The sequence below is a fragment of the Parabacteroides sp. AF19-14 genome (genome assembly GCF_003635485.1).
In the GTDB taxonomy this organism is placed as follows: domain Bacteria; phylum Bacteroidota; class Bacteroidia; order Bacteroidales; family Tannerellaceae; genus Parabacteroides; species Parabacteroides distasonis.
This window is the reverse complement of sequence record NZ_QTMJ01000031.1, coordinates 753-44,060: the sequence shown is the minus strand read 5'-3', so window position 1 is coordinate 44,060 and position 43,308 is coordinate 753. Positions and strand designations below refer to the sequence as shown.

The window sequence follows — 43,308 nt, the reverse complement described above, 5'->3', positions numbered from 1 at the left end:
AGCTGTATGCTTAATCCCCCAGGTTTATCGGGTGAGCCCATATTGGATTTGATGCCATTGCTGACATACAACAAACCATTCTTTCTTGTGATATAAATATTGTTTTCTCTAGCCAACCAGCCAATAGCCAAGGCTAGGTCCTCAATACTTAAAGACAATTTACGGCTTAACTCTTGCGTAGATATTTCATTTACCTCGTTTAGCGCATGCCACACTTTTCCTGCGTTTAGTCCAATTCTTCCTTTTTCCATAATCAAAATACTTTTCTAGTAAACGAACTATATTCTTTTTGTTTCCTCTTTCCTACGATTAGTAGTCATTTGTAAAGTTCGCCCTTAAATTTTAGGGAATCAATATCCATTCTTTCGTTTCTATGTTCTATTTTTATTATCTTGAATAATAAGTATTTATTAATTCCTATATTTGAGACGAATTACCGATTAGATATGGAAAAGGAAATGCTCACATTCGATATCACGAACGATTTTATCGTCGGAGATCGTATCACAAAAGAGACGCTAAACAAATACAGCAAGCTGCCTCATAAGATAAAGGCAGGTTTGTTTCTCCTTTGTGTAGAAGGTTCCGTGCAGGCTTCTATCAATCTAGCGAAGTATACGATTAACAAATATGATTTCGTGACCTTAGTGCCCAGCAATTTTATCCAGTTTCATGAAATATCGGACGACGCACGTTTCTATTTCGCCGGATTCTCTTCGGAGTTTATGACAAACATCAATTTTATTAAATCAACCATGAGCTTTCTTCCCGTTATCACGGAACATCCGATCATGCCGCTGGAAGAATCTGTAGCTCAATTATATATTGACGGATACCGTTTATTGATACGTGCGCAATCCTTATCCCCGTCTTATTCTATGGTAAATAAAAACCTAGTCATCGCTTATCTCACGATATTCATGCAAGGAACGGCTGAGTTATATAAAAATCATAGCCATTGGACAAATGGAATCCGTACGCGCACCAATGAGATTTACCGTAAGTTTATCCAACTTGTCGTAGAGCATTATACCACCGAGCACAGCGTTTCTTTTTACGCCGCTCAATTAAATTTGTCGTTACCTCATTTCTGCACGACTATTAAGAAAGCGATCGGACTTACTCCTTTGGAAATCATCTCCTCCATTATCACGATGGATGCCAAGGCACAATTAAGATCAACAGACTTAACCGTAAAAGAGATCGCTTTCTCTTTAGGCTTTAACAACCTGTCTTTTTTCAACAAATATTTCAGGCAGCATACGGGAATGACACCTCAAGAATATAGAAGAATGAAAATTCCCTCAAGCACGTAGCCAGCAATCACTTCTTTAGTAAAACCATACCATCGATATCGGGCATCCATGAGTTTCCATTCGATAAGCGTATGCGATTCATACCGGGTTTCAGACGGATCTCTATTTGCTCGCTAGCGACCTCATGCGCAGGATGAGCCTCTACATTTTTTACGACAACTCCATTAACTTGACAAATTAATTCTCGATTCTCCGCACACTGATAATCCACGGACATCAAGTATAAACCTCCCTCACGACTGTATACATTATGCCATTCCAGATAATTGCTATCACGATTACCTAATCCCGTAACCTTCGCACCTCCAGAGCAATTCCCGTCATCCTCATAAATCGCCGTTCCAAACGCTTTGTGATTTTTTATTTCTTGATAGTCTTGCAACCAAGCACATTCCGCCTCATAAACCGTCCGTTCTCCCCTTTCCGGTCCATCCAGACGGAAAATACGTGTCCCATGCGCAGGTATGGTTACGGAAAAATCCCGATCCTTGTACTTTCCAAGATCTCTCCTTTCAAATAAGTCCCGTACACTCACGTCGCCCCGCAAATAGAAATCGGCAAAATCCAGATGAATAGTCCGTTCCTCATCCGTAGAATTATAGACGGCAACAGCGCATGTATTCCCATTCACTTCTTCCAGATCCTTTGTCAAGATATACACTCCATCCATTTGCTTAACGACATAAGCTTGCAAGCCTAGTACGTCTTGATTTAACGCTATCAGTTCCTCGTTTTTTAGTAGCCGCAAAGCTTTCTCAGAGATGGTAGTCAGATCACAGCCGATCAATAAAGGGGAGCTCATGATACACCACATTCCAAAATGAGTTTTATCTTCTTCCTCACTCATTCCACGGCCGATCTCAAGCATATCCATATCATTATATTTTCCTTCGCTCGCATAAGCGGACAAATATAGATTCTGCCGGATAATATTCTTCACGGACTCCCAGCTCGGATTTATATCTTGCGAGATACGCCATGAGAAGGCAACGTCATGCACCCACGTACCGGGAAAATCCCAACGACATACATTCATACGCACATCTTTACGGCCGGTAGCTAGTATCGCATTATGGATCGCCGTGTATCGCTCTTGCTCATCCAGACCTAATTGATCGAAATTCTGTTTGGCATCGCCGCCACAAAAGTCGATCTTAATAAAATCGAATCCTATTTCCTTAAAGAAGTAGTCCGCGTCCTGACGATCGTGCCCATAAAAGCCGACATTGATCCCTAAAGAATCCTTATCCCAAAAGGAGCCGCAAGTATTCCGGCCCGCATCGGAATAAATACCCGCCTTAAACCCTAACGCATGGATATGATCTACCGTCTGCTTCAAGCCATTCGGAAAACGGACCGGATGAGTGATTAACTCCCCGTTCGCATCCCGTCCCCCAAAATACCCGTCATCAATATTGATATATTTATATCCAACCTCTTTCAAGCCATTCCGCGACATCGCATCAGCTTGTTTCATTATCAGTTTGTCGCTGATATTCACTCGATAGGTATTCCATGAGCTCCATCCCATCGTGGGAGGATCATACGCAAAAACAGAAGATGCCAAGAGAAGTAAGGCGATTGATATATAGTTTCGCATGGTATAAAATTTTCATGTATAACGTTCTTAATCAAACAAAAATAAGAAAAGTGCATCAGACCGCCAAATCGGGATAAACGAAAAAAGGGAAGTATGCCTTTTTGACGTGACATACTTCCCTCATTTATATAAACTCTGTATTTGGGTTACCAGATAACTACCCGATCAGCCGGAGCCATAAACATCGGATCACCCTCTTTAATGTCAAAAGCGGCATAGAACGGGGCAATATTACGCAAGGCGGCGTTCACACGCCATTTTCCCAATGAATGCGGGTCGATCTTGGTACGACGACGGATCTCCTCGGGACGGATATTTTGTCCCCACAACGTCGCATATCCCAAGAAGAAACGTTGTTCATTCGTGAAGCCATCGATCGGGGCCGGAGTCTCTTTGCCCTTCAAGCTATTCAAATAAGCTTGGTGAGCGACCAACAAACCTCCGTGGTCGGCGATATTCTCACCCAACGTAAAACGTCCGTTGGCATGAAGCGTATCTATTACGATAATCTGGTCATATTGATCAACCAATTTATCAGCACGCTCCTTGAAACGAACAGCATCCTCGGCAGTCCACCAATCGATCAAATTACCATCCTTATCGTAGTTACGTCCCTGATCATCGAATCCATGCGTCATCTCATGGCCGATTACCACGCCAATAGCGCCATAGTTCACCGCATCATCGGCATCCGGATTAAAGAATGGAGGCTGAAGGATCGCAGCCGGGAAACAGATCTCATTCGTAGTCGGATTGTAATAAGCGTTCACGGTCTGCGGATTCATATGCCAACGAGACTTATCGACCGGCTTATCCACGTCCGCCAATTGATAGGCCATATCGAAGATGTTAGAACGGCGGACATTCGCCCAATAAGAATCGTCCTTGATCTCCAAGCCACTATAATCACGCCATTTGTCCGGATAACCTATTTTCACCGTAAAAGCGGCCAATTTCTCTTGCGCTTTCGCCTTAGTCGTATCGCTCATCCATTCCAAGCCATTGATCCGCTCGCTCAAAGCAGTCTGCAAATTCCCCACTAGCGTCAACATCTTTTCCTTAGAAGAAGCCGGGAAGTATTTCTCTACATACATCTCGCCGACAGCCTCGCCCAACGCACCGTTTACCGTATTCAACGAACGCTTCCAACGAGGTTGTTGTTCCTGCTTTCCGGACATTACCTTTCCATAGAACTCAAAATCAGCGTCTACAAAATCATCACTTAGGTACGGAGCCGCCGCGCTCAATAAATTAAACGCCAAATAATATTTTTGCTCATCGACCGTCGTATTCTGCAAAGCCTTATTCATATCCTTATAGAAGTTGATTTGCTTCGCGTCCAACTCTTTCAGCCCAGCTAATCCCATGGATTCAAAATATACATCCCAATCCAACGGGGATTCTATTTGCTTGAAATCCTCGTAAGCCAATTTATTATAGTTTTTCTGGGAGTCACGCAAATCCTCACGGCCATAAGAGATCTCGGCGATAGCCTTCTCTATTTTCATCACGGCATCCACCGCCGCATCCGCCTGTTCCGGGCTTGAGCCGGCCAATGTAAATAATTTATTTATATAAGCCCTGTAAGCATCACGCATCTTGGCGGAGCCTTCATCTTCCAACAAATAATAATCCCGATCGCCCATTCCGATACCAGCCTGATACAGCTGGACGATATTCATGGCACTATTCTTCTCGTCAGCGTCCACAAACAAAGCGAAGAACGGAGCCATGCCTTCCTTATGAAGCGTAGCCACCATCTTAGAGACATCCGATTTCGTCGCCAGCGCATTGATAGCGGCCAGTTCCTCTTTGATAGGAGCCACTCCATCGGCATTCAACTTCGTGCTATCCAATCCCATCGCATACAAAGCGCCGATCTTCCCGGCGACACTGCCCGCCTCATGGGGCGTAGCGCTAAGTTCCTCGATCAATACCCGGAGCTGTTCTTGGTTATTCTCTAGTAATTGGTCGAAAGTTCCGAAACGAGCGTATTCCGGTTTCAATGGATTATTCTTTATCCATCCACCACAAGCGTATTCATAAAAATCCGTGCCTGCGGCAACCGTAGTATCCATATTCGCAGGATTAATAGCAGCGATCTTCACTACCTCTTTCTGAGGAGTGTTACAACTCGCTAAAGCGACTATCCCAGCCGCTAAAAACGGAAACATTTTTCTCTTTCTCATTTTGTTTAGTCTTTTGCCTTAAAACCTTACAAAGATACGATAAATACACAAAAGAAAAACATGTACGTGTTTCTTTTAAAACATGTACGACTTTTTCCGAAAACACGCACGTGTTTTTCGAACGATAAAAGGATTCATGTATTCAAGAATAAGTGTATCTTTGCCAACAAATCATTTATATCATGAAGAAACTAATAATCAGCGTTTGGGCATTTATCGCCCTTCCCTTATTCGCTCAGCGAGACGCGAATATCCGTATTTATCCGGAGCAAGGTAACCAACAGATCAGTAAACATATTTACGGGCAATTCGCCGAACATCTAGGGAGTTGTATCTACGGTGGCTTATGGGTGGGGCCGGAGTCCGACATCCCTAATACCCAAGGATACCGTACGGATGTCTTGAACGCGTTGAAGAAACTACAGATCCCGAACTTACGTTGGCCGGGCGGTTGCTTCGCCGACGAATATCATTGGATGGATGGAATCGGCCCCAAGGAGAATCGCCCGAAAATGGTGAATAATAACTGGGGAGGGACGATTGAGGATAATAGTTTCGGAACCCATGAGTTCTTGAATCTATGTGAGTTATTAGGTTGTGAGCCTTACATCAGCGGAAACGTGGGAAGCGGTACGGTTGAGGAAATGGCTAAATGGGTGGAATACATGACCTCGGAAGGAGACAGCCCTATGGCCAACCTACGCCGGAAAAATGGCCGGGATAAGGCATGGAAAGTCAAGTTTTTCGGCGTTGGGAACGAGAGTTGGGGATGCGGGGGCAGTATGCGACCGGAATATTATTCCGACCTTTACCGTCGTTACTCTACGTATTGCCGTAACTATGATAGCAATGTCTTGTTCAAGATCGCCAGCGGTGCCAGCGATTATGATTACAACTGGACCGAGACGCTGATGAAACAAATCGGCGGACGCATGGATGGTATCTCTTTACATTATTATACAGTAGGAGATTGGAACAATAAAGGCTCCGCTACCGATTTCAACACGGAGGATTATTACTGGACCTTAGGAAAATGCCTTGAGATAGAGGATGTCGTTAAAAAGCATATCGCTATCATGGATAAATACGACCCGAAGAAAAATATAGCCCTCATGGTAGACGAATGGGGCACTTGGTGGGATGTGGAACCCGGTACGATCCCCGGCCATCTGTTCCAGCAAAACACGATGCGCGACGCTTTCGTGGCCGCTCTTACCCTACATGTCTTCCACAAATATACGGACCGAGTGAAAATGACCAACATCGCACAGATTGTCAATGTATTGCAGTCCATGATCCTCACGAAAGGCAAGGACATGGTGCTTACGCCTACTTACCATGTGTTCGAGATGTACAAGGTTCATCAAGACGCTACCTTTTTGCCGATGGATCTAATCTGCGACAAGGAGAAAGTAAGAGACAACCGGGAAGTGCCGGTCGTAAGCGCCTCCGCATCCCGGGACTCGCAGGGTAAAATCCATATCTCGTTGGCGAACGTAGATCCCCGGCAAAGCGAGAACATCCATATCGACCTGCAAAACGTAACGATAAAGAGCGTGAACGGGCGTATCCTGACAGCGTCCTCCATAAACGACTATAACACATTCGATTCGCCGGAGAAGGTCAAGCCGGAAGTTTTCAAGGGAGCCAAGGTGGAAAAGGGAAAGTTAAGCGTCAGCCTTCCTCCCATGTCGATCGTCGTATTAGAAGTTTTATAAAAAGACGGACAATAACATGGCAATGTTTCTATAATTATTAACTTTGCCCGAAGAATTAAAAAACACATTAAAGAAACGCATTATGAAACCTACATTATTTGTATTGGCAGCCGGAATGGGTAGTCGTTATGGAGGATTAAAACAATTGGACGGCCTAGGTCCCAATGGCGAGACCATCATGGACTATTCTATTTTCGATGCTATTCGTGGCGGGTTCGGTAAACTTGTATTCGTTATCCGCAAATCTTTCGAGAAAGACTTCCGTGAGAAAATCATCTCCAAATATGAGAACCATATCCCGGTTGAAGTCGTATTCCAAGATTTGAACGATCTTCCGGAGGGCTTCACTTGCCCGGAGGGACGTGAGAAACCGTGGGGAACCAACCATGCCGTATTGATGGGCAAGAAGGTTATCAATGAGCCTTTCGCCGTAATCAACGCCGATGATTTCTACGGACGTGACAGCTTCGCCGTATTAGGCAAGCAATTGTCTGAGATGAATGGCAAGAAGAATGATTATTGCATGGTAGGCTACCGTGTAGGTAATACGTTGAGCGAGAGCGGTTCCGTGGCACGTGGTGTTTGCGCCACGAACGAGGAAGGTTATCTGACAGGCGTCGTGGAGCGTACCGCTATCGAACGTATCGACGGAGAAATCCAGTTTGTAGACGAGAACGGAAAGAAGGTCGTATTGGAAGAAAACACGCCGGTCTCCATGAATATGTGGGGCTTCACTCCCGATTATTTCGAGTATTCCGAGGAATTCTTCAAAGAGTTCTTGAAAGCGATGGGTAATTTAAAGAGTGAATATTTCATCCCGTTGATGGTAAATAAATTGATCACGGAAGGAACAGCCCGTGTGAAAGTATTGGATACAACCTCCAAATGGTTCGGCGTAACTTACGCGGCGGATCGTCAAGGCGTTGTGGATAAGATCCAAGCCTTGGTAGACGCAGGCGAGTATCCAAGCAAATTATTCTGATTATAAGGTTCTTATGGCTGATTCCTCAGCAGGAAGTAACAGCCGTGGCCTAAGACTTTTATCGTATCACCCTTGTGAAGCGATCTTTTCACCTCTGTGAAACGATCTTTTCACGGGGGTGATACGATCTTTTCACTCCTGTGAAAAGATCAATACCTCCTAATGAAAACGATACTATATATATTTCCATTACCCAAAAGACCTAGTCCAAAGCTTTTGTATGTAACCATTCAGAAAGCAAATCCGCGACCTCTATATTATTTAAATCCGACATAGGGAAATGGGTATTGCCATGTAATCCTACCTCCGGTAAATGAATAACGGTGACATCCCCACCCAGATCATTCAGCATTTTTGCCCATATCTTCATCAAGTACAAACGGCGTGTCCATTCATATAACTCCGGACGCTCATCAGTCTCGGGTAAATTATCTCCATAATAAATGACGATAGGGACCTTGGTATATTCCATGAATACGGACATAGGTACTTCAATGCCTTCCATTTTCTTGGAAAGCGTAATAAACTTAGCCTCCTCCGGCAATTGCCCTTCCGGAAAAGGAACCGCTCCACCCGGTTCGTATGACGCGATAGCCTTAATGTTTCTCGTCTTAAGCAATGTATTCCATCCAACGGGCCCGCCTTGCGAATGGGTAATAAATACGCCCGGGCCTATCTTGTCGAACAAAGCGGCGTAGGCATCCGAATAGACCTCAAAATCCGTCGTGCCAATAGTCGGCGTCATTTGACGAAAATATTGGTCCAAGGTTTCCTTATCCCGCTTAAACTGTACTCCTTCAAAATAATCCGGCCAGATACCTACACGAAAACGGTTAAACCAAACCTCCTCGTCAAACGCCGGGGAAATTGTCACGCTCTCCGTACCTCTACCGGCGTTCCCTCTACGAGGCTGATCGACAAGATAGACACTAAACCCGCAACGTAAGAAAATATTCTGGAAGCCCTCACGCCCGTCGGGTGTGGTTTCCCATGTCTTAGAAAACTGCCCTACACCATGGGCGAATACCAATGGGTATTTCCTCGCTCCGACCGGCTTTTGATAAAATACGTACGCATGGTCGCCATGATAAGTATGCCCTAATGAGTCAACCAAGACCGTACCTCCAATAGCGAAGCTGCCTTGCTCATCCACCATCAGGACACGCTCATCTCGCTGTTTACATCCAACAAGCAAAAGAATGATACTAAGTATAAAAACAGGTCTCATATTTCCGATAGCTAAATCTATTTCTGTACTTTTGATTCTTGTAACGCGTTATAACGGCTTCCCACTACAGGGATAGCGGAAACCGCATCCTCCAATTCCCTCATCTCACCGGCGGTGAAAATGATATCCGCAGCACGTAAATTCTCCTCCAGATGAGACAGCTTCGTAGTTCCCGGTATAGCTACGATCCAAGGTTTCTTATTCATTAACCATGCCAAGGCAACTTGCGCGGGCGTGATCCCCCGTGTCCTCCCAAAAGCATTCAGCACTTCCACGATCCGCATATTGGCACGGATAGCTTCCGGTTGGAAACGAGGTAAATCTTGACGATTGTCGTTTTCCGGATCAAACCGAGTATACTCGTTAATCAAGCCTCCCAAAAAGCCTCGATTTATCGGACTATAAGGAACAAAGCCAATACCCAGTTCCTCACACAACGGCAATATGCTATCCTCCACGGCACGATGCATCAAATGGTATTCACTCTGTATAGCCGTAACAGGGCAGATCCTATGGGCACGGCGGATGGTATCGGCATTCACCTCACAAAGCCCAAAATGTAATACCTTGCCTTCTCTGATCAATTCGTTCACAGTCTCAGCGACGACCTCAATCGGAGTGTTCGGGTCCGCACGATGCTGGTAAAACATACCGAGAGTTTCTACTCCAAGGTTGCGAAGCGAATTCTCACATACCTTACGTATATTGTTGGGAGAACTATCTTCCTCTGTCTTGATTTGTACGCCATCCACAAACTTATGCCCAAATTTAGTAGTTACAAATACCCGGTCCGAATAACCTTTCAACGCTTCGCCAACTAATCGTTCATTCGTTTGATAACCATAGCTCTCTGCCGTGTCGAACAAAGTAACGCCACGATCGATGGCCTCATGTACCAAAGCGATTACTTGCTTCTTGCCGGGATGCTGGCTGCGATGATAATTCAATCCCATACAACCGAAGCCAATAGCCGATACGACCATGGAAGCCGTACCGCTTCCCAAGGTTCGTTTTGCGCTAATTCCAGCCGCGACCTTACTACCTAAAGCCAAGGGCTCTTGCTTATCCCGGCTCTCATTAGCTACCATTTCATTGGATATAGAAGAAACACACATCGCGGCTCCCGACAGCATCGCCGACCTTAAAAATCCCCGACGATTTATTCCATTGTACTTTCTCATAACTTATGATCTTTTAATAAATAATCTATTTGTCGCAAAAATACCATGTTCCGACATCCGGACATGTACCAAAAATACGGATAGATATACCAATTTCATCGCTCGGAAGACAAAAACATAGGAAAAGAAGTACATTTGCGAAAACTAAAGAGATTAAGCCATGAATGAGATAATGAATATCAACACAGTACAACAATACAACGATTATTTCGGCATAGAAACCAGACATCCATTAGTCAGCGTTATCGACGGACGTGAAGCAAAACCCCTGCGCTTTTGCAGAAAGCTATATAACCTTTATGCTATATTGCTGAAAGACACGGACTGCGGGCAACTGAAATATGGACGAAGTATATACGACTATCAAAAGGGAGCGATGCTCTTTCTTGCCCCGGGCCAAGTATTGGGTTCGGAAGACGATGGATTATTACACCAACCGGAAGGATGGGTATTGGTATTCCACCCCGAGCTTTTACGAGGAACGCCATTGGCCCATATCATGAGGGACTACTCCTACTTCTCTTACTATGCGAATGAGGCCCTTCACCTTTCGGGACAAGAGCGCAAAACGGTGATCGAATGCATGGAAAGGATAAAGGAAGAACTGCAATACCCTATTGATAAGCACAGCAAATCATTGATAACTGATAATATAAAGCTATTCTTGAATTATTGCACACGTTTCTATGACCGCCAGTTCATCACACGTGAGAATACGAACCAAGACACATTTGCCCGATTCGAGGCATTATTAAACGAATACTTCAATTCAGGAAAACCAGCCCTATATGGGATACCGTCCGTACCCTATTGCGCGGAGAAACTCTGTTTGTCCCCTAACTATTTGAGCGATTTGCTGAAAAAGGAAACTGGCTTATCGGCATTGAAACACATCCAGCAAAAAACACTGGAGATTGCCAAGGAACGAGTGTACAATACTAAAAAGACAATCAGCGAGATCTCCTGCGAGTTAGGATTTCCTTATCCGCAGCACTTCAGTCGATGGTTTAAAAAAATGGCAGGCTGTACGCCTAATGAATATAGAGCGGCCAATTAATAGGTTTCCACCAGCCTGTCATCCGAACCTGTCAATTATACTCCTTATCCGTCACAGCCCGAAGTTGTACGGCATGATTCTCGATCGCATGTTCCGTAACGGTCATACATACGATAGAGCTACCCGGTGTCGCCCCATTCCAATGGCGTACATTAGGAGGTGTCACGATCACATCACCCTTCCGGATCACACGTTTCTCTCCTCCTTCCTCTTGATAATATCCTTCTCCATCAAGTACTAACAAGGTTTGCTCGGCATCCGGATGGTAATGCCAGAAATTACGGCTGTTAGGTTTGAATATAAAATGCGCGATCATCGTATTACCAGACTCCTTCAACAAGGAGACATAGACATCCCCCGTATTATACTCCGACGAAGCCTTCGCATCGGCAGGGAAAATCAAGGTTTCGGCACATTGTTCACCCTCGCTAGAGCTGAGAGCTACAAGGTCAAAAGCTTCTCCCGGGGCTAAGACATGAACACGTTCCGGATTACGGATACGCCCTTCTAGCATTTTAGGGTCAGCATTAAATGGTTTCATATTGGGAGCATCCACCGTTCCCCAATGAGACAGGAGAAGCTGCGCTTTAGGATAAGCATTTGCGATCTTTATGGCTCCCTCCAATCCTATATGCCATGAATCATCCGAGAAATCAAAGAAAATCACGTCCGGGGCAGGTAATTCCAAGAACTCAGGAAGAAAGCGGGAATCTCCCGGTGCCCAAATTAAGCCATCCGGTGTTTTCATGAGGAAACCACAATAATCTTCAACCTTAAATTCATGCGTATATCCCGGATACTCATTTTGCCACGTATGGTAAGCCGGGGTTAACTTGATAGAAATCGGACCGACATTAAAAGTCTCCCCGATACGATGTCCGAAAGAGTTCAAACCCTGTGTTTCCATCAAAGAATCCACGTAGAATGTAGAATGATATTCCCGGCATACAGAAGACATTTCCGTACAAGTAGGAACACTGTAATGATCATTGTCGCAATGAGTAATCAATACCGCATCCAAATGGGGAACATCTTTAGGGGCGATCGGCATATTTATTAACAAAGGCATATCAAATCCCCTCAACATAGGATCGACCATCAAACACGTACCACGGCTATTAATCAGAAAGCCAGCGTTCCCCAACCAGCGTATAACCGTATGCCCGGTTGGCTCAAAAGCCTCTTTGCCGAAAGGTTGTGATGCAGGAGGGATGGCTTGACCCTTTTCATTATAAGAAAACTGAGCCTTTATGTTTAAGACAATCCCCCCTAAAATTAAAATAGCTAAGATACTTGCTCTCATAGTATATTGAATTTAGAGTTTTATTTCTATGACAAAATTACCTAGATTCAACATAAAACGATGTGCATATATTACAGATGTTTGTAACGCTATTACGGTTTCCTACCAAAGAAATCATGTTTAGACCTATTCCTTTGATCATAGATATCGATATTTATTCTTATTTTTGTCCATCTAAAACTAATAGAAATAAATATGAGACGGATTCTTACGATGTTGTTTGTTTCGGTATTTATGCTTTCGCTATGCCCGCTGCATGCGCAAGAGACTGAGACATTGGTGCTGATTGATACGGATATGGGTAAGATCAAGGTGAAACTGTTCAACGACACGCCGTTGCACAGGGATAATTTTATCAAGAACGTAAAAGAACACCGTTACGATGGATTATTGTTCCACCGGGTTATCAAGCAATTCATGATACAAGGAGGCGATATCAACTCGAAAGACGCTCCCTTGGACGTACATCTGGGCGACGGAGATTTAGATTACACCATCCCCGCCGAGTTCGTGTATCCGAAATATTTTCATAAGCGGGGAATGCTCTGTGCCGCACGTACCCCGGATGAGGAAAATCCAGAGAAGGCCTCATCTGCGACTCAATTCTATATCGTGACCGGAAAGTTCTTTACGGAGATGGAGCTAGATAAGATGACCAAGGAGAAAGGCATCAAGTTTACTCCGGAGCAAAAAGAAGCCTATATGCTGGAAGGCGGAACGCCTCATCTGGACGGCAACTATACGGTATTCGGAGAGGTTATACAGGGTATGAAAGTCGTGGATAAGATACAGTTCGTCGAGACGAACGCCGATGACAGACCCACGAAGAACATAAAGATCAAGTCAATGAAACTCATAGAAAAATAAGTATAAAATGGAAAATCAAGCAACTGAGACAAGGGTGCTTATGCACACCAACAAAGGAGATATAAAGCTGAAATTATATAACGACACGCCATTACATCGTGATAACTTTATCAAGTTGGTACAAGAAGGGCAATATAACGGCTTGCTGTTCCACCGTGTGATCAAGGATTTCATGATACAAGGAGGTGACATAACCTCCAAGGATGCCCCGATGAACAAGCAACTGGGAGCGGGCGATCTGGGCTATACCGTTCCCGCCGAATTCCGTTACCCGAAATATTTCCACAAGAAAGGAGCCCTTTGCGCCGCACGTACCGGAGACGAGGTGAACCCGGAAAAGGCCTCTTCCGCCTCCCAATTCTATATCGTAACGGGGAAAAAGTATTCGGAACAAGAGTTGAACCAGATGGAAAAGCAATTGGAAGGCCGTCTGAAACAAGAGATATTCGCCCGCCTGCAAAACGAGAACAAGCCTAAGATCATGGAATTCTATCGCAGTGGTAACAAGGAAGAACTGGCGATCCTTCGTGATACCTTGATTGGCAAGACCGAGCTGGAGGCCGAGAAGCGGAAAGACGAGGTAAAGTTAAACCCGGAACTCCGTGAGGCTTACAAGAACGAAGGTGGCGTACCGTTCCTCGACAATCAATACACGGTTTACGGCGAAGTGGTAGAAGGCATGGATGTCGTAGACGCCATACAGTCCTCCAAGACCAACAAGCAAGATCGTCCGACCGAGAATATCGTCATTAACTCCGTAGAGATCTTATAATGCGATTATCGGCTTCATAAACAGACGAAGGGTTATCGTAAATACCAGTAATAAAAGAGCTATCTTGAGAAAGATCATACATATCGATATGGATGCCTTTTATGCCTCGGTGGAACAACGAGACAATCCGGAGTTGCGAGGAAAACCCCTAGCGGTCGGGCATGCGGAGCAGCGAGGCGTAGTAGCTGCCGCTAGCTACGAAGCCCGGAAATATGGGGTACGTTCCGCCATGGCGTCTCAAAAAGCCAAACGTTTATGCCCGGACCTGATATTCGTACATGGAAGGATGGACGTATATAAATCCGTCTCACGCCAGATCCACGAGATCTTCCATGATTATACGGATATCATAGAACCGCTTTCCTTGGATGAAGCCTTTTTGGATGTCACTGATAATAAACGAGGCATCTCTCTCGCTGTAGATATCGCCAAGGAGATCAAGAAACGGATCTGGGATAATTTGAACCTGATAGCGTCAGCGGGAGTCTCCTACAACAAATTTCTAGCGAAAATAGCCTCGGATTATCGGAAGCCCAATGGATTATGCACCATCCATCCAAGCCAAGCCCTCGATTTTATAGCACGTCTTCCCATTGAGTCCTTTTGGGGAGTAGGCCCCGTAACAGCCCGAAAAATGCATACACTCGGTATCCACAACGGGCTGCAATTACGGGAATGTTCGGGGGAGATGCTTACCCGCCAGTTCGGAAAGGCGGGAATGCTTTATTATGAGTTTGCCAGAGGTATAGACAACCGTCCCGTAGAAGCGGTACGAATCCGGAAGTCGGTAGGTTGCGAGCATACGCTAGAAAAAGATATCTCCCGCAAATCCTCTGTTATCATCGAGCTTTATCACGTAGCGACCGAACTTATCGGCAGGCTGGAACGTTCCGGATTCAAGGGAAACACACTGACCTTAAAGGTCAAGTTCCATGATTTCAACCAAATCACGAGAAGCCTCAGCCGTCCGGAAGAGTTAACAACCTTAGATAAGATCCTTCCCTTGGCCAAGGAATTGCTGAAAGAAGTGGAATATACCGAGCATCCCATCCGACTGATCGGTCTATCCGTATCCAATCCCGTAAAAGAGGAGGCTCATACGAAAGACCGTTGGGAACAATTAAGTTTTGAGTTCAGCGACTGGAAATAACACTTGCCCTAGAAGGATAGCTTCATCATAAAACGTATACCCTTTGTCTGGATGCCCGGATGATCCTTATAGGTCAGACGCCATACATAATCCAAACGCAAGAACTTAAAGATATTCTCGATACCGACACCCGCCTCCATATAAGGAGTAGACGGGTCCATCAGGTAAGAGCCCTGCGGGAATAAGAACAAGCCCTCATTCTGCTCACCGATATACGGATTATTCTTATCCGTCAAGTGGCCGAACATACCCCGGAAGGAAAAGACCTCCCTCCATTTTAACTTCTTGATAAGCGGAATACGGTTCAATAAGGCTCCGTTCATAAAATAAGTAATATCCCACGAAGCGTACTCATCGTTGATGAACTCCATCGCATTCATATTCGTATAAGATTCCGGTTGCACCAAATACGACAAGTTTGCGTTTGGCAAGATCAACAAAGGATAAGGGGCCTTTGTCCAAACTTTACCTGCTTTAGCGAGAATATCCACATAACCGAAAGCAGAGAACCAGAAACGTTTCTGAATACCGAGCTCCGTCTTCTGATAATCATACGAACTACCTAATACATCTTGGAAAGCCATCGTATGGTTCAAGGTGAATACCGGTGCGTCAAGCGTAATCGGATAACGGTAATTACGAGTCTGGTAGAATTTCTCATTCGGGGCGAAACGGAACTTAAACTCCACTTCCGACATCCGGTAGGAATCGGTAGCCGTGATCTGGCCATCCGGACCGATACGGTCGAACGCAGCGTAACCGGTTGAGTATTCCTTAAAATTCCGAAGTACCGCCCCATAAGCCCAGCCGTTATAATGCTCACGGTAATACGTCAGTTCCATATTCCTTAAATAGGTGGCACGCGTATCTTTCTGCCGCTTCAAGGCCAAGAACATATTATCCTTGTTGGTATACATATACTGCTGACCTAACTGGTTGATATCATATAGGTACTCGAAGCGAATAGAATGCACGGGAAATTCTTTCCGATAATCCTTCTTATCGATAAAAGAATATTCTACGATACCATCATATTTCAACTTGCGGTCTTTCGATCCATAAGCCAAATAACCATCCAAGAAAAGACGTTTACTGAACGCCGTTGTCGTGGTTCCACCGACACGGAAGCGGGCCCCCTCAATCGCGTTACCACTGATATAGGTGTTCATCGGACCAAACTCGAACTTGCTCTTCTCCGGAATCTTATTCGTCGCGATATAACCGGAGGTAAGGATCGAAACAACCTTCTCCGTCACATAGAAAATAGGAACGGAACGAAGTTTCGCCATTAGCAACTCCACGTTATTCTGCTTGCGAGTTCCCGCCTCAGTAGGACGATTCTCCTCCCAGAAATCCGCCGAACGGCGATAAGCTTCCATCGGTATAATAATAGGTGCGCTCTCCTCGAATACTTTAGGATCATCGGGTCCCTCAAACGCTTGATTCGAATAGATATTCAAACGGCGGGCATACATTCCTTTCGATTTCTCCGTCAATTTGAAGTCCACGTTGATATCATCTTTCGTAATGATACGAGTCCCATCCGGGGCACGGTCGAAAGTCTGCTCGATCGTCATTCCACCGACAAAATTCAAGTTGATCTTCTTCGGGACATTCAACTTAACCTTCTGCACGAAATAAGTAGAATCCAACGTGATAAAAAGATGTCCCGTAAAACCGAACGTCTCCGGAGTAAACGGAGCGAAACCCAAATCCACGCACTTCTGTCCGGCGACCTCCACCGTGTCTAGCAAATAATATTTATAGAAGTTAGGCCCCATCGTAGACATAGGACTAACGAAACGGTTCAAGAACAAAGGAATATCATTCTGGAAGATATTCACTTCCCGGAATACCTCATTCAAGAACTGTTGCATACCGTCTCGTGAGAAGACCTCATCCACACCAGCCGCTTTCGTAGCCAGAACGACCCTCTTTTCCGTCTTCGGGTCTTTACGGTAATAAACGGTCTGGATTTTCTCACGTTCGGATACCGGCAAGATCGTCTTTCCCACCTCCAACGTATCGATAAACTCAGTCAAGAAGTCAAACTTTCCCGCCTTTCCATCCTTTTTCGGTTTCGGTTGGTAATCGTTCATAGCGAAGACCATCTTCTCGTATTGATCATACCGAAAATAATCATGATTACGAGGATCGTTGCTCTCCCGACGTGCGATAGCGTTTTTGATAAAGGTAACCGCAGGATTATCCTTCTTCCGATATCTTTCCTTTCCCGGCTTGATAATCACCTCCGACAAATTAATACTTGTCGGAGCTAACTGAATCTTCAAATGTTCCGCTTTACCCGGAACGAATTTCAATTCTTTCTCCGTATAACCCAGATAAGAGACCTGTAAAGTACGTACCTTAGATGAAGAGGAGAGCGTAAAAGCCCCATCCAGATCTGTCGTAGCACCTATCGTAGTTCCCTTCAAAATCACAGCCACATAAGGCAAAGGTTCTCCCGTAATGGAATCAGTCACGATTCCTTTTATCATGTAGTTCTGGCTCTTCGCTACCCAAGCGAACGCCAATAAAAGCCATATAAAAACAATTCTCTTCCCCATCAGATCTGACACCTCATTAAACTCCGCAAAAGTACAACAGGATCATTTATATAAATGTTCCAAAACACATGCAATATATTCCAATTAGCAACAAAACAGGCAAAAATACACACGTATATACGCAACGCCCCTCAGCAGTATAGGCATAGGCCTGTATCTATACCAGCGTAAGCCAACACCTATACTGGCGTGTGCCCTCGCCTATACCGGCGTGGCACGAACCTACGAACGACTAATCTGAAGCCCCTTATTCGACAAGCTCATCTCCACGAACCGGGCGTTCGAATTGGGTGGAGAAAGAGTCAATATCTTTCGGATTTGCAGGGCCGCACCCGGGTCTTTCGCTACGATATATAAGTAACCACCACCGCCTGCTCCCGGAAGTTTATATCCCAAGGCATAAGCCTGTATCTTGGAGATAATAGCTTCCACCGCCGCCGGATTCGTTCCGGAATCGAGTGCCTTATTTTGCTCCCAAGTCTTTCCGACCAATTTACCATAAGTCACGAAGTCTCCGCATTGGATCGCCTCGTACATATCAAGCGCATGAGCTTTCATCTCGGACAAAAGACCTAAATGCGCCTCGCTATTCAAGAACATACCTCGTACGATTTCCGATAAAATATCTTTCGCCGTACGAGTAATTCCCGTATAATAAAGAAGATGACAAGGCCGGTATTCCGGATCAGTAAACAAGTATTCCGGCAGCCAACGTACCAAAGGATTCTGATTAAAACCCTCGTTCGTTTGCAAGAGTTTCAAACCGTGCAATACGCCACCGTATTGATCTTGCCATCCCCCGCCGGTAGTCAGTAATTGTTCTAAAATCAAAGTGCGGTTTCCGATCTCATTCTTATCCCAAGCCAAGCCACAAAAATCAGAGATAGCGCCCAACACAGTAGTTGCGAGGATCGAGCTAGTGCCTAAACCGGAACCCGCCGGTATCGCCGCCAACAAGGTAATCTCCAGCCCGCTACCAAAAGCTTCCAACTGGACATCCAAAGAAGCATAAGCCTCCGCCGAGAATTCCGGGATAAATCCCGCCAAGGCCAAAGCCGCTTTCGGGATGGAAAACGGCGATCCTACCTTATTATAATCACGAAGCTCGTCCCATGAGGAGATAACCTCCATCGCTCCCAGATCGATCGAGCGAAGGATAATCTTATGGGTATCGGAAGGCTTGATATAGACTTGTAGCGGTGGTTGCCCGTTTAACTCGATCGCCACGTTCACCACGTTTCCACCCGCATATAAGCAATAGGGCGGCGTATCTGTCCACCCACCTGCCAAATCGATACGTACCGGACTACGTCCCCATACGATCTGGTCCCGATAGACATTCAAACACGGCTGCTGCTTACTTCCGAGGACGGAACCGACCAGCCCCTCCCGCAACAAAGCGAAAGCCTTTTGCTCCTCCTCCTTATACGTTTCCCCCAAGATCTTCATCACCTGAGAGCGGAACATATGATTATGTATCCTTTTCATCAACGGATTATCCTCGGGAAGGGCTTTCGGTAAGACAATCTTGTCTTTGGCGAAGCTTTCCGCCGCATCCGAAAGATCCAATTGATAGAATACACTTTTCTCATGATTAGCGGCCAATAATGACCAGTCTTTTTTACGGAAAACTTCTCGCTGAGCTACCAAACGGCGTAAATTCGCCTGATCGGACAAATCATTCGCCGATAATTTTCGGGCGGAAAGCCAAATAAACTTTCCCTCTTCCCTATCCGGCTCCGTAATCATCCAGCGCAGCACTTTTCCCAGCTCATCCACGGTTTGGCAAACAGGAAACAAAGGTGCGTTTTGTATATCCTCATTCCCTCTCAAGGTGATCCCTCGCTCCATCGCCCAAGTCAAGATAGGTTTCCCCATAAACAAGGTAGACACATCAGACAAGGCCCCTTTAAACAAGTCATTAAAACCATAGGGCCTTGCCGCCCAATTAGCTTCCCCTACCGGGACAACATCTACACAGACACCTTCCGGAAGAGATAAGTTCCAATTATTCTCCGGAACACCCGTTATAATTTGCTGGCCACGTAACGTCCAATTCTCACCGATATAACTATTCTCTATCCATAATTCCGAATTCTCAGCGGTCAATTTCTGGTGTAACACCGCATTCTGCACAAACATGGCGGGATGTGGTTTCACCTTACGCTGCATGATCGCACGTTGATCCCTAACTAAGTTCTGTACCGCCAATGTAGAGGAAATCAACTCACGGCTAGTTCCATAATGATAGAACTCTCCACCCGGAAGCGGCAGAATCGCTACTGAAAGCTGATTCAACTCCGAGTCCGTGATACGTGGATTCTTCCCCAAGGCCAACCCGAACTCAGCATATAAATCATACGCCTTCATCGCCTTGCCATCCTCGGTATAGGAATGTTTCATTAATAACCGCACCGCCTTGTCGCTTAGCAGCCAGATACCGATATCCATCAAGAATAAATGACTACCCGCCAATTCCCCCAAAGTTTCCAACGAAGGCTTCTGTAGCATGAAGTCCAGAGTGTCCGGAGACTTACGGCTCGATACAAAAACCCCGTGATTCTTGGCCAACGAAGGCTCGACCCATAAACCGTAACAAACCACATCTACCTCAGGAATCTCCTGCAAAGGCTGGTTAGCACGGATATATACGTCACCGCTAGCGATCAAGGTATGAAGCGATTCCGGCGCCTTTTTCATGATCCGTTCATAAAGAGGTAATTGCAAGGACAATAAGTTCTGGGATAACCTCTGCCCTCTTGCCCAGCGAAACACAGGGATCGGAGTCAATATTTTCCCGGATGGCGCATATCCGGGCAAACGGCGGCTTTGCCCTCCGGCATGCAACAAGATACGCTTCTCCTGTCCCAACCACTCTTCCGTCGATACATCCGGAGCCTCTTTTCGCCGGGAGGCCTCCAACAACCAAGTCGTTCCTCCCCCGGACCCTAAGCGGGCACCTACCGGATCCGAGGTGCAAAACCATTCCTCTGTACTTACATGCTCTACCGCATGGAAACAATCTACCAAATTTGGAGGTAAAGACAATAACTTTTTCATACCCATGATCATTCTAAGACTCCATCTTATTTTTCGAAAGCAAAAGTAACTTAAATTTTCTATACGGATATCCATTAACCCTTTTTATTACAATTTGTATGGAGTTCAAGCCCACTCAACTTCTTTAACACACCCATAAAAAAGTTTGTTTTTACTAAAACGTACTATCAATCAATCCGTTTCCAGTATCTTGGTTGTTGTTTAATTAAATATAGGACATATGGTATACGGTTATGTAAGAGTCAGTACAGACAAACAAACTACTGAAAACCAGCGATTCGAGATTGAGAAATTCACAAAATCGAGGAACATGAGAATCGACAGGTGGGTAGATGAGACGATCAGCGGGACAAAAGTAATCGCCGATCGCCAACTTGGTAAATTATTAAAGCAAATACGTAAAGGCGACATCCTGATCACGACGGAACTGTCACGTCTCGGACGTAATCTTATGCAAGTTATGAGCTTCCTTCATCAATGTATGGAAAGAGACATCATTGTATTTACGGTAAAGGAAGGTTACGAACTCGGAAATAACATTAACAGTAAAATCTTGGCATTCGCATTTAGCCTAAGCGCCGAAATTGAACGCAACCTGATTTCGCAACGAACGAAAGAAGCGTTGGCTCGGAAAAAAGTGCAAGGTGCCAAACTGGGCCGTCCGAAAGGAGAGCGACCGGAAACCTGTAAGCTAAAAGGTAAGGAAGAGATGATCTTGCAGTATATTAAAGAACATAAGACTAAAGTATATATCAGCAAGAAACTGGGAGTAAACCGGCAAACCTTGAGGGAATTTCTCAAGACTCATCCGGAAATTCCACGGAAATGGAAAAGAATACAGAAGGATTAACAACTCGAGCAACAATTAACGTATGTTAAATTAGTTTAGTTTAGCAGACTTATCGCTCGTTTATTTGTTTATTCCCATTAACTTGCGGAGGAATAAGATAGAAATATACTTGAAATATCCTAAAAAACATTTCATCCTTTATTCCTCTATCATTCATAAAACGCCGCAAGGTTAACATGTATTCAAGACATCAAACATTTGTTTAATCTTTTAATATAAATCTTATGGAAAAAACATTGGTTATTTTAAAGCCTTGTACCGTTCAGCGAGGGCTGATCGGTGAAATCGTAACCCGTTTCGAAAAGAAGGGACTCCGTCTGGCCGGCATGAAGATGGTTTGGCTGACTGACGAGATCTTGAGTGAGCACTACGCCCACCTAAAAGAAAAGCCTTTCTTCCAACGGATCAAGGACGCGATGAGTGTATGCCCGGTAATTGTATGTTGCTGGGAAGGGGTAGATGCCATACATGTAGTAAGAACCTTGGCCGGCGCTACCAATGGTAGAAACGCCGCTCCCGGTACGATACGGGGAGATTATAGTATGAGCGTACAAGAGAATATCGTACACGCATCAGACTCACCGGAGACAGCCGAGATCGAATTGAAACGCTTCTTCAAGGATGACGAGATATTCGATTATGAGCTGAAAAACCTATTGAGTCTTTACGCCAATGACGAGTTTTAAATAAAAAAGAATAGCCGGAAACGAGAGAAATCATTCTCACCTTTCCGGCTCTCATATTTAGAAACCAACATCCTATTCTCCCGAACTGAATGAACAACCTAATTACTAATCTAAAAATCTAATACCATGAAAAACACACTACTATATCTATAACAGGGCATCCCCGCAAAATGTTTAAGGGATTTCATCCTGAAATTAGAAAGCCGATAAAAAACGTTTGTACGCCTCCAGTTGCCTTTCAAAACAGAAAGTCGTCTGGGATAATCTTAAGCAGTTCGCTTTTAGCTGTCGATACTCCTCATCCGGCAAGTGGCTCATGGCCCGTATATTTTTAGAAAGTCGCTCATAATCTCCGGGGGCCGAGACAAGGCCCAACTGATTCTCCTTTACAATCTCCTCACCCTCGCCGCCTCCGCAAAACAAGATAGGAACGCCTAACGGTAGCAAATCAAATAATTTAGAAGGTACGGCCCCTCTTATACGAACCGCCAAGGGGATAATGGAGGCATGATAACGTGTAAGCTCCTCACGCATCCGTTCTTTGGGTAGGGAGCCATGATAAAAGATACCTCTATCATGTGTCCTCACATAATCCTCTATCTCCAAGGCTTGGTTGCCTCCTCCAAATAAATGAAGCTCCGCTCCCATCCCTTTAAAATCGATACGCTCTATCAACTCCAATATATTCTGCGCCACACCCAGCAAACCGGCATAGACGATCCTGAAAGGCTTCCGAGAAGAAGGGGGTTGATCTGGTAAAACAAAACGATGCTGCAAATTCCGATACAAGAACGAGGCCTTGCCCGGCTCATACCGCTTTATATAATCCACGATCTCCTTACTCTGCCCTTGACAGGCCGTGGCCTTACGATAAAGGAACCGCTCGATACGCCCCATCACCCTATGATAAACGCCCCCCTCTTTCATGGCCCCCAGCTCCACGGCCGACAATGGCCAAAGGTCTGAGACGTTCAGTACCACCTTTTTCCGGTAGCAGCAACGAAAAAGCAACATGGCCGAGGCCGCCGCCAAAACAGGAGGGGTCTGGATGATCACCTTATCATAAGATTTTATACGCTTACGCTTGAGAGCGAAACACCAAAGGGTCGTGGCGAAAGAGCACATACTGGCAAGACGGACCAACGGTCTCCTCGAGATCGAGGCATACGTCCAGTACCTGAAGACCGTTATCCCGTTTACATCCTCTGTCTTGGAAAAAGCCCCCCTATATCCATCAAAGATACGTCCCTTGGGATAATTGGGTAGGCAAGTCAACACATCCACCTTGATCCCTAAGCCGGACAGTCCCTCCGCCATGTTCGTAATGCGTGAGGGTGCCGCACCGATCTCTGGAAGATAAGAGGGAGAAACGATCAAGACCCTCATTCCTTCCGGTTCAAAAATTCCACGATCCTTCCGCAAGCCAATCCATCGCCATAGGGATTGACCGCCTTGCTCATCGCATCGTAATAAGCCGTATCATCAAGCAACGCCGAGACCTCGCTCACGATCTTGTCATAGTCCGTACCGACCAGTTTCACCGTACCTGCCGCAAGAGCCTCCGGACGCTCGGTCGTATCACGCATCACCAACACGGGCTTGCCCAAGCCGGGAGCCTCCTCTTGGATACCGCCGCTATCGGTCAGCACTATCGTTGATTTCTCCATCAGATAGACAAACGACAGATATTCCAATGGCTCAATGAAGAACATATTACCCAGATCAGATAAATCCCCGCCGAATACCTCGTGAATCGGCTTGCGCACATTGGGATTCAAGTGCATAGGATAGACAAAATCCACCTCCGGATACTTCCGGGTCAAGTCCTTGATAGCGGTACACATATGGATGAATCCATCACCGAAGTTCTCCCGGCGATGACCCGTGATCAACACCAGTCTCTTACCCTCAACCAGACGGTTCACATCATACCCGGAGCGTAAAAGCACGCCTTCCAGCTCCTTGTCCAACTCAGCGTCCGTCTTTATCTTACGCACCACTTGCCGTAAGGCGTCTATCACCGTATTGCCGGTAACCAAGATTGAGTCCGGACTCACGTCCTCCCGCATCAAGTTCTGTTTGCTCAACCGCGTGGGTGCGAAATTATACGTGGCGATACGCCCCGTGACCTGCCGGTTCATCTCCTCCGGCCATGGGCTATAGATATTGTGGGTACGAAGGCCGGCCTCTATATGACCTACAGGTATCTGTTGGTAGAAAGCGGCCAAGGCGGCCGCCGTGCTCGTGGTGGTATCCCCATGCACCAGCACGACATCGGGTGTCGCCTCACGCAACACGTCACGCATACCGGTAAGGACACGGGCGGTCACGTCATATAAGTCCTGACCCTGCCTCATGATATTCAAATCATAATCCGGCGTGATCTCGAACAATTTTAACACTTGATCCAACATCTCCCGATGCTGTCCGGTAACGCACACGATGGTCTCGAACGACTCCGGATGTTTCTGGAACTCCTTCACCAGCGGAGCCATCTTGATCGCCTCGGGACGGGTCCCGAAGACTAACATTATTTTCCTCATTACAGCGTATTCTTCTATTTAGCGAACGATTATTTCTTGAATGTCCCGCAAAAGTCCAGCACCTCCACGTCATCCCGATAATTCAACCCCGCAAACTCCCTATGATTCACCAAGAAAACCACGATGTCGGCTTTCTCATAGGCCTCCTTATAAGGGGTCAACTTAAACAACTTATGCTCCGAAACGTTCGGCTCCACCACCATGATGTCAGCGTTGCTGCACGATTGCAGCACCTTCGTCGTTATTCCCTTGGCCGGAGACTCGCGCAAGTCATCGATATCAGGCTTGAAAGCCAAACCCATCATGGCCACCGCCGGTTTTCGTCCGTGTTTCAGCTCAAACCGTAGCATGGCGTTCCTCACTTTCTCAGCGCACCAAAATGCCTTGTAATTATTCGTCTCACGAGCCGTAGAGATCATACGGCTCTCCATCGGAAACTCCGCCGTGATGAAATAAGGGTCCACCGCTATGCAATGACCGCCAACTCCGCAACCCGGCCGTAAGATATTCACACGGGGATGCCTGTTCGCCAAATCGATCAGCTCCCACACATTGATTCCCGCTTTATCGCAGATAAACGACAGCTCATTGGCGAAAGCGATCTGTACGTCCCGGCTTGAGTTCTCGGTCAATTTACACATCTCGGCCGTCTTGCTATTCGTTGGGTGAAGCGTACCCTTCACGAACTGGCCGTAGAACTCCATCGCCTTACGGGTAGAGGCCTCGTCCATACCGCCGATGACCCGATCGTTATGCACCAACTCATAGATCACGTTACCCGGAAGCACCCGCTCCGGACAATAAGCGATATAGATCTTGCCCTCCAGCTCCGGCCGTTCCGAGAAAATCAAACTAGCCATCCGCTCGGTCGTCCCCACCGGCGAGGTAGACTCGATCACGTACAAATCCCCCTCCTTCAACAAAGGAAGCACCATACGGGTAGCCGACTCAACGAACGATACGTCCGGCTCATGATCCCCCTTGAAAGGAGTGGGTACCACCATGAAATAAGCGTCGCTCACCCGAGGCTCGGTGTACGCCTTGAAATGTCCGGAGGCCAGTACCTCCCGCAACATCTCCTCCATACCCGGCTCGATGATATGCAATTTCCCTTGGTTGGTAACCTCCACCACCTGGGCGTTGATATCCACGCCGGCGATCTCCACCCCGTGCTTTGCGGCAATAATAGCCGTGGGCAGGCCAATATAGCCCAAACCCATGAAACATGCTTTCATAAGAATTATGTATTATTTTTTAAGTAAGATATTAGGCAGATCAAGAATGGTCCAACAACGATCAACCGATTGTATAAGAAAGTCTCTTCACAAAATGAATACGAATTGTCTTAGATAGGTGAAAACGGTTATACGTAAATGACACTTGGTCATCTACAATCTCGACAGAGGATGCGTCGGCCACTCTTATCGCCGCGATACTCGTCACTATCTCATTTCGTGAACAAGATATGATCTCCACATCCGGAGCCAGATGGATCAAGTTTACGGCTTTCACGGCTGTTGAGACAGAGTCCTCTATCCTAAAACGATCCTTATCAATCGTAAATTTTCGCAGATGCCTACCCAATGAGCCAAAGCCATCATGCCAAGCCTCTACCTCATTCGGAGAATCTTTAAGAAGCGTCACCCTTGCCCGCCTCCCCACACGAAAGCCTCCCCATACCTCGCTAGAGTTCTTATCCCCTAGCACCACCGTATTATGGGCCGCCGTGCCACGCTCGTATTGCCTACGGGTTGTCTTTTCATACGTAGAAATTCCGGTATCTATAACGAAAGGCTTACCCCCTATCCGCAACTCATAATTGAACGTATCCGCATGCGAATGGCCGGGTTGGTAAGAGGCCCTTATGTCTCCAACATCCACGATAGCCTCCCAATGGCCCGCCATCAATTTTCGGTAGCCACACGCTCCCATCGGAAGCTTTTCCCAGTCCATATCCAATCGCTTAGCGTATGCAAACAATTGAGTCGGAGAAGGCGCGATTCCCTCAGCGGAATCATTCAGGAGAGGTATCGTATTATCATCATAAACGACAGAGGCTAAATGTCCCAACATGCTACTAGCCCTCTCCCGTAAGCGTTCATTCAGACCTTCCTGCCCTATAAACCGCAAATTATTCATAGAGACATTATAGCAATCCAGCAATCGATCCAACAATATACAATGATACATCGGTGATTGCTCGTAATGAGCACCATCCGGAAGGAGTTGTTCTTCCAGCTCTTTAAATAACAGGTCTTTCGCCTTTTGATAGATCGACTCATCCTTAAAATAAAGCCCGGCCCATAACAAGGAGAAAGCGTCTTCCAATAAGTGATTCCCTAAAAGATGATATTCCAGATTATCCAGTAAGATTTGATATTGGGCATACAAGGAGGAATCCCATCCTCGCTTATTCCCAGCCGGAATATAAGGATGATATTTCGACAGGAACTTGATCCAATTGATACCTCGTAAAGCGATCGGATAAGGTTCCAGACCATCCCTGTTTTCCTCGATCTCATCGACAAACTTATCGATCCAACAAACGGCCTGTTCGAAAGATATGGTTTCCTGATGAAGGTAGTCCATATAATTTAGATTATATGACCATAGTTTGCCAAAACTCTCATCGTTCCATCCTTGGAAGGCGGATTCCTTACCTAAGAACGAGAAACGTCCCGTAACACTATCCAAGCCCGTATATTTCGGGATGAAAGGGTTTAAAGACAATGGACACCCTGTTCTTGGTAAAGAGAGCGCATACCGAAAATTCATATATTTCCGGATATATGCCCGTAGCCTATACCAGACTTGATAACGAACTTGGCGGGATCTCAAGTTCCGAAGGGTTAATATATATAATGAAATATACATGTAGCAGATGTAGTGTATTTAGAGATTCACCCAACCTCTCTCTTTCAAACTCGTGATACAAGCGAAAGCAACTTTCGTCGTATTCAAAGGACTAAATAATAGGGATAAATTTAGCAACCATATTCTTATATTCCCTATTCACTTTCTCCATGATAGCAATTGAATGCCTATCAATATTTGCAATCAGATCACGAATTGCTTTAACATCTGAAACAGCCTCACTTGGCTCATCCATTATAGTATAAGGCATACCGAAGTAGTTCATCATACCCGAATTTTTAAGCCCCCATTGCTTATAAAAAAGGCCAAAACAAGGAGTTCCTACAGACAATGACAAAATGATGGAATGTAGACGCATTCCTATCAATAAACTAACAGATCGATATATGTATAGCAATTCCATCGGATCATTACTCTTAATGAGTCGCAACTCATGTTTAGCCGCAAACTGTTGTGACTTCAAATAATCCTTATCAGTCTGCACAACAACCACAAACTCATATTCACATTTTAAAGCTGTCACATAGTTCCCCATTCGTTCAAAAATATCCTCAATATATTTTTCCGGCAGATAGCCTATGTCACCAACAGTATGGAAACGTAATGTAATAGCTATCATTTTCTTTCGCTTCACGCTAAGAAGAGTATCTTTGTTTATGAAAAAAGCCAAATCTATCGTCTGCTCAAAATTCCCAGAAGGCATCAGTTCACCCATATAGTCATACGACTCCTTTTCTCTGAAAAACACCTTGCAAGCACCTTCAAGCAGGGGAAATAAAATTTTCTGCCCCATCTCGTTTATTGTTGAAGCCGACTGAGGAAATATCATGTAAGGAACATGGGCTGACTTTGCGACTTTTAATGGATACATCAATGCACATAACCGAGCGTAATCTATAAAAGAATGGCAACGAAATAGATTTCCCCCATTAAAAATAACACAATCGGAATCAAGTAATTGCTGGCAGAATTGTTTATTACTTTTTAAGCCAAAGACAACAGCCGCACCACTCATGTAATGCACAAGAGATGAAAAAAGGTTAGAAGAACGATCAAGAAAAAAAGGTGACTCAAATATCTCTAGATCGTTACCATAACGTTCCCTCAAATAACGCTCAGATTCTATGTAATCATTCTGTTGGTATTTATAACGTGAAAATAACTTAACTTGACACCCCAAGGATTTAAGCACGTCGATAGCACCAAGTGTAATGGCCAAGTCTCCAGCGTTACGTGCCGAATAGCCATAAATCAAACAGATCGTTTTCATATAGACTGATATACATGGTTATAAATCGATGTAACATATTCAGGAGAATATAAACGTTTGTAAGTATCAAGAGCAGCATTCTCCATTCTTTTGCGTAGCTCTTCATCCGTACAGAATATCCGTATCTTATTGATAAACATATTTAGATCTTTCAATGACAACGTGTAACCATTCGTTTCATGATCAATCAAATTAACCATTTGTGGTATATCAGAGGAAAATGTCACTTTTTCCAGAGCATACGATTCTATCAACAGATTAGGCAACGCCTCACCATGAGTAGTAGTTGTAATTGTAAAATCAGTCGCTCCCGTATAAAGAGAAGGAGTGTTTACATAACCAACAAATTTCACTTTATTACCTATATTAAGTTCTTCTATAAGTGCCTGTAATTTTTCATAATATTCTCTTTCTGAACCTCCAACAAGAACACATCCAAGATTAAGTCCGCATTCATTAACCATAGCTGTGATGCGAATCGTATCCTCTATATTCTTCGACGGAATGATACGTCCCACATATGAAGTAAGAAATTCAGCATTAAGTTCATTAGCAAGCTCTATTCGCTTCTGTCGTTTTTCTTCCTCTGATACATTCTGTACAAAGATAACATTCGGTACGATGACAAATTTATTAGGACAGAATCCCACATTTTTAAAGTAATGCTCCTTCTGGTATTCTGTCAAGAAAGTTGTATAGTCTAAGTTTCGAGCGATATAACTCACTACATATTTTATGAGTGAGACGTAACGCATATTCATTGTTACACGATGTACTGTACAAACGATAGCATAGTCACTATGAGTAATCTTTTTGTGCAGCAAACAAACTAATGCGGTGTAAAGGCCTAGACAGTGTACTATATCAGGTTTATATCCTTTCACAAAACAATGATATTGTCTCCAGTAAAAAAACGACATAGGTTTCAATGTATTCACCGTATAGAAATCGACAGCTTTATCTTCCACCGTATTTTCGTACACCCCAAATATTACAGTCATAGCTTTATAAAGGTTCTTCATGCTCTTCGATAAATTCATGGCAGCACGAACACCTCCACCTATCACTTTTCGTGGCTCTACTACATAAGCGATTTTCATTTTCTATTCTTATTAAATAATTCATAATATTTTTTTGCACACTCAGTCATAGTATAAGACCTATAACTACGCAATACATTTGCTCTCATCCTTTCCATCTCTACAGCAGGTAAGTCCAAGAATCGTTTAACAGCCAAATAGCAGGCATCTTCACTTATATCAGAAGCCAAAAAACCATTAATACCATCTTCTATTGTATTAACGATACCTCCTACCGGTGTACAAATGGGTATCGTTCCCACACCAATCGCCTCAATCAAAGAGATAGGCATACCTTCATAAGAAGACAACAGACAATAGGCATCAGCCGCTTTTAAATATTCTAAAGGATTATTTCTCTCCCCTAGTATATAAACCTTAGGACAATTCACCATTTTTATCTCATTAACCAATGAAGCATTACTGTCATTCCCTATCATCAGCATCGACAATTTATAACCTTCACTATTCAATCTAGAAACTATACGAGCGATCATAAGCTGACGTTTCACTTTATTTATTCTAGCTAAACAGACTAATATCTTTTCATCCGAATCATCTTTATAACGCATAAGTTCTTTTCTCACATGCTCCGAAACCAAGATATTTCTAGAAACGTTACGCCCATTTGGAATCACAGGGGGAATAAACCCATAATATTCCACAAAACTATTTCTCGATTCAATCGATATAGTTACAGGAATAACAAAACCTGATTTGAAACAAAACTTCCTAATGCTACTACCCAAAAAAGAACCAGCCTCTTTTTGCGCATCATTATGTACTGTATGAAAATAAAATATAGAACGATTGAACAATACAGAAAAAATACAATAAACGATTGCACGTAAATGCATATGCACTACGTCCGGTCGCTCTTTTCTAATAAGATTATAAATCCTAAACATAAGTGTCCAATCTATTCCCGGTCGCTTATTCATCGAATAAAGTTTCACATTAGAAGAAATCTCACCCTTATAAAAGCCTGTTCTTTCTAATGGATGAAACACAATCAAAGTTACATCATTTTCTTTGGACAGCTCATTACACAAATCTACAGTGAATCGCTCTCCTCCTCCAGAACTTAATTGCGGAACTATTTCATAAATAATCATCTCAGCTGTATTATTAAATATTAATTACATGGTTAACAGATTCATTTTTAAAGAAATTGTACGCAACACGGTTGTCTTTATCCAATGACAAATAAGAATTTGCATACATTTGTACACCTCTACGATCACACAGAGAAATCCACTCCCTAACAGAAGAGAAATTCGGCCATTTCTCTTCATCCAAAATCAAGAAATATGATAACGCTGCATCTGAAATCCAATGCTTAGCCACTTCTGAAGAAATAATAGGTAAACCACAAGCCATATACTCCGCCAGTTTTGTTGGTGAAGCTACCGCATTCATCACTACATTATCCCTAAACAAGAATGCGACATCTGCCGCATTCAAGTAATGAGGAACCTCCGCAAAACCTAATGACTTACAGATTACATTTTCACGAATTTCTTTGCTGACCTGCTGACGGTCCATTACTTGTTCTAATAACCCAACATCATGTGTCAGAACTAAGAATTTTGAATGACTATCAAAGGAATAATATGCAGCAAAAAAAGCTATAGCCTTATCAACCTTTTGCCAAGCATGTAATCCACCACTGTAAACAAACACGATATTATCCTCCGCTATCCGTAAATCATTACGAATTTTTCGACGAATCTCATCATTCTTATAAAACGAACTTGTATCCACACCACATTGATACACTAATATTTTGTTTTCGTCAGCCTTATACTTGTCCATGATATGCCTCTTCATGGCAAAGGATTGACAAATGATAATGTCGGCCAAAGTCGAACTATCACGTTCATACTTTTCTAACAAACCCCAATACCAGTTTTTTGAAGTGGACTTCAAAGAATAAAGATATTCCTCGGGACGAGCACCATGCATATCTACAATACACTTTAGTTTTCGGCAAAATTTTCGTGCGATCCCCATTGATTTAAACGAGACAGAATATTCCCCTAACAAATATGTCGGTTTATGAATACAACACAACACAAATAAAGCAATTGACATCCAATGGTTATTTAACACTTCAGCCACCTTACATCTGCTCAAGAAAGGAAACATTGGCACATAATATTTTTTTATCACTTTATCAGACAGGACAAATTTCCCTTTTGAATAAACATACGCACTCTTTTTAATCGGATAAAATTCAACCTCTATAATTTCATCCGATATTAATGACGCAATAAAAACATCAACATTTCTAATACGTCTAATCTCACCCGAGTTTAAAAAAGGAGATGAATGAAAATGGATTAGCATAATATAAATTGATTATTAATATAAAATTTGTAATCACTATCAATAGTACAACATTAATATTTAGGAAATGAAAAGCTTTTCATAGCTACAGAAGTTTTTGTCTTCTTCATCAATAAAGCCATTACCAAAAAAAGTACCATCACATGAGTAAAATAGATAGAAGCAATAAAACAAAGAGCTACATACGTGGTTATACAACACTTACCAGCGATATTATTACCTTTCCACAATGAACGTAAAAAAAGAAAATAAAAAAAAAGACCTATCAAACCTGTTTGTATTATAATTCTTTGGAATGCATTCATATAAGTATCATTTACACCAAAAGTATAGGCAACCGATGTTTGAGATATTTTCTGTTCCAATTTCTCTTTGCTATGTAATCCAACTAGTATTTCAAACGGACTCATTGTATCAAGAATATAATATCCACGCCATATCCGAATAAAGCCTGACATTTTCATTGTTTGGCCACGTAAAGCTCCATCTTGAAAAATTTCCGCTTGTCTATCTAGTAATTTCTCTCCATATTCCGTATTCATCACATACCTAATAGAAAATATTATCATTAAAGAAAAAACAAGCACAGAAAAAAACGCAACAATTGGTCGAAAGCGCCTTAACAACATTATCATATAGAATACAATAATAACTAATACACCCAATAAGGCATTACCTGAGGCCAAAGCCAATAAAGTCAGCAAATAAATAGCAGAACGAATATACGCCTTCTTATCTGCAACATAAAACAACTCAGCAATAACAAGTGGTAATAAAAACTGAACTAAATGAGCTGGTTCACTGAAAAATGCCGAAGATCTTTCTCTCTCTATAGCGACATCCGCCCAATCGCTAATACTATCATAAGAACCTACTATACCCTTAACTTCTATTGGAAGAAAAGTAAATATGCCAATAATTCTATATCCAAAAGACATATACATTAGTTCTTGAAATATAAAAAAAATAATATTCACAAAAGCGACAACTCTATAATATTTCAAAAACACATTCAAATCCAATTCCTTATTCAAAACGCCCCAAAAAAGACATATATATATAATACTTGTATCTATTATCTCTGAAATAGTACTATTAAAAAAGAATCTTGCGACACAATAATAACAAACATATAACAATAATAAAGAAGAATGTAAAAAACAAATCCTCCCTCGCTTCTTTAAAACATAAATAAAAAAAATATACATCAATAGCATAGAAAAATTAGCATAACCATAACCATAATATTTAAATATGGGATAACTCACAGCTGCAAAAGCTGCCATTTTAGAGACACCATCTATTGATGTAGTAGTTTTTATTCTCATTTTTTTAACTTACATTTTAATATACATACAACTTCAGTTCTCTCTTTTTTACTAATACCAACAAAAAACACTAGAGAAGAAGAGATTACAATAGAGATAAATATTTCCACAACCAAATTCGCAAAAGAATTTACGAATTGGCTAAAAAACAAAGGTACTGGAACAGACAAAACCGAGACGATTAACGCATAGAGTACAACCTCTCTCAAATATCTAAAAATAGGAAATTCATACAAACTATTCAAATAGAATAGACGAAATAATAATACAAACACATTTATCATTATCTTTATAATTAATACGATCTCAGGAAAATTCCAAATATTGATAGCAATAAAACTTAAAGGAATGTTAGACAAGATCATTACACTCATTAAAAGCTGATAATTCCGGATATTCCCCGTTGCCTGTACAGATACCCATAAAGGTCCCTGAAGGGCATCCAAGAGTAAAAAAAGAATCATCATACGACAAAATTGGACAGAATGAGGAGGAACTTCAACCAACCACAAACCTAAACATTCCTTACAACAGATAAACACTGGTAGAGAAATAATAAACAACAAATAGAAAGAATACTTAGAAGTACGAATTACCAGATCAATAAAATATTGTTTTTCTCCTGCCGCATAGGATTTTACAATTTGAGGATTGAAAGCCATCTGAAAATTAGAAACAAAACTATAAACTGCATGGCTCACTTGGTTCGCAATACCCATCGCTGCATTTACTGTCACACCATAAAAAAGATTCAGCAATATATTGAGTCCTTGCGAAGCCCCCATATTGGCAGCCCCTCCAAACAAGCTCCAAGCGGAAAAACTAACCAACCGTTCATAAAGTCCCTTTTCAAAAAAGAATGTATAACGACAAACAGAAAAGCGACATCGGCAATAAAGATAATAGCCAAAGGTTATAACTAAAATCACTGAAAACATCAAAAAAGAATAAAATATTAATTTATCAAAGGTTGTCAAGGCCAACAGATAAACTATAAGTAAACGACACACAGATTCTATCACACTAATATACGCATAAAAAGACATACATTCATGAGAGATAATCGCTGCACTATAAGGTGCACGTATAATGCTGATACAAGTTGCTAATATAGAGAATTGGTAAGTCATCACCACTGCATATTCCCTTCCTTCCGGATACTTGATATAATGGATTAAAAACCAAAGTCCGACAGTTTCAGCCAAGATAAACGTCAACAATGCTATACACATATGGATAGTAACACTCGCCGAAAAAACACGACTTATAGTCACCTGATTACCAACACCCAATTCATAATTCAAAAAACGTTGCGTGGATGTTACCATCGCATTATTGATAAATGTAAAAAGAACTACAATCCCACCTACCACATTATAAACGCCAAAATCCTCTATACCCAATACCTCTAACACGATTCGGCTGGTATATAGCGATACCCCCATAATCAAGAGCATACGAATATAAAGAAACAGTGTATTTTTCACTATCCGCTTATTGTTTTCTGATGTTTTGGACATAAATTTTAGATTTTGATTTTATAGCCCTCGCCATTAATGTAATTTTTTCTCCCAATAATTTCTTTACAAATAATCTGAGTTTAATTTTTCTATATTGTGGACCTCTAAATACAGTATTTGCCAACTTTTCATAACCTTCTATTTTCATTCTATTGTAAATGGTTTTACGAATAGGGGGCAACTTTGAATAAGATCGCAAATTAGCATTATTTTTAGCGGCTGATTGTATATTTGATTCATAATATTCTACTAACGGCATTACTTCATTCCAAAAGCCTTTACCCTTTTCAGTATTAACCAATACTAAAGAAACCCCTTTACTACTGTCTAACTGTGGAAAAAACTCTTTAACACCCCAATAATCTGCTAAAGTTATATCACTTTGTCTGGATAATCTAGAAAACGGACAATTATAACATGAACAGCGATATGTCATCGCATACATGAATGAATATAAAAATGGAGAAAGCTCATAAGTCGGAAGCTTCACTACTCGGATTTGAGAACCAATCTTAATCATTACAGACTCGCACCCACCCCAGCCTTCATCATCTCTAAACTTATATTCTAAAATATCTCCGCAATATTTGTTTCGTAAATACCGTAGATGTTCATCAAACAACAATTGGCTAGGTACCCCATGACACACTAGATCAGAAGTCAATAAATTATCAAATGGCTGTCGTAGAAATCCTTTCAAACCAGCTACTTGACAAGGTGTACCTGTAAAATAGACCAACCTTCCCGCTCTTAATTCCGCCTTTATTTGACTATACGTATTCCTCAAATCACTCTGAACATACTTGGATCCACGTAAAGGAAGCAATTCATCCAATGTTTCCGCAGAGGTATGTTTCACTTTCAAATCTTTATCCAATACCGCACCAAAAACAATACCATTTCTCTTAATAACTTCTTGAGAAATAGCAAAAAAAACTCCTCCACTAGAACTCTTTTTACGTTCATTTTCATCTTTTAAATAAGAAGCATAAACATCCTGTCTATCTCCTATAAATAAGGGAGAAGTAAATGTACATACCTTTTCGCAAAGCCCACAATTAACACATGAATTTATATCCTTCACCGGATAAAGGAATCCTTCCTCATCTTCTTGCATTACAAGAGCCTTATGTGTACAAATTTGTACACAAGCCGTACAGCCACAACATTCATTTTTATTCTTCGACAACAAATACATATATTCCTAACTCATTGATTTGCGTAAAAAGTAAAGAGCATTTTCTCGCTCTATATTCAAAATCTGATTAACAGGAACATAATCTATAACTTTTTCTATCTGTTCATCTGTAATCAAATCAGAAAGCAATCTATATTCTAATCCTGTCAACTCCAAGATACTTAAAATTCTCGTAGAAAATCCCGATGGATGATAAACAAAAAATTGCTTATTCAAATTAACCGAAAAAGCTGTACCATGAAAAGAGTTTGTCATAACAAATGAAGCATTATACATTAGCGAAAGAAAGTCACCAGGACTAGAATAATACATAGTCTTATCTGCATATCGATCTTTATGAAAATCCCAAGAAAATGCAACTACCTTCAAATTTTTTCTTCTAGAAATTCTACGTACAGAGTGATATATTAATTCTTTATCTATAATATTATAAGGTAAATACACCAGAATATAGTCTTCATCTACCAATCTTTTAGACATAAAATTTTTCCATTCCTCACCTTTTAACATGAATGTAGGGTCAAGAACTTGAGTTGACCTTATACCCATTTTATCAAGTAGATTCTTCGCACTCTTTTCACGTACAGATATAGCTTTAAATGATTGAAGCATTTGTTTAATTTCATCAAACTCTACCTCATCTAGTTTTGTTTTCCCAAAGGACGATGCAAATGATATTTTCTGTGTATTATCAGGAAAGCCATCAAAGAAATATCTTTTATTCACTCCCTCATTATAAGTGCTATTCCAAACTTGGTCGCTCCCAACTAAATAAATATCACTTTTAGGGCATAAAGCAAAAAAATCATCGCCATCGTAAATACATCTTGAAAGTTTACAATACTTTTTTAAATAAGAAAAATACACATATTTATTCAATATAAAATTAGGAAACATCAATATCTTTTTAAGCAAACATATTAAGGATTTGATGTTTTTAAAATATCTTCTATAAGTAACACGAGAAGGTACATAATTTATTAACAAAGGAGACCCACCTACCTTTTTTATAACTTCTGCCGTTGCTATAGATTGTAACACAGAACCAAAATTAAATCCAACATGGATCGTGATAAATGATACAGTTTTCATAAACTTAATTGAGACTTTATAAAATACGACTTCTTATATAGTATCCTCGATATAACCTCTAGCCGCATTCTCTCTGTACTTTATTATATAAGGATTGCCATTTACATTTTTCCCAATCACAACTTTAGGATTAATTGTAATACAATAGGCATGACCTATATACAGCCCCCCTCACCCATTTTTTCAAAGATGAAGGCCGTTGCCAAGTTAAAATACCCTTGTACTATTTGTGGAAATAGTATACAGAACGTTGTTTTGTAAACAGAATACCTAAACTGACATTCCACGAGGCATTGTCTCGATTCGATACTGAAAGTAGAATCTTTCAAGGAAGTCAGAAACTTCCTTTTGAAGACTATAAAGTAACACGCTTGCGTCAATATCAAAATAATGATGGACAATGATATCCCCTCCCTCCCGATACGTCTACGAAGCAACTCATTCATCCGGTCTCTAAGACGGATGATATTCACCGGGTTTCCCAACAGTTCTTCCTATTCATTTTTCAAATGGGAGAGAGAAAAGCCCTTGGTCTCACCCTCGTAATAAATGTCCACATCACTACTTTCCGTCTGTTGATTACGAGCCACAGAGCCAAATATACCCATCCTCAAAATTCCATACTTTCCGGCTTGACGAATCTTGAAGTCTTTCAATAAGGTATTTCTTCACATCACAGTTCTATTTCGCTATTTGAGATTCGTGAATTTCGGATATCCTCTATGATCGACTCAGCGGAACGGGAATCTTTCCACTCCCCGGCAAATTGCGAGGCCCAATTATCTCTATGGACTGATCCTTGCTTAACAATGATTTAGAAAGCCGGGATATTAACTCAAGCTTCATATCCAAACTCAAATTCTTAAGAATACTTCAATAAGTATCCATATTCGGTATATTCATATCAGGGCAATCATCGCTTTCATAACTCATTTTCTTTATTAGGCAAATAAATCCATTTTCTCCTTGATAGTAAACGATTCTCCTCTAAATATCAAAATATGCAGTCCCTCTACCCCTCCCCCAGCACATACTTCACGATCGCTCGCCGGATATTGCGCAAGCTCTTGCCTTGCTTGAAGGGGAGCAGGGGGATGATGGCGTTGATGAATTCCTTGCTCTTGATAAGTTTGGCCGGTTCCACGCAGTCGCAAAAGACCTCGTTGAAAAGGTCGGTCAGCACCGTTTGGCAGAGGGTGGCCACATCCGGGCATTGGGCGATTCGCTTCACGAAGTCGTGACGCACCTCCTCGTCTTGGATATAGGAGGCTAATAAATCACACGGCTCCGGATCCGGCCTCACGTCTTTTTCCGAAACGACCTCCGGCTTTTCTCCCGGGTCCAAGCAAATATATTGAATGGCAAACATGGCGTTGGGCAGCACCTGTATGTTCTCGCCATGGATGTGCAGCACACACGGGCTCGCTTTCTCTTCACTCATATCTTCTTCTTTTTCCTGTCACCGAATTACTTTTATGCGCAAATAACTTACCGATAGGTGCAAATAACTTACCGGACCGTTTTTTCTCACTCTTTTACCTTTCCTTTACCAGCCTAAACTTTAAATCAAACGAGTTAATGAAAGAATGTATCATGTCCTTTTTCAACGCCCCCATCTCCAATCAAGTGCCGAGCGGCGTGACCAGTGTCAAACAGTTGCATACCTATATCACCTCCAACGAGTGGCTGAAAGAACGAACGCTCAGCGTACAGGACGCTTTGAGCGACGAGAAACGGTTCCGCAAACTGAAGCAAAACTTACTGCCATACGTCACACCGGCCGGGGTCTTCTCCTATCGCAAGGAAGACCGCCTGTTATTCCTTTCCGGAGAGTTTGTCATCGATATCGACCATCTCCCCTCGCCGGAGGAAACCCTCCACTGGCGAGACACCTTGTTCGCCGATAATAAACTGAGACCGGACCTAGCTTTCGTCAGCCCAAGCACCACAGGCGTGAAACTGCTCGTCCCCTACCGGCTCTCACCCAAGGCTTCCATAGAGGAATCTTTTGATAAGGCACGGCTATCGGCATGGGAATACCTGAAATGGAAATACGGATTGAATGCGGATGCCTCAAACGCCGATCTCTCACGGGCGTGTTTCCTCTGCCATGATCCCTCCGCTAAGCTGCGGGAGAGTTGATAGTTGACAAATGACAGTTGACAGTTTAAATCATAAATTATAACTTATAAATCAAATGAATCCATTATCAGATTTAGAGCGGCTTGTCGCCGCCATCGAACACCAAGGGGCGAACATCGCTCCCACTTACCAAGAGTATATGCCGATCGCCTTCGCCACCGCCAACGATTGCGGGGAAACAGGAAGGACGTTCTTTCATCGCATCTGCCGCCTGTCCGAGAAATACCTCTACGAAGAAGCGGACAAGCTATACGACCACGCCCTCAAAGCGGGCAACGGGCGCAACGGATTAGGCTCCGTCTTCCACTGGGCCGAGATTGCCGGCGTAAAAACGGACAAGCAACTGGCCGACACCTTCCGCCAATACCTGAGGGAGAACAAGAATCCTTCAAACCTTCAAGCCCCTCTCACACCCACACACGCACATACGTACGCACGTGAGGACTTGCCACCCGCTTTCCCGGATTATCCGTGGCCCCCGTTCATCAAGCAGATGATCGATTGCGGGAACTCCATCGCCCAGCGTGACATACTCCTGCTGGGAGTATTCACCGTACTCGGGGGCACCTTGAACAAGCGGGTACGGGTATTATACGGACAAAAATACATGTACCCATGCCTACAAACCTTCATCGTAGCGCCTCCCGCCTCCGGAAAAGGAGCCTTGACATGGGTCAGGCGCCTAGCTGAACCTATTCACGAGGAGATGATGGCCCGCTACAAAGACAGCCTAAAGAATTATCGGGAGGAAAAGAACCGATGGGATTCACTCGGCAAGAAACGCTCCGAGACGCCCGAGCCGGAACAACCGCCCCTCAAGATGTTCCTCATAGCCGGCGATAACTCGGGTACCGGTATCTTAGAGAACCTCATAGAGGCCGACGGCGTGGGGCTGATCTGCGAGACCGAGGCTGATACCGTGAGTACCGCCATCGGAGCGGATCACGGCCATTGGAGCGATACCTTGCGTAAATGCCACGACCATGAGCGACTGGCCTTCAACCGGCGTACTAATCATGAGTACCGGGAATGCGATGAGTCTTATCTCAGCGTATTGCTAAGTGGAACCCCGGCGCAAGTAAAGCCGCTGATCCCCTCGGCGGAGAACGGCCTGTTCTCTCGCCAGTTATTCTATTTCATGCCACCTATCGATGAGTGGATGGACCAATTCGATTCGGAAAGCGAGGATTACGGCCTACGCTTCGCCACATGGGGAACACAATGGAAACAGGTACTGGACCTGATCAACGGATCGGTCCAAACGATCCAGCTAAGGCTATCCGAGAAACAGAAAGAGCTGTTCAACCAACGGTTCGCCCAGTTATTCTCCCACGCCGGTTACGCCTATGGAGGTTCCATGCGAAGCGCCGTGGCCCGTATCGCCATCAATACCTGCCGGATCCTGAGTATAGTAGCCCTGTTGAGAGCCTTGGAGAAATTCCTCCCTCCCCAACAAAAAATTTTCAATTCTCAATTTTCCATTTTCAATTCCCCCGGTCTCTCCCCCGCCCCGGAGATACCCATCGAGAATATCAAGGATGGTATCGTCCCCAAGCTGGACCTGCGGGTCACCGACGAGGATTTCCAAGCCGTACTCACGCTCATAGAGCCTCTTTACCGCCATTCGAGCTACGTGCTGGGCTTCCTGCCTACCTCCGAGGCCATCCCTGTCCAGACCTCTCCTGAACAGGCTTTATTCAATGCCCTCCCAATGATGTTCTGCCGTCGGCAGGCCGTGGAGGAGGCAGCGAAGAACGGCATACCCGAGAAAACACTCGACTCCTCCCTCAAACGGATGCTGGAGAAGGGAACACTGATCAAGACCGCACGGGGCGAGTACGCTTTCTCCTCGCACGTGTGTGTGCGTGAGAGACACCCGAAGGAATGAAGGAATGAAGGAATGAAGGAAATGCCACTACTGTCATTGCCCGTAAGCACTACCGTCGCAGCCCTACGCCAGTACTGGCGTTGTCTGATGCCAGTACCGGCATCGCCGCTCGCCTATACCGACGGGTGGCGGTGTCTCCTCTCAAGGACGACCCAAATAACGGAAGATCAGCTCCACTTGGAGGGAGGTGAAGACCCGTTGCCTCGGGCGGTAGCCCGTATCACCAAGCTCCCGGGTCAGACGATCGTTATACCGCATCCATTCCGCCAGCCGGTTCAGGGCCGAGACGGGGCTGATCTCGGGGGCGTAGGCCATGGCCAGCTCCCGCTTGGAATAGGGCCGCACGGGCCACTCGTCGATTTGTGTATATCCTGTTCGCATATCGTTCGCATTTTTAAGATTTATCTTATTGGTATAAAGATACTTAAAACATACGACACGAACAACTATACGGATGTTTATTTTTCAGCATATCTCCTCTTTTATCTCCCTTATTCATCCGCTGTCAGCGGTATTCATTTCAGAGGAAACCGAATGTCGTACATTTGTTATCGAAAACAAATCGATTTCATTTTCAATTTTCAATTATCAATTTTTAATTATCAAATCTATGGCTTTAAATTACAGCGTGTCCCTTCGGACCAACCCTATCAAGAAAGACGAGCCGGCGAAAGCGTACGCCACGGCACAGATCAATGGTGAGCTATCGCTCAAGCAGCTGAGCCGCCGGGTATCCATGCAAACCACCGTCAGCCGGGCGGATGTGGTGGCGGTATTGATCTCCACTGTCGAGAACCTGCTCGATGCCCTCCAAGAGGGGAAACAGGTGGATTTCGGCGAACTGGGTAAATTCCGGCTCCATATCCTCAACGAGGGTGCGGAGAGTCTTGAGAAATTCACATCTACAAACATCACCGGGGTTAGTATCCAGTATATACCGGGCGAGGACTTGAAGAATGTCTTCGCCGGGCTGGAGTTCCAGCCCGTGGCTACCCGCAAGGCTCAGCAAGCGGTGCTCCGTGCGGAGAAGGCTGGGGAGACTACCGTGGATATCTCGAAGAAGCCGGCTGCTGGGGGTGGGGATTCGGAGTCGCCTGATGAGATCTAACGTGTCACTTTTGGCTTGACCCAAAAGTAACCAAAAGGTCAAGGCTGACGCTAACGGGCTACTTCGAGACCTACGCTCGCTGTCGCATCCCAACTCGCTTCGCTCAGACAGGGATGCTCCGGGCGCTCGCTACGGTCTCTTCGCTTGACGCCCGTCCGCTGAGGCCGTCCGAAGGAAAGCGAAGCTTTCCTCTTATATCAGCCGGGATATCATTATTCAATTCATTATTCACTATTAATTATTAATTATCATGAAAAAGTCCGTATGGAGTACTATTATCAAAGTGATCATCGCCGTAGCTACCGCCATCGCAGGGGCACTTGGCATCCAATCCTGTATTCTCTAATTTTCAATTTCCAATTATCAATCTTCAATTATCATGGGTAAGGCT

At 43.6% G+C, this 43,308-nt stretch carries 36 protein-coding genes and 1 pseudogene; 14 read left to right on the top strand and 23 right to left on the bottom strand.

Annotated elements, in window-relative coordinates; genetic code table 11:
• Positions 1–251: winged helix-turn-helix domain-containing protein (locus DWX33_RS20710; RefSeq protein ID WP_122380993.1), on the bottom strand; the 251-nt coding region annotated here is incomplete at its 3' end.
• Positions 252–446: 195 nt separating this feature from the next.
• Between DWX33_RS20710 and DWX33_RS20705 the strand changes: the two genes are divergently transcribed.
• Complete coding sequence (locus DWX33_RS20705) at positions 447–1,316, top strand: AraC family transcriptional regulator (protein WP_008778253.1); 870 nt, start codon at positions 447–449, stop codon at positions 1,314–1,316.
• Positions 1,317–1,323: 7 nt separating this feature from the next.
• Here DWX33_RS20705 and DWX33_RS20700 read toward each other — a convergent pair whose 3' ends face one another.
• On the bottom strand, positions 1,324–2,916 hold the full coding sequence (locus tag DWX33_RS20700; protein ID WP_122380992.1) for an alpha-galactosidase: 1,593 nt from the start codon (positions 2,914–2,916) through the stop codon (positions 1,324–1,326).
• Between the two features lie 146 nt (positions 2,917–3,062).
• On the bottom strand, positions 3,063–5,105 hold the full coding sequence (locus DWX33_RS20695; RefSeq protein WP_009276336.1) for a M13 family metallopeptidase: 2,043 nt from the start codon (positions 5,103–5,105) through the stop codon (positions 3,063–3,065).
• Positions 5,106–5,287: 182 nt separating this feature from the next.
• On the opposite strand from DWX33_RS20695, the gene DWX33_RS20690 reads away from it, so the two are divergent.
• Positions 5,288–6,823 carry an alpha-N-arabinofuranosidase gene (locus DWX33_RS20690; RefSeq protein ID WP_005855809.1) on the top strand — a complete coding sequence of 512 codons (1,536 nt, stop codon included), beginning with the start codon at positions 5,288–5,290 and terminating at the stop codon, positions 6,821–6,823.
• 82 nt (positions 6,824–6,905) lie between these two features.
• Positions 6,906–7,805, top strand: a complete 900-nt coding sequence (locus DWX33_RS20685) for a nucleotidyltransferase (protein WP_122380991.1) — start codon at positions 6,906–6,908, stop codon at positions 7,803–7,805.
• A 202-nt stretch (positions 7,806–8,007) separates the two neighbouring features.
• On the opposite strand, the gene DWX33_RS20680 is transcribed toward DWX33_RS20685, so the two are convergent.
• The gene (locus DWX33_RS20680; RefSeq protein WP_005867989.1) at positions 8,008–9,033 is read right to left on the bottom strand and encodes an alpha/beta fold hydrolase; all 1,026 of its coding nucleotides are present in this window, start codon (positions 9,031–9,033) and stop codon (positions 8,008–8,010) included.
• Between the two features lie 17 nt (positions 9,034–9,050).
• Positions 9,051–10,214 (bottom strand): aldo/keto reductase, encoded by a 1,164-nt coding sequence (locus tag DWX33_RS20675; RefSeq protein ID WP_005867987.1) that lies wholly within the window; start codon positions 10,212–10,214, stop codon positions 9,051–9,053.
• Between the two features lie 160 nt (positions 10,215–10,374).
• Here DWX33_RS20675 and DWX33_RS20670 point away from each other — a divergent pair, with 160 nt between their 5' ends.
• A complete protein-coding gene (locus tag DWX33_RS20670) occupies positions 10,375–11,271 on the top strand; it encodes an AraC family transcriptional regulator (RefSeq protein WP_122380990.1) in 897 nt (298 codons plus the stop codon).
• Positions 11,272–11,302: 31 nt separating this feature from the next.
• Here the strand turns inward: DWX33_RS20670 and DWX33_RS20665 are convergent, their stop codons facing one another.
• Entirely contained in the window at positions 11,303–12,574 is a 1,272-nt protein-coding gene (locus tag DWX33_RS20665; protein WP_122380989.1) for an MBL fold metallo-hydrolase, read from the bottom strand.
• Positions 12,575–12,769: 195 nt separating this feature from the next.
• Between DWX33_RS20665 and DWX33_RS20660 the strand changes: the two genes are divergently transcribed.
• The 3 genes from DWX33_RS20660 (at position 12,770) to dinB (ending at position 15,363) form a co-directional block, all read left to right on the top strand.
• On the top strand, positions 12,770–13,441 hold the full coding sequence (locus DWX33_RS20660) for a peptidylprolyl isomerase (RefSeq protein ID WP_122380988.1): 672 nt from the start codon (positions 12,770–12,772) through the stop codon (positions 13,439–13,441).
• Between the two features lie 7 nt (positions 13,442–13,448).
• Positions 13,449–14,213, top strand: a complete 765-nt coding sequence (locus DWX33_RS20655) for a peptidylprolyl isomerase (protein WP_122380987.1) — start codon at positions 13,449–13,451, stop codon at positions 14,211–14,213.
• Positions 14,214–14,277: 64 nt separating this feature from the next.
• Positions 14,278–15,363 (top strand): DNA polymerase IV, encoded by a 1,086-nt coding sequence (gene dinB, locus DWX33_RS20650; RefSeq protein ID WP_008771750.1) that lies wholly within the window; start codon positions 14,278–14,280, stop codon positions 15,361–15,363.
• 8 nt (positions 15,364–15,371) lie between these two features.
• Here dinB and DWX33_RS20645 read toward each other — a convergent pair whose 3' ends face one another.
• Together DWX33_RS20645 and DWX33_RS20640 are read right to left on the bottom strand one after the other, a co-directional pair.
• On the bottom strand, positions 15,372–17,930 hold the full coding sequence (locus DWX33_RS20645) for a DUF5686 and carboxypeptidase-like regulatory domain-containing protein (RefSeq protein ID WP_005867978.1): 2,559 nt from the start codon (positions 17,928–17,930) through the stop codon (positions 15,372–15,374).
• Between the two features lie 222 nt (positions 17,931–18,152).
• Positions 18,153–21,002, bottom strand: coding sequence for a bifunctional fucokinase/fucose-1-phosphate guanylyltransferase (locus tag DWX33_RS20640; protein ID WP_233570216.1), 2,850 nt, complete (start codon positions 21,000–21,002; stop codon positions 18,153–18,155).
• A 208-nt stretch (positions 21,003–21,210) separates the two neighbouring features.
• Here DWX33_RS20640 and DWX33_RS20635 point away from each other — a divergent pair, with 208 nt between their 5' ends.
• Both DWX33_RS20635 and ndk read left to right on the top strand, forming a co-directional pair.
• Complete coding sequence (locus DWX33_RS20635; RefSeq protein ID WP_005867974.1) at positions 21,211–21,840, top strand: master DNA invertase Mpi family serine-type recombinase; 630 nt, start codon at positions 21,211–21,213, stop codon at positions 21,838–21,840.
• Between the two features lie 224 nt (positions 21,841–22,064).
• Complete coding sequence (ndk, locus tag DWX33_RS20630) at positions 22,065–22,526, top strand: nucleoside-diphosphate kinase (RefSeq protein WP_005867972.1); 462 nt, start codon at positions 22,065–22,067, stop codon at positions 22,524–22,526.
• Positions 22,527–22,721: 195 nt separating this feature from the next.
• On the opposite strand, the gene DWX33_RS20625 is transcribed toward ndk, so the two are convergent.
• The 14 genes and pseudogenes from DWX33_RS20625 to DWX33_RS20550 all read right to left on the bottom strand — a co-directional run bounded on the left by DWX33_RS20625 (position 22,722) and on the right by DWX33_RS20550 (position 39,220).
• Positions 22,722–23,912 carry a glycosyltransferase family 4 protein gene (locus DWX33_RS20625; RefSeq protein WP_122380985.1) on the bottom strand — a complete coding sequence of 397 codons (1,191 nt, stop codon included), beginning with the start codon at positions 23,910–23,912 and terminating at the stop codon, positions 22,722–22,724.
• On the bottom strand, positions 23,909–25,069 hold the full coding sequence (gene wecB, locus DWX33_RS20620) for a non-hydrolyzing UDP-N-acetylglucosamine 2-epimerase (protein ID WP_122380984.1): 1,161 nt from the start codon (positions 25,067–25,069) through the stop codon (positions 23,909–23,911). The genes DWX33_RS20625 and wecB overlap by 4 nt, the downstream gene beginning before the upstream one ends.
• Before the next feature lie 29 nt (positions 25,070–25,098).
• Positions 25,099–26,304 (bottom strand): UDP-N-acetyl-D-mannosamine dehydrogenase, encoded by a 1,206-nt coding sequence (gene wecC, locus DWX33_RS20615; protein WP_122380983.1) that lies wholly within the window; start codon positions 26,302–26,304, stop codon positions 25,099–25,101.
• 61 nt (positions 26,305–26,365) lie between these two features.
• Positions 26,366–27,943, bottom strand: a complete 1,578-nt coding sequence (locus tag DWX33_RS20610) for an alginate lyase family protein (RefSeq protein ID WP_122380982.1) — start codon at positions 27,941–27,943, stop codon at positions 26,366–26,368.
• A 91-nt stretch (positions 27,944–28,034) separates the two neighbouring features.
• Complete coding sequence (locus tag DWX33_RS20605) at positions 28,035–29,213, bottom strand: polysaccharide pyruvyl transferase family protein (protein WP_122380981.1); 1,179 nt, start codon at positions 29,211–29,213, stop codon at positions 28,035–28,037.
• Positions 29,210–30,313 carry a glycosyltransferase family 4 protein gene (locus DWX33_RS20600; RefSeq protein ID WP_121962928.1) on the bottom strand — a complete coding sequence of 368 codons (1,104 nt, stop codon included), beginning with the start codon at positions 30,311–30,313 and terminating at the stop codon, positions 29,210–29,212. Before DWX33_RS20600 ends, DWX33_RS20605 begins: the two co-directional genes overlap by 4 nt.
• Entirely contained in the window at positions 30,310–31,407 is a 1,098-nt protein-coding gene (locus tag DWX33_RS20595; protein WP_121962929.1) for a glycosyltransferase, read from the bottom strand. The genes DWX33_RS20600 and DWX33_RS20595 overlap by 4 nt, the downstream gene beginning before the upstream one ends.
• A 13-nt stretch (positions 31,408–31,420) precedes the next feature.
• Positions 31,421–32,641: a glycosyltransferase gene (locus tag DWX33_RS20590; protein WP_121962930.1), complete on the bottom strand. Its 1,221-nt coding sequence runs from the start codon at positions 32,639–32,641 to the stop codon at positions 31,421–31,423.
• A 53-nt stretch (positions 32,642–32,694) separates the two neighbouring features.
• Entirely contained in the window at positions 32,695–33,969 is a 1,275-nt protein-coding gene (locus DWX33_RS20585; protein ID WP_121962931.1) for an O-antigen ligase family protein, read from the bottom strand.
• Complete coding sequence (locus DWX33_RS20580) at positions 33,966–35,489, bottom strand: lipopolysaccharide biosynthesis protein (RefSeq protein WP_233524158.1); 1,524 nt, start codon at positions 35,487–35,489, stop codon at positions 33,966–33,968. The genes DWX33_RS20585 and DWX33_RS20580 overlap by 4 nt, the downstream gene beginning before the upstream one ends.
• Entirely contained in the window at positions 35,464–36,687 is a 1,224-nt protein-coding gene (locus DWX33_RS20575) for a Coenzyme F420 hydrogenase/dehydrogenase, beta subunit C-terminal domain (protein ID WP_121962932.1), read from the bottom strand. The genes DWX33_RS20580 and DWX33_RS20575 overlap by 26 nt, the downstream gene beginning before the upstream one ends.
• A gap of 6 nt (positions 36,688–36,693) precedes the next feature.
• Positions 36,694–37,779: a polysaccharide pyruvyl transferase family protein gene (locus DWX33_RS20570; protein WP_122380980.1), complete on the bottom strand. Its 1,086-nt coding sequence runs from the start codon at positions 37,777–37,779 to the stop codon at positions 36,694–36,696.
• A gap of 404 nt (positions 37,780–38,183) precedes the next feature.
• Positions 38,184–38,435: pseudogene (locus DWX33_RS20560) on the bottom strand (nucleotidyltransferase family protein); the annotation flags it as partial.
• Positions 38,436–38,791: 356 nt separating this feature from the next.
• Positions 38,792–39,220, bottom strand: coding sequence for a hypothetical protein (locus tag DWX33_RS20550; RefSeq protein WP_005855752.1), 429 nt, complete (start codon positions 39,218–39,220; stop codon positions 38,792–38,794).
• A gap of 137 nt (positions 39,221–39,357) precedes the next feature.
• Here DWX33_RS20550 and DWX33_RS20545 point away from each other — a divergent pair, with 137 nt between their 5' ends.
• Together DWX33_RS20545 and DWX33_RS20540 are read left to right on the top strand one after the other, a co-directional pair.
• The gene (locus DWX33_RS20545) at positions 39,358–39,921 is read left to right on the top strand and encodes a BT4734/BF3469 family protein (RefSeq protein WP_005855750.1); all 564 of its coding nucleotides are present in this window, start codon (positions 39,358–39,360) and stop codon (positions 39,919–39,921) included.
• 55 nt (positions 39,922–39,976) lie between these two features.
• The gene (locus DWX33_RS20540; protein WP_122380979.1) at positions 39,977–41,809 is read left to right on the top strand and encodes a DUF3987 domain-containing protein; all 1,833 of its coding nucleotides are present in this window, start codon (positions 39,977–39,979) and stop codon (positions 41,807–41,809) included.
• 141 nt (positions 41,810–41,950) lie between these two features.
• On the opposite strand, the gene DWX33_RS20535 is transcribed toward DWX33_RS20540, so the two are convergent.
• Positions 41,951–42,190, bottom strand: a complete 240-nt coding sequence (locus DWX33_RS20535; RefSeq protein WP_005855745.1) for a DUF4248 domain-containing protein — start codon at positions 42,188–42,190, stop codon at positions 41,951–41,953.
• A gap of 229 nt (positions 42,191–42,419) precedes the next feature.
• On the opposite strand from DWX33_RS20535, the gene DWX33_RS20530 reads away from it, so the two are divergent.
• Genes DWX33_RS20530 through DWX33_RS22430 form a run of 3 tightly spaced genes read left to right on the top strand, consistent with a single transcriptional unit; the run spans position 42,420 to position 43,263 of the window.
• Positions 42,420–42,917: an HU family DNA-binding protein gene (locus DWX33_RS20530; RefSeq protein ID WP_005855743.1), complete on the top strand. Its 498-nt coding sequence runs from the start codon at positions 42,420–42,422 to the stop codon at positions 42,915–42,917.
• Positions 42,918–42,961: 44 nt separating this feature from the next.
• Positions 42,962–43,162 (top strand): hypothetical protein, encoded by a 201-nt coding sequence (locus DWX33_RS23195; protein WP_082211456.1) that lies wholly within the window; start codon positions 42,962–42,964, stop codon positions 43,160–43,162.
• 5 nt (positions 43,163–43,167) lie between these two features.
• The gene (locus tag DWX33_RS22430; protein WP_005855736.1) at positions 43,168–43,263 is read left to right on the top strand and encodes a smalltalk protein; all 96 of its coding nucleotides are present in this window, start codon (positions 43,168–43,170) and stop codon (positions 43,261–43,263) included.
• The last annotated feature ends 45 nt before the right edge of the window (positions 43,264–43,308 follow it).

What these genes read in the sequence shown, in the direction of transcription:
- wecB (WP_122380984.1), bottom strand. Translation starts at nt 25,069, where the DNA reads ATGAGGAAAATAATGTTAGTCTTCGGGACCCGTCCCGAGGCGATCAAG.
- DWX33_RS20640 (WP_233570216.1), bottom strand. Translation starts at nt 21,002, where the DNA reads ATGATCATGGGTATGAAAAAGTTATTGTCTTTACCTCCAAATTTGGTA.
- DWX33_RS20545 (WP_005855750.1), top strand. Translation starts at nt 39,358, where the DNA reads ATGAAAGAATGTATCATGTCCTTTTTCAACGCCCCCATCTCCAATCAA.
- DWX33_RS20690 (WP_005855809.1), top strand. Translation starts at nt 5,288, where the DNA reads ATGAAGAAACTAATAATCAGCGTTTGGGCATTTATCGCCCTTCCCTTA.
- DWX33_RS20540 (WP_122380979.1), top strand. Translation starts at nt 39,977, where the DNA reads ATGAATCCATTATCAGATTTAGAGCGGCTTGTCGCCGCCATCGAACAC.
- DWX33_RS20570 (WP_122380980.1), bottom strand. Translation starts at nt 37,779, where the DNA reads ATGAAAACTGTATCATTTATCACGATCCATGTTGGATTTAATTTTGGT.
- DWX33_RS20535 (WP_005855745.1), bottom strand. Translation starts at nt 42,190, where the DNA reads ATGCGAACAGGATATACACAAATCGACGAGTGGCCCGTGCGGCCCTAT.
- DWX33_RS20680 (WP_005867989.1), bottom strand. Translation starts at nt 9,033, where the DNA reads ATGAGACCTGTTTTTATACTTAGTATCATTCTTTTGCTTGTTGGATGT.
- DWX33_RS20590 (WP_121962930.1), bottom strand. Translation starts at nt 32,641, where the DNA reads ATGCTAATCCATTTTCATTCATCTCCTTTTTTAAACTCGGGTGAGATT.
- DWX33_RS20595 (WP_121962929.1), bottom strand. Translation starts at nt 31,407, where the DNA reads ATGATTATTTATGAAATAGTTCCGCAATTAAGTTCTGGAGGAGGAGAG.
- DWX33_RS20580 (WP_233524158.1), bottom strand. Translation starts at nt 35,489, where the DNA reads ATGTCCAAAACATCAGAAAACAATAAGCGGATAGTGAAAAATACACTG.
- DWX33_RS20655 (WP_122380987.1), top strand. Translation starts at nt 13,449, where the DNA reads ATGGAAAATCAAGCAACTGAGACAAGGGTGCTTATGCACACCAACAAA.
- DWX33_RS20600 (WP_121962928.1), bottom strand. Translation starts at nt 30,313, where the DNA reads ATGAAAATCGCTTATGTAGTAGAGCCACGAAAAGTGATAGGTGGAGGT.
- ndk (WP_005867972.1), top strand. Translation starts at nt 22,065, where the DNA reads ATGGAAAAAACATTGGTTATTTTAAAGCCTTGTACCGTTCAGCGAGGG.
- wecC (WP_122380983.1), bottom strand. Translation starts at nt 26,304, where the DNA reads ATGAAAGCATGTTTCATGGGTTTGGGCTATATTGGCCTGCCCACGGCT.
- DWX33_RS20670 (WP_122380990.1), top strand. Translation starts at nt 10,375, where the DNA reads ATGAATGAGATAATGAATATCAACACAGTACAACAATACAACGATTAT.
- DWX33_RS20530 (WP_005855743.1), top strand. Translation starts at nt 42,420, where the DNA reads ATGGCTTTAAATTACAGCGTGTCCCTTCGGACCAACCCTATCAAGAAA.
- DWX33_RS20695 (WP_009276336.1), bottom strand. Translation starts at nt 5,105, where the DNA reads ATGAGAAAGAGAAAAATGTTTCCGTTTTTAGCGGCTGGGATAGTCGCT.
- DWX33_RS20610 (WP_122380982.1), bottom strand. Translation starts at nt 27,943, where the DNA reads ATGTATATTTCATTATATATATTAACCCTTCGGAACTTGAGATCCCGC.
- DWX33_RS22430 (WP_005855736.1), top strand. Translation starts at nt 43,168, where the DNA reads ATGAAAAAGTCCGTATGGAGTACTATTATCAAAGTGATCATCGCCGTA.
- DWX33_RS20675 (WP_005867987.1), bottom strand. Translation starts at nt 10,214, where the DNA reads ATGAGAAAGTACAATGGAATAAATCGTCGGGGATTTTTAAGGTCGGCG.
- DWX33_RS20575 (WP_121962932.1), bottom strand. Translation starts at nt 36,687, where the DNA reads ATGTATTTGTTGTCGAAGAATAAAAATGAATGTTGTGGCTGTACGGCT.
- DWX33_RS20550 (WP_005855752.1), bottom strand. Translation starts at nt 39,220, where the DNA reads ATGAGTGAAGAGAAAGCGAGCCCGTGTGTGCTGCACATCCATGGCGAG.
- DWX33_RS20605 (WP_122380981.1), bottom strand. Translation starts at nt 29,213, where the DNA reads ATGAAAACGATCTGTTTGATTTATGGCTATTCGGCACGTAACGCTGGA.
- DWX33_RS20685 (WP_122380991.1), top strand. Translation starts at nt 6,906, where the DNA reads ATGAAACCTACATTATTTGTATTGGCAGCCGGAATGGGTAGTCGTTAT.
- DWX33_RS20660 (WP_122380988.1), top strand. Translation starts at nt 12,770, where the DNA reads ATGAGACGGATTCTTACGATGTTGTTTGTTTCGGTATTTATGCTTTCG.
- DWX33_RS20700 (WP_122380992.1), bottom strand. Translation starts at nt 2,916, where the DNA reads ATGCGAAACTATATATCAATCGCCTTACTTCTCTTGGCATCTTCTGTT.
- DWX33_RS20635 (WP_005867974.1), top strand. Translation starts at nt 21,211, where the DNA reads ATGGTATACGGTTATGTAAGAGTCAGTACAGACAAACAAACTACTGAA.
- DWX33_RS20625 (WP_122380985.1), bottom strand. Translation starts at nt 23,912, where the DNA reads ATGAGGGTCTTGATCGTTTCTCCCTCTTATCTTCCAGAGATCGGTGCG.
- DWX33_RS20665 (WP_122380989.1), bottom strand. Translation starts at nt 12,574, where the DNA reads ATGAGAGCAAGTATCTTAGCTATTTTAATTTTAGGGGGGATTGTCTTA.
- DWX33_RS20705 (WP_008778253.1), top strand. Translation starts at nt 447, where the DNA reads ATGGAAAAGGAAATGCTCACATTCGATATCACGAACGATTTTATCGTC.
- DWX33_RS20645 (WP_005867978.1), bottom strand. Translation starts at nt 17,930, where the DNA reads ATGGGGAAGAGAATTGTTTTTATATGGCTTTTATTGGCGTTCGCTTGG.
- DWX33_RS20585 (WP_121962931.1), bottom strand. Translation starts at nt 33,969, where the DNA reads ATGAGAATAAAAACTACTACATCAATAGATGGTGTCTCTAAAATGGCA.